The organism is Eubacteriaceae bacterium Marseille-Q4139 (assembly GCA_018223415.1).
Classification (GTDB): Bacteria; Bacillota; Clostridia; order Lachnospirales; family Lachnospiraceae; genus CABSIM01.
This window is the reverse complement of the sequence record JAGTTQ010000001.1, coordinates 171,496-229,166: the sequence shown is the minus strand read 5'-3', so window position 1 is coordinate 229,166 and position 57,671 is coordinate 171,496. Positions and strand designations below refer to the sequence as shown.

General features: G+C 54.3%; 53 protein-coding genes (2 of these 53 only partly in view). 42 read left to right on the top strand and 11 right to left on the bottom strand.

From position 1 onward, the window contains the following. Positions 1 to 1,245: the 3' portion of a TetM/TetW/TetO/TetS family tetracycline resistance ribosomal protection protein gene (locus tag KE531_01125; GenBank protein MBR9952234.1), read on the top strand. It extends 1,512 nt beyond the left edge of the window; 1,245 of the gene's 2,757 nt are visible here — the last part of the coding sequence; the start codon falls outside the window, past its left edge; the stop codon is at positions 1,243 to 1,245. A gap of 24 nt (positions 1,246 to 1,269) precedes the next feature. Here KE531_01125 and KE531_01120 read toward each other — a convergent pair whose 3' ends face one another. After that, complete coding sequence (locus KE531_01120; protein ID MBR9952233.1) at positions 1,270 to 2,445, bottom strand: amidohydrolase family protein; 1,176 nt, start codon at positions 2,443 to 2,445, stop codon at positions 1,270 to 1,272. A 630-nt stretch (positions 2,446 to 3,075) separates the two neighbouring features. Between KE531_01120 and KE531_01115 the strand changes: the two genes are divergently transcribed. The 15 genes from KE531_01115 (at position 3,076) to KE531_01045 (ending at position 19,821) form a co-directional block, all read left to right on the top strand. Next, a complete protein-coding gene (locus tag KE531_01115; protein MBR9952232.1) occupies positions 3,076 to 3,642 on the top strand; it encodes a flavodoxin family protein in 567 nt (188 codons plus the stop codon). Between the two features lie 200 nt (positions 3,643 to 3,842). After that, on the top strand, positions 3,843 to 4,310 hold the full coding sequence (locus KE531_01110) for a ribosome maturation factor RimP (protein MBR9952231.1): 468 nt from the start codon (positions 3,843 to 3,845) through the stop codon (positions 4,308 to 4,310). A gap of 13 nt (positions 4,311 to 4,323) precedes the next feature. Then, positions 4,324 to 5,508: a transcription termination/antitermination protein NusA gene (gene nusA / locus KE531_01105; GenBank protein MBR9952230.1), complete on the top strand. Its 1,185-nt coding sequence runs from the start codon at positions 4,324 to 4,326 to the stop codon at positions 5,506 to 5,508. Positions 5,509 to 5,529: 21 nt separating this feature from the next. Next, the gene (locus KE531_01100) at positions 5,530 to 5,811 is read left to right on the top strand and encodes a YlxR family protein (GenBank protein ID MBR9952229.1); all 282 of its coding nucleotides are present in this window, start codon (positions 5,530 to 5,532) and stop codon (positions 5,809 to 5,811) included. Continuing rightward, positions 5,795 to 6,130: a ribosomal L7Ae/L30e/S12e/Gadd45 family protein gene (locus KE531_01095; GenBank protein MBR9952228.1), complete on the top strand. Its 336-nt coding sequence runs from the start codon at positions 5,795 to 5,797 to the stop codon at positions 6,128 to 6,130. Before KE531_01100 ends, KE531_01095 begins: the two co-directional genes overlap by 17 nt. Further along, the gene (gene infB, locus KE531_01090; protein ID MBR9952227.1) at positions 6,117 to 9,119 is read left to right on the top strand and encodes a translation initiation factor IF-2; all 3,003 of its coding nucleotides are present in this window, start codon (positions 6,117 to 6,119) and stop codon (positions 9,117 to 9,119) included. Before KE531_01095 ends, infB begins: the two co-directional genes overlap by 14 nt. Before the next feature lie 11 nt (positions 9,120 to 9,130). Beyond that, complete coding sequence (gene rbfA, locus KE531_01085; protein MBR9952226.1) at positions 9,131 to 9,526, top strand: 30S ribosome-binding factor RbfA; 396 nt, start codon at positions 9,131 to 9,133, stop codon at positions 9,524 to 9,526. A gap of 19 nt (positions 9,527 to 9,545) precedes the next feature. Beyond that, a complete protein-coding gene (locus KE531_01080) occupies positions 9,546 to 10,505 on the top strand; it encodes a bifunctional oligoribonuclease/PAP phosphatase NrnA (protein ID MBR9952225.1) in 960 nt (319 codons plus the stop codon). A 1-nt stretch (position 10,506) separates the two neighbouring features. Further along, positions 10,507 to 11,409, top strand: coding sequence for a tRNA pseudouridine(55) synthase TruB (gene truB, locus KE531_01075; protein ID MBR9952224.1), 903 nt, complete (start codon positions 10,507 to 10,509; stop codon positions 11,407 to 11,409). A 1-nt stretch (position 11,410) separates the two neighbouring features. Further along, positions 11,411 to 12,355, top strand: coding sequence for a bifunctional riboflavin kinase/FAD synthetase (locus tag KE531_01070; GenBank protein MBR9952223.1), 945 nt, complete (start codon positions 11,411 to 11,413; stop codon positions 12,353 to 12,355). Then, a complete protein-coding gene (locus tag KE531_01065) occupies positions 12,345 to 13,478 on the top strand; it encodes an AI-2E family transporter (GenBank protein ID MBR9952222.1) in 1,134 nt (377 codons plus the stop codon). The genes KE531_01070 and KE531_01065 overlap by 11 nt, the downstream gene beginning before the upstream one ends. A gap of 9 nt (positions 13,479 to 13,487) precedes the next feature. Further along, positions 13,488 to 15,353, top strand: coding sequence for a L,D-transpeptidase/peptidoglycan binding protein (locus KE531_01060; GenBank protein MBR9952221.1), 1,866 nt, complete (start codon positions 13,488 to 13,490; stop codon positions 15,351 to 15,353). Between the two features lie 146 nt (positions 15,354 to 15,499). Further along, entirely contained in the window at positions 15,500 to 15,766 is a 267-nt protein-coding gene (gene rpsO / locus KE531_01055; GenBank protein MBR9952220.1) for a 30S ribosomal protein S15, read from the top strand. Between the two features lie 194 nt (positions 15,767 to 15,960). Next, positions 15,961 to 18,162, top strand: coding sequence for a polyribonucleotide nucleotidyltransferase (locus tag KE531_01050; GenBank protein MBR9952219.1), 2,202 nt, complete (start codon positions 15,961 to 15,963; stop codon positions 18,160 to 18,162). A gap of 258 nt (positions 18,163 to 18,420) precedes the next feature. Continuing rightward, positions 18,421 to 19,821 (top strand): amidohydrolase, encoded by a 1,401-nt coding sequence (locus KE531_01045; protein ID MBR9952218.1) that lies wholly within the window; start codon positions 18,421 to 18,423, stop codon positions 19,819 to 19,821. 76 nt (positions 19,822 to 19,897) lie between these two features. Here the strand turns inward: KE531_01045 and KE531_01040 are convergent, their stop codons facing one another. Next, on the bottom strand, positions 19,898 to 20,560 hold the full coding sequence (locus tag KE531_01040) for an AroM family protein (GenBank protein MBR9952217.1): 663 nt from the start codon (positions 20,558 to 20,560) through the stop codon (positions 19,898 to 19,900). Positions 20,561 to 20,590: 30 nt separating this feature from the next. After that, positions 20,591 to 21,337: an SDR family oxidoreductase gene (locus KE531_01035; GenBank protein MBR9952216.1), complete on the bottom strand. Its 747-nt coding sequence runs from the start codon at positions 21,335 to 21,337 to the stop codon at positions 20,591 to 20,593. Between the two features lie 212 nt (positions 21,338 to 21,549). Here KE531_01035 and KE531_01030 point away from each other — a divergent pair, with 212 nt between their 5' ends. From KE531_01030 to KE531_00995, 8 genes are all read left to right on the top strand, one after another. After that, positions 21,550 to 22,332, top strand: a complete 783-nt coding sequence (locus KE531_01030; protein ID MBR9952215.1) for an N-acetylmuramoyl-L-alanine amidase — start codon at positions 21,550 to 21,552, stop codon at positions 22,330 to 22,332. A 116-nt stretch (positions 22,333 to 22,448) separates the two neighbouring features. After that, entirely contained in the window at positions 22,449 to 23,096 is a 648-nt protein-coding gene (locus tag KE531_01025) for an HAD family phosphatase (protein MBR9952214.1), read from the top strand. A 14-nt stretch (positions 23,097 to 23,110) separates the two neighbouring features. Continuing rightward, positions 23,111 to 23,464 carry a hypothetical protein gene (locus KE531_01020; GenBank protein MBR9952213.1) on the top strand — a complete coding sequence of 118 codons (354 nt, stop codon included), beginning with the start codon at positions 23,111 to 23,113 and terminating at the stop codon, positions 23,462 to 23,464. Continuing rightward, complete coding sequence (locus tag KE531_01015) at positions 23,451 to 24,263, top strand: hypothetical protein (GenBank protein ID MBR9952212.1); 813 nt, start codon at positions 23,451 to 23,453, stop codon at positions 24,261 to 24,263. Before KE531_01020 ends, KE531_01015 begins: the two co-directional genes overlap by 14 nt. Continuing rightward, entirely contained in the window at positions 24,260 to 25,219 is a 960-nt protein-coding gene (dusB, locus tag KE531_01010) for a tRNA dihydrouridine synthase DusB (GenBank protein MBR9952211.1), read from the top strand. The genes KE531_01015 and dusB overlap by 4 nt, the downstream gene beginning before the upstream one ends. Positions 25,220 to 25,445: 226 nt before the next feature. Next, positions 25,446 to 25,883: a MarR family transcriptional regulator gene (locus KE531_01005; protein ID MBR9952210.1), complete on the top strand. Its 438-nt coding sequence runs from the start codon at positions 25,446 to 25,448 to the stop codon at positions 25,881 to 25,883. Between the two features lie 24 nt (positions 25,884 to 25,907). After that, on the top strand, positions 25,908 to 27,035 hold the full coding sequence (locus tag KE531_01000) for an aldo/keto reductase (protein MBR9952209.1): 1,128 nt from the start codon (positions 25,908 to 25,910) through the stop codon (positions 27,033 to 27,035). After that, positions 27,032 to 27,361 (top strand): hypothetical protein, encoded by a 330-nt coding sequence (locus KE531_00995; protein MBR9952208.1) that lies wholly within the window; start codon positions 27,032 to 27,034, stop codon positions 27,359 to 27,361. The genes KE531_01000 and KE531_00995 overlap by 4 nt, the downstream gene beginning before the upstream one ends. Positions 27,362 to 27,432: 71 nt before the next feature. On the opposite strand, the gene KE531_00990 is transcribed toward KE531_00995, so the two are convergent. Both KE531_00990 and KE531_00985 read right to left on the bottom strand, forming a co-directional pair. After that, complete coding sequence (locus tag KE531_00990) at positions 27,433 to 30,081, bottom strand: cation-translocating P-type ATPase (GenBank protein MBR9952207.1); 2,649 nt, start codon at positions 30,079 to 30,081, stop codon at positions 27,433 to 27,435. Between the two features lie 309 nt (positions 30,082 to 30,390). Continuing rightward, positions 30,391 to 31,416, bottom strand: a complete 1,026-nt coding sequence (locus KE531_00985) for a branched-chain amino acid aminotransferase (GenBank protein MBR9952206.1) — start codon at positions 31,414 to 31,416, stop codon at positions 30,391 to 30,393. A gap of 288 nt (positions 31,417 to 31,704) precedes the next feature. On the opposite strand from KE531_00985, the gene KE531_00980 reads away from it, so the two are divergent. From KE531_00980 to KE531_00970, 3 genes are all read left to right on the top strand, one after another. Beyond that, entirely contained in the window at positions 31,705 to 33,024 is a 1,320-nt protein-coding gene (locus KE531_00980) for a 4Fe-4S dicluster domain-containing protein (protein MBR9952205.1), read from the top strand. A gap of 162 nt (positions 33,025 to 33,186) precedes the next feature. Beyond that, on the top strand, positions 33,187 to 33,726 hold the full coding sequence (locus KE531_00975) for a L,D-transpeptidase family protein (GenBank protein MBR9952204.1): 540 nt from the start codon (positions 33,187 to 33,189) through the stop codon (positions 33,724 to 33,726). 19 nt (positions 33,727 to 33,745) lie between these two features. Next, positions 33,746 to 34,999: an MFS transporter gene (locus KE531_00970; protein MBR9952203.1), complete on the top strand. Its 1,254-nt coding sequence runs from the start codon at positions 33,746 to 33,748 to the stop codon at positions 34,997 to 34,999. Here the strand turns inward: KE531_00970 and KE531_00965 are convergent. Then, on the bottom strand, positions 34,996 to 35,886 hold the full coding sequence (locus tag KE531_00965; protein ID MBR9952202.1) for a LysR family transcriptional regulator: 891 nt from the start codon (positions 35,884 to 35,886) through the stop codon (positions 34,996 to 34,998). The genes KE531_00970 and KE531_00965 overlap by 4 nt on opposite strands. 155 nt (positions 35,887 to 36,041) lie before the next feature. Here KE531_00965 and KE531_00960 point away from each other — a divergent pair, with 155 nt between their 5' ends. From KE531_00960 to KE531_00925, 8 genes are all read left to right on the top strand, one after another. Further along, on the top strand, positions 36,042 to 37,319 hold the full coding sequence (locus KE531_00960) for a serine dehydratase subunit alpha family protein (protein ID MBR9952201.1): 1,278 nt from the start codon (positions 36,042 to 36,044) through the stop codon (positions 37,317 to 37,319). Positions 37,320 to 37,790: 471 nt separating this feature from the next. Next, positions 37,791 to 38,465, top strand: a complete 675-nt coding sequence (locus KE531_00955; protein ID MBR9952200.1) for an ATP-binding protein — start codon at positions 37,791 to 37,793, stop codon at positions 38,463 to 38,465. Positions 38,466 to 38,490: 25 nt separating this feature from the next. Continuing rightward, positions 38,491 to 38,718, top strand: coding sequence for a ferredoxin family protein (locus KE531_00950; GenBank protein MBR9952199.1), 228 nt, complete (start codon positions 38,491 to 38,493; stop codon positions 38,716 to 38,718). Between the two features lie 2 nt (positions 38,719 to 38,720). Beyond that, positions 38,721 to 39,773, top strand: coding sequence for a 3-methyl-2-oxobutanoate dehydrogenase subunit VorB (gene vorB, locus KE531_00945; protein ID MBR9952198.1), 1,053 nt, complete (start codon positions 38,721 to 38,723; stop codon positions 39,771 to 39,773). Then, entirely contained in the window at positions 39,773 to 40,522 is a 750-nt protein-coding gene (locus KE531_00940; protein MBR9952197.1) for a 2-oxoglutarate oxidoreductase, read from the top strand. Before vorB ends, KE531_00940 begins: the two co-directional genes overlap by 1 nt. Further along, entirely contained in the window at positions 40,522 to 41,088 is a 567-nt protein-coding gene (locus KE531_00935) for a 2-oxoacid:acceptor oxidoreductase family protein (GenBank protein ID MBR9952196.1), read from the top strand. Before KE531_00940 ends, KE531_00935 begins: the two co-directional genes overlap by 1 nt. A 106-nt stretch (positions 41,089 to 41,194) precedes the next feature. Then, the gene (locus tag KE531_00930; GenBank protein MBR9952195.1) at positions 41,195 to 41,464 is read left to right on the top strand and encodes an AbrB/MazE/SpoVT family DNA-binding domain-containing protein; all 270 of its coding nucleotides are present in this window, start codon (positions 41,195 to 41,197) and stop codon (positions 41,462 to 41,464) included. Continuing rightward, entirely contained in the window at positions 41,455 to 41,853 is a 399-nt protein-coding gene (locus KE531_00925; GenBank protein MBR9952194.1) for a putative toxin-antitoxin system toxin component, PIN family, read from the top strand. Before KE531_00930 ends, KE531_00925 begins: the two co-directional genes overlap by 10 nt. A 69-nt stretch (positions 41,854 to 41,922) precedes the next feature. Here KE531_00925 and KE531_00920 read toward each other — a convergent pair whose 3' ends face one another. The 3 genes from KE531_00920 to KE531_00910 are packed head-to-tail and all read right to left on the bottom strand — an operon-like array spanning position 41,923 to position 44,424. Then, complete coding sequence (locus KE531_00920; GenBank protein MBR9952193.1) at positions 41,923 to 42,357, bottom strand: hypothetical protein; 435 nt, start codon at positions 42,355 to 42,357, stop codon at positions 41,923 to 41,925. Positions 42,358 to 42,369: 12 nt separating this feature from the next. After that, the gene (locus tag KE531_00915; protein ID MBR9952192.1) at positions 42,370 to 42,951 is read right to left on the bottom strand and encodes a TIGR01440 family protein; all 582 of its coding nucleotides are present in this window, start codon (positions 42,949 to 42,951) and stop codon (positions 42,370 to 42,372) included. A gap of 15 nt (positions 42,952 to 42,966) precedes the next feature. Continuing rightward, on the bottom strand, positions 42,967 to 44,424 hold the full coding sequence (locus tag KE531_00910; protein ID MBR9952191.1) for a nicotinate phosphoribosyltransferase: 1,458 nt from the start codon (positions 44,422 to 44,424) through the stop codon (positions 42,967 to 42,969). A gap of 379 nt (positions 44,425 to 44,803) precedes the next feature. Here KE531_00910 and KE531_00905 point away from each other — a divergent pair, with 379 nt between their 5' ends. The 6 genes from KE531_00905 (at position 44,804) to KE531_00880 (ending at position 54,890) form a co-directional block, all read left to right on the top strand. Next, positions 44,804 to 45,319 carry a GNAT family N-acetyltransferase gene (locus tag KE531_00905; protein MBR9952190.1) on the top strand — a complete coding sequence of 172 codons (516 nt, stop codon included), beginning with the start codon at positions 44,804 to 44,806 and terminating at the stop codon, positions 45,317 to 45,319. Between the two features lie 463 nt (positions 45,320 to 45,782). Next, the gene (locus KE531_00900; protein MBR9952189.1) at positions 45,783 to 48,986 is read left to right on the top strand and encodes an isoleucine--tRNA ligase; all 3,204 of its coding nucleotides are present in this window, start codon (positions 45,783 to 45,785) and stop codon (positions 48,984 to 48,986) included. Between the two features lie 20 nt (positions 48,987 to 49,006). Next, entirely contained in the window at positions 49,007 to 51,460 is a 2,454-nt protein-coding gene (locus KE531_00895) for a glycogen/starch/alpha-glucan phosphorylase (GenBank protein ID MBR9952188.1), read from the top strand. Positions 51,461 to 51,539: 79 nt separating this feature from the next. After that, the gene (locus KE531_00890; GenBank protein ID MBR9952187.1) at positions 51,540 to 52,475 is read left to right on the top strand and encodes a SpoIID/LytB domain-containing protein; all 936 of its coding nucleotides are present in this window, start codon (positions 51,540 to 51,542) and stop codon (positions 52,473 to 52,475) included. Positions 52,476 to 52,558: 83 nt separating this feature from the next. Further along, positions 52,559 to 53,347, top strand: a complete 789-nt coding sequence (locus KE531_00885; protein MBR9952186.1) for a M23 family metallopeptidase — start codon at positions 52,559 to 52,561, stop codon at positions 53,345 to 53,347. A 214-nt stretch (positions 53,348 to 53,561) separates the two neighbouring features. Continuing rightward, positions 53,562 to 54,890 (top strand): ATP-binding protein, encoded by a 1,329-nt coding sequence (locus tag KE531_00880; protein MBR9952185.1) that lies wholly within the window; start codon positions 53,562 to 53,564, stop codon positions 54,888 to 54,890. Between the two features lie 51 nt (positions 54,891 to 54,941). Here KE531_00880 and KE531_00875 read toward each other — a convergent pair whose 3' ends face one another. Together KE531_00875 and KE531_00870 are read right to left on the bottom strand one after the other, a co-directional pair. Then, the gene (locus KE531_00875; GenBank protein ID MBR9952184.1) at positions 54,942 to 55,520 is read right to left on the bottom strand and encodes a cysteine hydrolase; all 579 of its coding nucleotides are present in this window, start codon (positions 55,518 to 55,520) and stop codon (positions 54,942 to 54,944) included. Next, complete coding sequence (locus KE531_00870) at positions 55,483 to 56,832, bottom strand: MATE family efflux transporter (protein ID MBR9952183.1); 1,350 nt, start codon at positions 56,830 to 56,832, stop codon at positions 55,483 to 55,485. Before KE531_00870 ends, KE531_00875 begins: the two co-directional genes overlap by 38 nt. 306 nt (positions 56,833 to 57,138) lie before the next feature. Here KE531_00870 and KE531_00865 point away from each other — a divergent pair, with 306 nt between their 5' ends. After that, a protein-coding gene (locus KE531_00865) for a lactate utilization protein (protein ID MBR9952182.1) crosses the window boundary here: on the top strand, positions 57,139 to 57,671 show its 5' portion. It continues 64 nt past the right edge of the window; 533 of the gene's 597 nt are visible here — the first part of the coding sequence; it begins with the start codon at positions 57,139 to 57,141; the stop codon falls past the right edge of the window.

The window sequence follows — 57,671 nt, the reverse complement described above, 5'->3', positions numbered from 1 at the left end:
GGAGACTTCAGGCAGGCCACCTACCGGGCCGTCAGACAGGGGCTTAAGGAAGCCGGCTGCCGGCTTCTGGAGCCGGTTTACCAGTTCCGTCTGGAGCTTCCGGCGGAGTCTTTGGGACGCGCCATGGCCGATGTGGAACGGATGTACGGGACGTTTGGCGATCCCGTGCAGGATGGCGGGACGGCGATCCTTACGGGAAGCGCCCCGGTCGTCACCATGCGTGGCTATCAGCGGGAGGTGGCGTCCTATACCCGCGGCCGCGGCCGGCTCTCCTGTACGTTAAAGGGATATGAGCCGTGCCACAACGAGGCGGAGGTCATCGAGGCCATCGGCTATGATTTTGATGCCGATCTCCAGGATCCGGCCGGCTCCGTCTTCTGCGCCCACGGCGCAGGATATCTGGTTCCGTGGAACGAGGTAAAGGCCCACATGCATGTGGAGAGTCCTCTTGGAAAAGGCCGGCTCTCCGGCACGGCCCTGGACACCGTGAGCAGAAAGGAGCCTGCTGTCATAAGGCCGTCGGGAGGGACTGCGCCCGGCCGCATCCAGACTTCCTATGAAGAGGATAAGGAGCTGGAGGAAATTTTCAAAAGAACCTTCGGCGAGAAAAAACGCCCGTCTTTTTCTGACGGCGGCGGGCGGCGCGTGATCCGTGCAGGCGGCGGCGCAGAGCGGAAGCAGCCTGCGAAAACAGAGAGCGGGCCCTCGGAGGAATATCTCCTGGTGGACGGCTACAATATTATTTTTGCCTGGGAAGATTTAAGGAAGTTGGCAGAAACCAATATCGACGGGGCCAGGTACCGGCTGATGGATATTCTCTGCAATTACCAGGGGTTCCGAAAGTGTACGCTCATCGTTGTGTTTGATGCCTACAAGGTCACGGGAAACACGGGAGAAGCGTTAAAGTACCACAACATTCACGTGGTTTACACAAAGGAGGCGGAGACGGCCGACCAGTACATCGAAAAGCTGGCCCATAAAATCGGCCCCAGGTACCGCGTCACGGTCGCCACGTCGGACGGCTTGGAACAGCTCATCATCCGCGGCCAGGGCTGCCTTCTCATGTCGGCTTCGGATCTTCTGGAAGAGGTGGAGCGGGTGAATAAAGAAATTGCCATGGAAAAGGCGCGGCGGACAGGCTCCGGGAAAAACTATCTTCTGTCCCACGCAGACGGCGAAGTGGCAGAATATTTAGAACAGGTAAGACTCGGGACAGACGGGAAAAAGAAAGGAGGCAGGGGATGACCCCTGCCTTCTGCCGGTATTCTCCTATTTTTCGCAGACGATCTCGCCGTTCATCACGGTCATCGAACAGTCTAACAATGCATGGATATCCTCCAGCGGATTCTTCTCGAAGATGGCAAAATGCGCCTTCTTTCCGGGCGTGATGGAGCCGTGGGTATCCTGGACACGGAGAAGCTCTGCGGAATTGATGGTGCCGCACTGGATGGCCTCCATCGGCGTCATTCCGTTTTCTACCATGAGGACAGCCTCCATGGCCGTCTTGTCGTAGGCGTTGAACGGCGTTCCTGCATCGGTACCCAGGGCGATCTTCACGCCTGCCTTGTGTGCGCGGCGGAACGTATCCTGATGGGCGTCGATGGTGGCTTCCACCTTCCGCACCATGTAGTCCGGGATGCCTGCTGCCGTTCCCTTTAATTTAATCCAGTAGGGAGCCGCCAACGTCGGGACGAAGAAAACGTTGTGCTCTTTCATGAAATCAAAGCACCAGTCGTCCATGAAGAAGCCGTGCTCGATGGAATCCACGCCGGCCCGCAGGGCGTTTTTGATGCCCTCCATGCCCTGAGCATGGGTGAAGGTCTTAGCGCCGGCCTTGTGTGCCTCTTCGATGGCAGCACGCAGCTCTTCCTCCGTAAGCTGTGCGGAGCCGGGCTCTACGCCCTTTGTCATAACGCCGCCGGTAGCCATGACCTTGATCCAGTTGGCGCCTGCCTTTAACTGCTCCCTTGCAGCCTTGCGGCAGTCATCGGGGCCGTCGGCTTCGCGTCCTGTGGAATGCCCGTGTCCGCCTGTCATGCAGATGCATTTTCCTGCGGTCTGCATTTCCGGGGAAAGGATGTCGCCCTTTACGGCAGCCTCATGGAGCGTGATGTCGATATGATTCGGCGCGCCTGCGTCGCGGACGTAAGTGACGCCGGAAGCAAGCAGAGTCTTTAAGTTTTTAAGGGCGCGGATGGTGATGGCCGCATCGCAGGCCGATTCCCGAACCCCGTTCCCTGCGTCGGAGCACATATGGACGTGGCAGTTGAATAAGCCGGGGATCATGGTTTTTCCGGCCAGGTCTACGACCTTTGCCCCTTCCGGAACAGCAAGGCCGGCGCCGACTTCCTTTATGATTCCGTCCTCGACGATTACGCTTCCGTTTTCGATGGCAGTTCCGCCAAGGACGTCAACGATCCTGGCATTTGCAAAAACTGTTGTCATGATGATTACCTCCCTCGTTTGTCAGATAATTATGCGGAAAACACTTTGGTTTCCTTTTATTTTCTTCTATTATAACAGTTGCCGGAAATATGGCAATATCCAATTCGCAAAAACCAGGCAAAAAGAGACTGCCGCGCCGGGAATGTGCCGGAATGAAATTGCAATAATTTGTTTTAAATCAATATAATATCTGAAAAATATTACACAAATCAGCCGAACTTAAAATATATAAAAATTTTTCTAAAAAAGTGTTGACAAATAAAAAGTGATCGGCTATAATAAAGACAACAAAAAGAGATACAGAAATCTCAGAAAAGGAGGTACACTCCAAAGTACAAGTAAGTAAATCCCCAGGAAACTCCGAATCATCAAAATCTAATTTGAAAAGTCTTATTCCGAATAAGACAAAAAGAACAGATGGGATTTGAAAAAAGAAAAAAAGATGACGGAGAATAAATAAAATAGATACTGATAATCAGGGATTTTATCAGAGAGCGAATGAAAGTTTCGCAAAAAAAAATTAAAAATAAATGTAACAGTTGAGGTAGAAACCAATGGATACAATGAATTAGGAGCGGGTACTGATAAAAAGAAATCGGTATCCGCTCCTTTTGCGTGAAAGGAGTTTCCATGAAAGCAGTTTGCATTGTCGGCAGCGCCCGTTCCGACGGGAGCACGGCCTATCTGGTTGACACCATCCGGAAAGGGATGGAAAGCGTTGGGATTGAAACCGTCCGGTATTCGATTGGGGAGGCGAACCTCCATTTCTGTACGGGCTGCAAAACCTGTTACGAGGACGGGAACTGTATCTGGAAGGACGATGTGGAGACGATTGTATCCGATCTTTTTGACGCGGATTTCGTGGTGATTGCGGCGCCGTCCTACTGGGCGGAGGTTCCGGGGCAGTTAAAGGTGTTTTTTGACAGGAGCACGCCGTATGGAGATACGAACCCCAGCCGGAGGCTCTGGCGGAAGAAGCCGGCAAAGGGGATTGCCATCGCGGTGCGGGCCGGAAGCCATGAAGAAGAGAATGTGCAGATTTTAAACTCCATCGCCCACTATTACGGCCATTTGGGAATTGAGACAGTGGAACGTGTTTCCGTCTGCCGCGTGGACACGTTAAAAGACCTGCTTTCCGGCCATCAGGAAGAAATTGACCGGGTTTACCGGATCGGGGCAGGGCTTCTTGAAGGTTAAGACGGGAAAAGCCGGGATGCCTACTTTTTTAGCGAAACCTCTTGCATTTTGGGAAACAGCATGATATAGTATAGGAGATAACATAGGAACCGGTCAAAAGAGTGGACAAAAAAGTCCACTCTTTCATTATGTAAGAGGGCGCGCGTCCCGTGCATACAGGGAACAGGCCGGAGGGAAAACCCAGAAGGTGGTGAGAACGTATGGCAAAAAGAGATGAGTATGAGGCAAAGGTGGAAGCGTTTCTGCTTCCGGTCATGGAGGAGAACGGGTTCGAGCTTGTGGACGTGGAATACGTGAAGGAAGCAGGTACCTGGTATCTGAGGGCTTATATCGACAAGCCGGGCGGCTTTACCGTGGATGACTGCGAGATGGTTTCCAGAAAGCTTGGCGACTGGCTGGACAAAGAAGATTTCATAGACGAAAGCTACATCCTGGAGGTCAGCTCCCCGGGGCTTGGACGGCCTTTAAAGAAGGAAAAGGATTTTAAGCGCAGCCTTGGAGAGCAGGTGGAAATCCGTCTTTATAAGGCGGTGGACCGTCAGAAGGAATTTGTCGGGGCCTTAAAGGCATACGATGAGAATACCGTGACCATCGAATATGAAGACGGGGCGGAAAGCACATTTGAGAGAAAAGACATTGCCCTGATTCGGCTGGCATTCGATTTTTAAAGGAGGATAAGAAATGAATAAGGAACTGTTGGAAGCAATGAACGTGCTGGAAAAGGAAAATAATATCAGCAAAGAGACATTGCTGGAGGCAATCGAGAATTCCCTGCTCACTGCCTGCAAAAACCATTTCGGAAAAGCGGATAACGTGAAGGTTATCATCGACCATGATACCTGCGATTTCTCCGTCTATGCGGAAAAGGAAGTGGTGGAGACCGTAGAGGATCCGATTTTACAGATCAGCGTTGCGGACGCCAGGATGCGGGATCCGAAATTCGAGATTGGCGACATCGTCCAGATTCCCATTGACTCCCACGACTTCGGCCGGATCGCAACCCAGAACGCAAAGAACGTGATTCTCCAGAAAATCCGCGAGGAGGGCAGGAAGGCCCAGTTCAACGAGTGGTTCTGCAAGGAGAAGGAGATCGTTACCGGCATCGTGCAGCGGTACATCGGCAGGAACGTGAGCATCGACCTTGGAAAGGTGGACGCCATCCTTCCGGAGTCGGAGCAGGTGCGCGGCGAGGTGTTCCAGAGAACCGAGAGGATTAAGGTCTTTATCCTGGAAGTAAAGGATACGCCGAAAGGGCCGAGGATTTCCGTTTCCAGGACGCACCCCGACCTGGTGAGACGGCTGTTTGAGGCGGAAATCGCAGAGGTGCGCGACGGTACCGTAGAGATCCGCGCCATCGCAAGGGAGGCCGGCTCCAGGACGAAGATTGCCGTCAGCTCCACAGATCCCAACGTCGATCCGGTGGGCGCCTGCGTCGGCTTAAACGGCGCCAGAGTAGGAGCTATCGTAAACGAGCTCCGCGGCGAGAAGATCGACATCATCAACTGGGACGACAACCCGGCGTTCTTAATTGAGAATGCCTTAAGCCCGGCGAAGGTGATCTCCGTCGTGGCCGATGAGGACGCGAAGGAAGCCCAGGTCATTGTTCCCGACTACCAGCTTTCCCTGGCCATCGGCAAGGAAGGACAGAACGCAAGGCTGGCAGCAAGGCTTACGACTTACAAGATCGACATCAAGAGCGAGACCCAGGCGAGAGAGCTTGGCCTCTTCGATGAGCTGGAGTACGGTGAGTACGAGGGCGGCTATGAAGGCGAGATCGACGCCGATGTGGAACTGGAACCGATGGACGAAAGCTATGAGGAACCTGAAAACGCAGACTACCAGGAGGAACCGGAAGGCTCCGTATAACAGTCAGGAAGTGAAAAAATAGTGAGTACAGCAAAAAAGATTCCGCAGAGACAGTGTATCGGCTGCGGGGAGATGAAAAACAAGCGGGAGCTGATCCGTGTTTTAAGGGACACGGAGGGCCATATCTCCATCGACGCAGGCGGCAGGAAAAACGGCCGCGGCGCGTATATCTGCCCGTCCATGGACTGCTTTAAAAAGGCAGTGAAAAATAAGGGGCTGGAGCGGTCTTTTAAAATGGCGATCCCGAAAGAGGTCTACGAAAGTCTGGAAAAGGAGATGGAACAGATTGGGAAGCAGGAGTAAAGTCTTTGGCCTTCTTGGCCTGGCTACAAGGGCCGGAAAGGTGCAGAGCGGCGAGTTTTCCACGGAAAAGAGCGTGAAATCCGGGAGATCCTCGATGGTGATCGTCTCCGAGGAGGCATCTGACAATACGAAGAAGATGTTTCGGAACATGTGTACTTACTATAAAGTCCCATACGTTGAATTCGGAGGAAAGGAAGAACTCGGTCATGCCATGGGAAAGAGGTACCGTGCCTCGCTTTCCGTGGAGGACGGCGGTTTTTCCGGGGCGATCATGAAGGAACTGAACAGGAACGGAGGCAGTGAGTGTGAGGGTGAATGAATTGGCAAAAGATTTAGGAAAGACGAGTAAAGAGGGATTGGATATATTGCAGAAGAATCAAACAGATGTTAAGAGCAGCCAGGCAAATGTTTCTGATGACCAGGCAGCAGCGGTAAAAAAAGCGGCCGAACCGAAAAAGGAAGCGGCGGCAGGTACGGAAAAACCGGCAGAGGGCGCCCAGGCGCAGCCGGCAAAGAAGAGGATTGCGGCCGTATATCGCCCGCAGAACAGCAGCCAGAAGAACCGTCCTTCGGGCGGACAGAAACAGGGACAGAGGCCCCAGAGGCCGGCAGGCGCAGGCGGTATGCAGGTGCGCCCGACCACGTCCCCGGCTCAGAAGCAGGAGAGGCCGGCAGCACCGGCCGGGACAGCAGCCCAGGCGAAGCCGCAGACGGCTGCCCAGCAAGCAGGAACGGCGCCGCAGGTACAGGCAGCCGAGGTGACAGGCCAGCAGGCAAAGCCACAGACGGCAGCACCGGCTCCGAGGGCCGAGCAGGAGCAGAGCCGTCAGGCAGGAAGCGCCCAGGGAGGCCGTGACAGCCGCCAGGGAGGAAGCTTCCAGGGGAACCGCGACGGCCGCCAGGGAGGAAACTACCAGGGAAGCCGTGACGGAAGACCGGCAGGAAGCGCCCAGGGAGGCCGCGACGGCCGCCAGGGAGGAAGCTACCAGGGAAGCCGCGACGGCCGCCAGGGAGGAAACTTCCAGGGAAGCCGCGACGGCCGCCAGGGAGGAAACTTCCAGGGAAGCCGTGACGGGCGCCAGGGAGGAAGCTACCAGGGAAGCCGTGACGGCCGCCAGGGAGGAAACTTCCAGGGAAGCCGCGACGGAAGACCAGGCGGAAACTATCAGGGAAGCCGCGACGGCCGCCAGGGAGGAAACTTCCAGGGAAGCCGTGACGGAAGGCCAGGCGGAAATTATCAGGGAAGCCGCGACGGCCGCCAGGGAGGAAACTTCCAGGGGAACCGTGACGGGCGCCAGGGCGGAAGACCGGGCGGAAACTTCCAGGGAGGCCGCGACGGCGGCAGGGGATTAAACATCCCGAAGCCGTCCTTTGACACGCCGATTTCCCAGAAGCAGCAGAATACGAAGGCAAGCAAGAATGCCTATAAGAAAGAGCATGACTCCAAGAAAGACCATGAAGAGGAGATGACGAGAGGCAAGGGCGGAAAAGGCGGAAAGAACGTAAAAGCGCCTGTGATGCCGCCGCAGCCGAAGAAGGTGGAGAAGGTCGAGGAGATCAAGACCATCGTAATCCCCGAGGTCATCACCATCAAGGAGCTGGCAGACAAGATGAAGCTCCAGCCGTCCGCCATCGTAAAGAAATTGTTCTTACAGGGTACCATCGTCACCATCAACCAGGAGATCGACTTTGAAAAGGCAGAGGAGATCGCCATGGAGTATGACGTGCTCTGCGAGAAGGAAAAGAAGATCAACGTCATCGAGGAGCTTTTAAAGGAAGAGGAAGAGGACGAGAAGGACATGGTTCCGAGACCGCCGGTTATCTGCGTCATGGGCCATGTTGACCATGGAAAAACGTCCCTTCTCGATGCCATCCGTGAGACAAACGTGACGGCAAAAGAGGCCGGCGGCATTACCCAGCACATCGGTGCCTACGTGGTGGAGGCAAACGGCCAGAAGATTACGTTCCTCGATACGCCGGGCCATGAGGCGTTCACGGCCATGCGTATGCGCGGCGCCCAGGCTACGGATATCGCCATCCTTGTGGTGGCTGCCGACGACGGCGTCATGCCGCAGACCGTCGAGGCCATCAACCATGCCAAGGCAGCTGGCGTGGAAATCATCGTCGCTGTCAACAAGATTGATAAGCCGAGTGCCAACGTAGAGAGGGTAAAACAGGAGCTTTCCGAGTACGAGTTAATCCCCGAGGACTGGGGCGGCAGCACCGTGTTCGTGCCGGTATCGGCCCACACGAAGGAAGGAATTCCGGAGCTTCTCGAAATGATCCTCTTGACGGCAGAAGTAAAGGAATTAAAGGCCAACCCCAACCGGAAGGCAAGAGGCCTTGTGATCGAGGCGCAGCTTGACAAGGGCAAAGGCCCGGTGGCTACGGTCCTCGTCCAGAAGGGAACGCTCCATGTGGGCGATTCCATCGCAGCCGGCTCCTGCTTCGGCAAGGTTCGTGCCATGATGGACGACAAGGGACGCCGCGTGAAGGAGGCCGGCCCGTCGACGCCGGTAGAGATCCTCGGCTTAAACGACGTGCCCAATGCCGGCGAGGTCTTCGTTTCCACCGTAAACGAGAAGGAAGCGAGAAACTTCGCGGAGACCTTCATCACAGAAGGAAAGAACAAGTTAATTGAAGATACAAAGGCGAAACTGTCCTTAGACGATCTGTTCTCCCAGATCAAGGCAGGAAACGTCAAAGAGCTGCCGATCATTGTAAAGGCAGACGTACAGGGCTCCGTGGAGGCAGTAAAGCAGAGCCTTGTGAAGCTCTCCAACGAGGAGGTCGTCGTAAAGGTGATCCACGGCGGCGTCGGCACCATCACGGAATCCGACGTGACCCTGGCTTCCGCCTCCAACGCGATCATCATCGGCTTCAACGTGCGGCCGGACGCGACGGCGAAGTCCATCGCAGACCGGGAGAAGGTGGATGTCCGCCTGTACCGCGTGATCTATCAGGCCATCGAGGACGTGGAAGCTGCCATGAAGGGCATGTTAGACCCGATCTTCGAGGAACAGGTGACCGGCCATGCCGTCGTCCGCCAGACCTTCAAGGCTTCCGGCGTCGGCACCATCGCAGGCTCCTATGTGCTTGACGGAAAGATCACCCGCGGCTGCAAGGCAAGAATCACCCGCGACGGCGAGCAGATTTTTGAGGGCCCGCTTGCTTCCTTAAAGCGTTTCAAGGACGACGTAAAGGAAGTCAACGCCGGCTACGAGTGCGGTCTTGTGTTTGAGGGCTTCAATGACCTGAAGGAAGACGACATGATTGAGGTTTACATCATGGTGGAGGTTCCCAGGTAGGAAGGAGCAGCATGAGGAAAAACAGCATTAAGAATACAAGGATCAACGGTGAGGTCCAGAAGGCTCTGAGCGAAATCATCCGCTCGGAGCTCAAGGACCCCAGGATCCATCCCATGACAAGCGTGGTGCTTGTCCAGGTAACGCCGGATCTCAAGCTCTGCCGGGCGTATATCAGCGTCCTGGCAGACGAGGAGACGGCCAAAGAAACCATCAAAGGCTTAAAGAGCGCGGAGGGCTACATCCGCACGCAGCTTGCCAAGATGGTAAATCTCCGGAACACGCCGGAGGTGCACTTCGTCCTCGACCAGTCCATCGAGTACGGCGTCCGCATGACGCGGCTCATCGACGAGGTGGCGAAGGAATCGGAGGAGACAGAAGAAGACGGAAACGACAGCGGGCTGGCATAAAACCAAAGGAGGAACGCCGGTGGGTATTTTAACAGAAAGCTTAAAGGACAGGAAAACTGCCGTAATTTTAGGACATGTGAACCCGGACGGGGACTGTATCGGTTCCTGCCTGGGACTCTGGAATTATCTGCGGGAGAATTATGAGGGGATCGAGGTGACAGTCTGCCTGGAGTCCATGCCGCAGAAATTCGATTATCTGAAGGGCTATCACGAGGTGTGCCATGAATACGATCCGGAGAAGAAATTCGACCTCTGCATCACCCTGGACGCCAGTGACGTTCCAAGGCTCGGGGGTTTTGCCGGATATCTTAAAAGCGCCGCAAAAAGCCTCTGCGTCGACCACCACATCACAAACGGGGGCCTGGCAGACGTAAACGTCATCGACGCGAAGGCCAGCTCTACCTGTGAAGTCCTTTTCGGGCTTATGGAGGAAGAAAAAATAAGCCTGAAGACGGCGGAATGCCTTTATACCGGAATTGTCCATGACACCGGCGTCTTCAAGTACAGCAGCGCGTCAAAAAGGACGATGGAAATCGCCGGCTGCCTGATGGAAAAAGGCGTAAAGTTCCAGGAGATCATCGACGGCAGCTTTTACAGGCGCACCTACGGCCAGAACAGGCTCCTTGGGAACACGGTTTTAAAGAGCGAGCTGCTTCTTAGCGGGCTTCTCGTCTGGTCCTATGTGACAAAAGAGGAGCTTGACCGGTTCGGCTGCACCGTAAAGGCCGTGGACGGGATCATCGACCAGCTCCGCGTCACAGAGGGCGCCGACTGTGCCGTCCTGATCTATGAGACGGGAGAAAACGGGGAGTGCAAGGTGAGCCTGCGCTCCAACCGCATGACGGATGTGAGCCGGATTGCGGCCGGTTTCGGCGGCGGCGGCCATATGCGGGCGGCCGGCTGTACGATGCACGGGGAAATCCCGGAGCTCATCAAAAAGGTGGCGGATGCAGTCGCCGTCCAGCTGGAAGGACGATAACATGTACGATGGAATGATAAACGTGTATAAGGAAGCAGGCTGGACGTCTCATGACGTGGTTGCCAGGCTCCGGGGGATCCTGGGGCAGAAAAAGGTGGGCCACACGGGCACGCTGGATCCGGCCGCAGAAGGCGTCCTCCCGGTCTGTGCCGGAAAGGGAACGAGGCTCTGCGACATGCTGGCTGACCGGGACAAGACCTACCGGGCCACTCTGCTTCTTGGCACCGTGACGGATACCCAGGACACGACGGGAACCGTTTTAGAGACGAAGGACACGTCGGGCCTTACAGAGGAAGCCGTGCGGGAGGCCGTCCTTTCGTTCCTCGGCGATTATGAGCAGGTGCCGCCGATGTACTCTGCCCTCAAGGTAAACGGGAAAAAGCTCTATGAGCTGGCCCGGGAGGGGAAAGAGGTGGAGCGGAAGCCGCGCCCTGTGAAAATCCATGAGATCCGGATCGAGAGCATGGCGCTCCCCGAGGCGGTGATTACCGTCACCTGCTCCAAAGGGACGTATATCCGGACGCTCTGCCATGACATCGGGGAAAAGCTCGGTGTCGGCGGATGCATGAAAACGCTTCTCCGGACAAGGGTGGGGCGTTTTCGCCTTGAGGACAGCCTGACCCTTGACGCGCTTCAGAAGCTTAAGGACGAGGGGCGGCTTTTTGAGGCCGTGATGCCCGTGGAGGCGGCGTTTTCGGAGCTTCGGGAAATCCGCTCGGAAGGCGGGGAGCTCGATAAGCTTTTGAGAAATGGGAATCCTTTTGGTAAGGATGGATTGTTGGAGCCGAAGCCGGAGGAAGAATTTAAGGTCTATGATTCGGCCGGCTTGTTCATCGGCGTTTACGGCTTCCGGCCGGAAAAGCAAATGTTTTACCCAAGAAAAGTTTTTCTGGGAGGAAATTGACATGCAGTATCTTGCAGGTACCAGAGAATTTCAGATCGAAGAGCCGACGGTTGTCAGCATCGGGAAGTTTGACGGGCTCCACCGGGGGCACAGAAAGCTTCTTAAGGAAATGCTCCACTGGAAGGAGCTGGGGTTTAAGGCGGCAATCTTTACCTTTTCCACGCCGCCGGGAGCCCTGGTGAACAAAAAGCCCCAGACCGTCATCATGACGAATAAAGAGCGCCAGGAGCTTCTTTGCGAGGCAGGCATTGACTACCTGGTGGAATACCCCTTTGACGAGGAGGTCTGCCGCATGGATCCGGAGCAGTTTGTGGCCGGAATCCTTACGGGAAAGATGAATGCTGAGGTGATCGTCACGGGGCCTGACTGCCATTTTGGCTACAAGGCCGCCGGCGATAAGGAGCTTCTTGAGAAGCTGGCGCCGAAGTACGCCTACCGGTTTTTCGTGGTGGAAAAGGAACGGGACCGGGACGGCAGGATTATCAGCAGCACCTATATCCGTGAGATGCTGGCGGAGGGCAATGTGGAGAAGGCGGCAGAGCTTCTGGGCTACCGCTATTTTGTGACAGGCACCGTGAGCCATGGAAACGCCATCGGGCGTTCTAAGCTGTACCCGACGGCAAACGTAATCCCGGAGAAGGAAAAGCACCTGCCGCGGTTCGGCGTCTATGCCGTCACGGTAAAGACAGGCGGGAAAACCTATGCCGGAATCACAAATGTGGGGAAGAAACCCACGATTGAAGGCGAAAATCCGGCCGGAGTGGAGACATACCTGTTTGATTTTGACGGAAATCTCTATGGAAGGGAGATTCGGGTGGAATTCCTGAAGTTCATGAGGCCGGAGAGCCGTTTTTCTTCCATTGAGGAGTTAAAGGAACAGTTAAACCGGGACATCCAGGGTGCCCGGGCGTATTTTGAACAGGAAAGGATACGGAATGGGCAATAAGGAATACGTGAAATATCTGGCAATCGGCGGGACAGCAGCGGCTGTCTGCCTGTTTGTGAAGTATTTTGAGGAGATCCTGGGAGCCGTCAGGCTGGCTTTCGGGGCTGCGGCGCCGCTTTTTTTGGGCTGCGCGGCCGCGTATGTGCTCAACATTCTGTTAAAGAAAATAGAAAAGATATATTTCCCGGGAAAGACGGGCGGGTTTGCTGCGAAAAGCCGCAGGCCGGTCTGCATCGTCTTATCCCTTCTGCTTCTTGTTTTAATCCTTGCACTTATCATGAAGCTGGTGGTGCCGGAGCTCATCTCCTGTATCCGCCTGATTACCGATGAGATCCCGCCGCTTGTGGAACAGATCCGCACCTGGGCCATTGAAAATTCTAGTGAACTTCCGACGTTCCAGGAGACGCTTAAGTCGGTGGATGTGGACTGGCAGTCCATGCTTAAGAAGGGGCTGGATCTTGTGCTGGCCGGCGCCGGCGGGATTTTCAACTCCCTGGTGGCCGTAGCGGCAGGCGTTGTGGGCAGGACAGCCGAGCTTTTGATTGCGCTGATTTTTGCCATCTATCTGCTGGCAGAAAAAGAGGTGTTAAAAAAGCAGGCGGACAGGCTTTTGCGGGCATGCTTTAAGCCGGGGACGAGAAAGCAGATCCTCTATGTGGCAGCTACATTCCATGAGACGTTTACGAATTTCATCACGGGCCAGTGTATGGAGGCCGTCATCATCGGCCTGCTCTGTACTTTGGGCATGTCGCTTCTTCGGATTCCCTACGCGCTTATGACAGGCGCTGTGGTGGGGGCGACGGCGCTGATTCCCGTGGTGGGCGCGTATATTGGGGCTGCTGTGGGCGCCTTTATGGTGTTTACGGTGAACCCGCTCCAGGCCCTTTTGTTCCTGGTGTTCCTGGTGGTGCTCCAGCAGCTTGAGGGAAACCTGATTTATCCGAAGGTGGTGGGTTCCTCCATCGGGCTTCCGGGGCTCTGGGTTCTGGCGGCCGTGACGGTGGGCGGCGGCGTCATGGGGATTGCCGGGATGTTGATCGGCGTCCCGCTGGCAGCGTCCGTCTATAAGCTGGCAGGCGCGGCCGTGGCCCACAGGCTTGGAGAAAAGACAATAAAAGGATAGGAGAATTTGATGGAAGGAGAACAGAGAAGGCCGGGCAGCCGGGGACGGAGCCGCAGGCAGACGAGAGAGAGCCGGGACAGTGCAGGAAAAGCGCTTCGGATTAAAATTCTTGCAGGCGTCGGCGCGGGGATCCTCCTTGTCGGGGGGATCGCCGGATTTTCCTACATAAGACAGGCGAAAAAGTACGAGACCGTGTTTTTCCCCAATACGGTCATCAATGATATTGATGTGTCAGATAAAAGCGTTTATCAGGTGAAGTCTGAAATTTCTTCCGGCATCGAAGGATACCGTCTCCTCATTAAAGCCAGGGACGGGAAGACCGGGGAGATTTCGGGCGAGGCCATCGGGCTCCATTCGGAGTTTGACGGGAGCCTGGAAAAGTACCTGAAGGAACAGGATACGATGAAATGGGCCTTCCGCGGCGGAGAGACGTCCTCCTATGAGATCGAGACCATGATTGCCTTCGATGAGGAGATTCTTTCTTCGGAGCTTTCGGCCATGGAGTTCATGGATCCGGAGGCCATGACGGCGCCGGAGGATGCCCATATTTCCGATTATGACAGTTCCATTAAGGGCTATACGGTGGTTCCGGAGGTGCAGGGAACGACGCTGGATCCCGTAAAGACGGCGGAGGCCGTGAAGGCGGCCGTCATGGGCCTTAAGACAGAGCTGGATCTGGAGGAGGCCGGCTGTTATGAGTCTCCGGAGATTTTATCGGACGATGCGGGGCTTAACTCCCTCTGCGGGACGTTAAATACCTACACAGGTGCCGTCATCAATTATACCTTCGGCGATAAGACCGAGGTTTTAAGCGGCGACACGATCCACAACTGGCTGACGGTGGACGGCACGAGCGTGAGCATTGATTCGTCGAAGGCGGCAGAGTATGTGAAGAACCTGGCGTCCAGATATGATACGGCATATAAGCCGAAGACGCTGAAAACTTCCTATGGTAAGACCGTGACCATCAAGACGGGAAACTACGGCTGGAAGATCAATCAGGAGAAAGAGACGGCAGCCGTCCTGGAAATCGTAAAGGCCGGCGAGCAGCGAACCAGGGAGCCGGAGTATTCCCAGAAGGCGGCCAGCCACGGCGCCAACGACTATGGAAATACCTATGTGGAAATCAACCTGACGGCACAGCACCTTTTCTTTTATAAAGACGGAAAACTCCTCGTGGAGTCGGATTTCGTCTCCGGGAACGTGTCAAAGGGATGGGGGACGCCGGACGGCGCTTATCCTCTGACCTATAAGCAGAAGGACGCGACCTTGACAGGAGAGGACTATAAGACGCCGGTATCCTACTGGATGCCCTTTAACGGCGGCATCGGCATGCATGATGCCACCTGGAGAAGCAGCTTCGGCGGCACCATCTATAAGACCAGCGGCTCCCACGGCTGCATCAACCTGCCGCCGAAGGTAGCAAAGGTCATTTTTGAGAATATTTCTTCAGGAATGCCGGTGCTCTGCTATTTCTTAGACGGCACCGAGGCAGCGTCCACGACGACCACGGCCCAGAACGACCCGGATGCCGAGAAGCCGACGGCAGCCGAGACAACGGCCGCGCCGGAAACGACAGCGGCGCCAGAGACAACGGCGGCCGCGCCGGAGACGACAGCGGCGCCAGAGACAACGGCGGCCCCGGAAACGACGGCAGCACCCGAGACAACGGCCGCGCCGGAAACGACGGCAGCACCCGAGACAACGGCCGCGCCGGAGGAGACAACGACGACGCTGGAAACGACGGCCGCGCCGGAAGAGACGACGGCCGCGCCTGAACCCACCGAAGCCCCGGAAACCACCGAGGTTCCCAGGGAGCCGGGCTTTGCAGACGTGCCGGAAGAGTCGGAATCGCCGGCAGGCCCCGGATTTTAACGGAAAAAATAAAAATCCGGTTTACTTTTGAAGGGCTGTATGCTATAATACACGCTGTATGTAACGCGCCGGCACTCGGTTTTCCGGCAGCTCCGGCCAAAGCCTGGTGAACGGTAAGAATTTAATTTTTTAAGGAGGAACTTATCATGATTTCCAAGGAAAAGAAAGCAGCTATCATCGCAGAGTACGGCAGAAAGCCGGGAGACACCGGTTCTCCGGAAGTTCAGATCGCAATCCTTACCCACAGGATTACAGAGCTCACCGAGCATCTGAAAGCCAACCCGAAGGATCATCACTCCAGACGCGGCCTTCTTATGATGGTAGGTCAGAGACGCGGTCTCCTTGACTACCTGAAGAAAACAAACCTGGAAGGCTACCGTGCGCTGATCGAGAAGTTAGGAATCAGAAAGTAATAGCAGACACGAGGGCGGGGGACATTAGGTGGACTCCGCCCTTTGTATCATGCGGCACAGGCAGGAGAAACCATCCCCTGCCCGGTTACAGACAGAAGAAACATCCGAGACCGCTAAAGCGGGCAGGAGCCCATCCTGCGTGGTTTAGTAGTTTCGGCTTCTTCTGTCTCAGATTTAAGAAAAGGAGATAAGCCATGTTCAAGAGTTTTTCAATGGAACTTGCAGGCCGCATCCTGACCGTTGAGGTGGGACGCGTTGCAAAGCAGGCAAACGGCGCTGCATTCATGCACTACGGCGATACCGTCGTCCTTTCCACGGCGACAGCATCTGACAAGCCGAGAGACGGGATCGACTTCTTCCCGTTAAGCGTGGAATTTGAAGAGAAGTTATACGCAGTCGGAAAAATCCCCGGCGGCTTCACAAAGAGAGAGGGCAAGGCTTCCGAGAACGCAGTCCTTACGGCACGCGTCATCGACCGCCCCATGCGTCCGCTGTTCCCGAAGGATTACAGAAACGACGTGACCCTGGACAACATCGTCATGTCTGTGGATCCGGAGTGCAGCCCGGAGCTGACAGCCATGCTTGGTTCCGCCATCGCAACCTGCATTTCCGACATCCCCTTTGACGGCCCCTGCGCCACGACCCAGGTGGGCTTAATCGACGGCGAGTTCATCATCAACCCGACGGCGGCTCAGAAAAAGGTTTCTGACCTGGCCCTGACCGTTGCTTCCACGAGAGAAAAGGTCATCATGATCGAGGCCGGCGCCAACGAGGTTCCGGAGGACACCATGCTGGAGGCCATTTTCAAGGCTCATGAGGTCAACCAGGAGATCATCAAATTCATCGACACCATCGTGGCCGAGTGCGGAAAGCCGAAGCACTCCTATGAGAGCTGCGCGATCCCGGAGGAGTTATTTAACGCCATTAAGGAAATCGTCCCGCCGGCAGAAATGGAAGAGGCCGTCTTCACCGACGACAAGCAGACCCGCGAGGAGAACATCCGCGCCATCACCGAGCGTCTGGAAGAGGCGTTTGCAGAGAACGAAGAATGGCTGCCGCTCATCGGCGACGCCGTTTACCAGTACCAGAAGAAGACCGTCCGCAAGATGATCTTAAAGGATCACAAGCGTCCCGACGGCCGTAAGATCGACGAGATCCGCCCGCTGGCAGCAGAGGTTGACATCCTGCCGAGAGTCCATGGCTCCGGTATGTTTACCCGCGGCCAGACGCAGATCTTAAATGCCTGCACCCTGGCGCCCCTTTCCGAGGCACAGAGGCTTGACGGTCTTGACGAAAACGAGACATCCAAGCGTTATATGCACCACTATAACTTCCCGTCCTTCTCCGTAGGCGAGACGAAGCCGTCGAGAGGACCGGGACGCAGGGAGATCGGCCACGGCGCCCTTGCAGAGCGCGCCCTGATCCCGGTTCTTCCGAGCGAGGAAGAATTCCCGTATGCGATCCGTACCGTATCCGAGACCATGGAGTCCAACGGCTCCACGTCCCAGGCCAGCATCTGTGCGTCCTCCCTGTCCTTAATGGCAGCCGGTGTGCCGATCAAGTCCATGGTAGCAGGTATCTCCTGCGGCCTTGTGACCGGCGAGACTGACGACGATTATCTGGTGCTTACGGATATCCAGGGACTTGAGGACTTCTTCGGCGACATGGACTTCAAGGTCGGCGGTACCCACAAGGGAATCACGGCCATCCAGATGGATATCAAGATTCACGGCCTGACCCGCCCGATTATCGAGGAAGCCATCCGCCGCTGCCGTGAGGCGCGCCTCTATATCATGGACAATATCATGGCTCCGGTGATCTCCGAGCCGAGAAAAGAGCTGTCCCCCTATGCGCCGAAGATCACGCAGATCAGCATTGACCCGCAGAAGATCGGCGACGTGGTTGGAAAGCAGGGCAAGGTTATCAACAGAATTATTGAAGAGACCGGCGTGAAGATCGACATCGAGGACGACGGTTCCGTCAATGTCTGCGGCACCGACCAGGAGATGATCGACAAGGCCATCGCCATCATCAAGAACATCGTTACCGAGGTAGAGCCGGGCATGATCTTTACCGGCAAGGTTGTCCGCATGATGGACTTCGGCGCTTTCGTGGAGTTAGCGCCCAACAAGGACGGTATGGTTCACATCTCCAGGCTTTCCGACAAGCGTGTGGCGAAGGTCGAGGACGTTGTGAAGATCGGCGACGAAGTGACCGTAAGAGTTGTGGAAGTAGACCGGATGGGCAGAATCAACCTGACCATGCGTCCCGAGGACATGACGGCTGACCTTGAGAAGCTCACACGTCCCGAGAGACGCGAGAGAAGCGACCGCGGCGGCGACAGAAGAGACCGCGGAGGCCGTTCCGACAGAAGAGAGAGAAAAGACAGCGAATAAGAAATAAAAGGAAGAGACGAGGTTCTTTGCGGGCTTCGTCTCTTTTTTGGCGCAAAAGCCCGTCAGACGGCGCTATGCCTGCATGAAGGGCGTCTGACGCGCGGGAGCATGGACGCAGCAGCCATGCAGAGGAAAGTTTCCCTCTGTTCGGCAGCCGCAGGGATGGACACGGGCGGCCGGCCGTGATAAAATACTATCAGATCTGTTTTGCGTCCGGACAGCAGGCCGGAGCCGACAGGAGAAAGGGGTACAAAAACAATGAGCAAAACATACGATTCGGAGCTTTATTCGCTGCTCTGCGATATCTGGGGATATTCGGAGACGGCATTTGAGGAGAAGAAATCCTGTGCGCGGATGGTGGAATTTCTGCGGGAGCAGGGCTTTGAGGTGACGACGCCAATCGCCGGCATGGACACGGCATACGTGGGAGTTTACGGCTCAGGAAAGCCGGTGATCTGCTTCCTCGCGGAGTACGATGCCCTTCACGGCATGAGCCAGGAGGCAGATGCGTGCCGGTACGCGCCGTTATCTTCCGAAGAGCGGGGCCATGGCTGCGGCCATCATCTTCTGGGGACGGGAGCCATCGGCGCGGCGCTTCTTTACAGGGATTATTTAAAAGAGCACGGCGTATCGGGAACCGTAAAGATTGTCGGCTGCCCGGCGGAGGAGAGCGGAAGCGGAAAAGCCTATCTGGCGCGTTCCGGCTTTTTCGATGATGCAGACGCGGCCCTCACCTGGCATCCCAGCAATTATCACATGGTGGACACTGGCTCCAGCCAGGCCTGCATCCAGGCATTTTTCGACTTCCACGGCGTATCCAGCCACGCAGCGGCGGCGCCGCACTTGGGCCGGAGCGCCCTGGACGCGGTGGAGATCATGGACGTGGGATCCAACTACCTAAGAGAGCACATGGAGCCGGCAGAGCGGGTGCATTATGCGATTATCAACAGCGGCGGCCAGTCCCCCAACGTGGTGCAGGCGGAAGCCAGGGTGAAATACTTAATCCGCTCCACCAGCGCAAAGAAGGTGAAAAAGCTCTATGAGCGTGTCTGCGATGTGGCCCGCGGCGCTGCCCTGATTACGGGAACGACCGTGGATATCATCTTTGACGAGGGGCTTTATGATACCATGCCGAACTTTGCCTTGGAGGATGTTTTGCGTGAGTCCTATTTAAAGGTCGGAATCCCGGAATACACGAAGGAAGAGCGGGAGTACGCCGGAAAATTTAAGGCGTCTTTCGATGAAGAAGAGCTGTTTGCCGACCTTCCCATTGCCGTGAAGGACATTATGGCTCTCAAGGACAATATCATGGAATCGGAGCTCTGCGATATGTTCGTGGACAGGATCCATTCGGAAGAGTGCGCGCCTGGCTCCACGGATGTGGGCGATGTGAGCTGGGTTGTGCCGACGGCGCAGATCCGCGTGAACTGTTACAGCTACGGCGCAGGCGCCCACAGCTGGCAGTGGACAGGCCAGGGAAAATCCACCATCGCCTTAAAGGGCTGCCTGACGGCTGCCAGGGTGCTGGCCGACGCGGCGGTGACGCTGACGGAGAAGCCGGAGCTTTTAACGAAGGCGCGTGAAGAATTTGACAAGCGGATGAAGGGGCAGAAGTATGAGTGCCTGATTCCGGCGGATGTGGAGCCGCATTTGTATTAAAAAAGAGACCTGCCGGAGAGGGTTTTTCACAACCTTTTCCGGCAGGTTTTATTCGTCGGCCTGACCGTCAGCCGCTTCAGGCAAGCGCCTTTAAAACATGGGCGACCAGCGTCCGCGGCAGGAGAACCGGCCTTTTTGTGACAGACTGTACCAGCGCTTTCATTTCTTCCGTGTAGCCGATGCAGTCGAGGACGATGAGATCTGCCTCCTCCGGAAGTGTTCTGGCGGCCGTCTCGACGCCTGAGAGCCCCTCATAAGGGGAGGCGGCCGCCACGAAAACGCGGCTCGTGACCTGCGACCATTTTTCCGTCATCTGGCAGATCTGTGCCGGCGACGGTGTCAGCACTCCCAGCCGGCAGCCGGGATAGACGGCAGGCACCATGGCAGTCAGGATCCGGTTCGGAAAGATTAACGGAACTTTTGAGCGAAAGTTCTCCGGAAATTCTCCGGTGCATAAAAAGACAATCATGGAGACGCCGTCGTTTTCCAGGGCGCCGATACAGTCCTGGAGCCTTGAAAGGATGTGGGATTCGCCGAAGGTTACGGAGCTTCCGTCCGTGAGCCGGGAGACGAGCACGTGATCGTCTGCGGCCGGAACGAAGGCCTCGATTTCTTTCCGCGTAAGCCCGTCCAGGCCGCCCATTTGAATTAGGGAAATGGAATCCCCAAGGATCGGCAGCATTTCAGGGGTCAGATCTGTCCGCGGCGACTGCCCGACGGTTATGGCACCGATTTTAATCATTTGAAACAGCTCCTTTCCGAACCTTTATTAACTTCTGGCGGCGCCGTCCACGGAGAGGATTTCACCGCTCACATATGCGGCCATGTCGCTTGCCAGGAATAAAAAGGCGTTGGCGACGTCCTCCGGTGTCCCGATGCGTCCCAGAGGGATTGTGGCGATCAGGGGTTTAATCATTTCGTCCGGGAGAGCTTTTACCATATCAGTCTCCGTTACGCCGGGAGCCACGGCGTTGACGCGGATCCCGTCACGGCCGAGCTCTCTTGCCAGGGATTTCGTGATGCCGTTGACGGCAAACTTGCTGGCCGGGTAGCCAACGCCGGACGGCTGGCCGTAAAGGGAGACCATGGAGCTGGTGTTGATAATGACGCCGCCGCCCTGTTTCTTCATGAGCTTTGCCGCCGCCTGGGAGGCATAGAGGATGGAGAGCACGTTGAGATCCATGATTTTCCGGAAGTCGGCGGGATCGTAGTCATAGAGCGGCGTGCTCTGGGAAATTCCTGCATTGTTGACTAAAATATCCAGGGAGCCGCAGGTTTCCTGCACCTGTCTTAAGGCATCTGCAATTTCTTCCGGGTTTTTCAGATCCGGCCACATCCCATTGACCTTCCAGTCCGGGTTGATTTCTTTTAAGGAAGCCACGGCGGCAGCGGCCGTTTCTTTTTTCGAGCCGAATAAAACGACGCGAGCACCGTTTTCCAGATATTTCTTTGCAACTGCGTAGCCGATTCCTCTCGTGCCGCCGGTGATGACGGCTGTTTTTCCGTTCAGTAACATGGGCATACCTCCTGTTTTCCTGTGATTTTCCGTTCTGTTTTCAAGATACAGTCCTATGGTTCCGTAAAGAATACGGAACTATTCGTTCCTTTCTTTGATTGTAACAGATTTTTCCATGACTGGCACGTATTTTTGAATAAAATTTCCTCAACCAATCGTCGGCCGGAACATATCTTAAAAATAGAACAGGGAATCAGAAAGGAGTCTTCCTTTTGAATCATATGAGAACAGTGATTATTGATGCAGGCCACGGCGGAAGCGACCCGGGGGCCGTCTATAACGGAAGGCAGGAGAAGGACGATGCCCTCCAGCTTGCCTTCGATCTGGGCAGTGCCCTGGAGCGCCGGGGGATCCGGGCGGAGTTTACAAGGGTGACGGACGATTACGATTCGCCACAGGAGAAGGCGGACATCGCAAACCGCTCGGACGCGGACTTTTTTGTCTCCATACACCTGAATGCCATGCCGGAGCCAAATACGGCGTCAGGAGTGGAAAACCTCGTGTATTCCGATAAGGGGCTTGCAGGGCTTCTGGGCCGGAATATCGGCGAAGCGCTGGCGTCGGTGGGATGGACGGATCTCGGCGTAAAGGAGCGGCCGGGGCTTGTGGTACTCAGAAAAACACGGATGCCGGCTGTACTGATTGAGGCCGGATTTCTCGATAATGACAGGGACAATGAATTTTTCGACGCGAACCTGGCTGCGACGGCCGACGCCATCGCCGACGGGATTCTCCGTACCTTCGAGCAGCGCGACCAGATGGAGGCCGGTGAGGAGCCGGGCTTTTATATGGTGCAGACCGGCGTTTTCCGTGTGCGGGCGTTTGCGGACCGGGAACTTTCCAGACTGCGGGCCCAGGGGTTCCCGGCTTTCCTCGTGGCAAAAAACGGGCTGTTTTATGTGCGGGCCGGCGCTTTTAAACAGCTTGACAATGCTGTGCGGATGGAACGGGAGTTAAGAAACCTTGGCTACAACACGGTCATCATCCAGTCTTAGGAGGAAAGGCGCGCCTGTCCTTGCAAATTCCTTGAAAATACGCTAAAATATAGACTGCCGCCGGTATATGGGAATTCCGGCCGGCGGCAGAAGAATGAGAGACAGGAGAAATACGGATGACAGAGAGAAAAATCCGCGCAGTGATATTTGATATGGACGGCGTCATCGTGGACAGCGAATTTGTGTACAACCAGTATCTGCTGGCGTTTGCGAAGACGAAAAATCCGGCAGTGACGATGGAACAGATCAATCCCATGGTGGGTTTAAGCCGTAAAGATAGCTGGAGCGTCATGGCAAAGGCGGTGTCAAATGGCCAGACATGGGAAGAATTAAGGGATGAGTTTTCGGCGCTCGACGTGTACAGCGGCGTCAATTATAGAGAAATTTTCCGCCAGGAGGCCATGACGGCTGCCGTGGAATTAAAAAAGCGCGGCTATCTTGTGGCACTGGCATCGTCGACAGGGCCGGAGCTGATTGCCAGGATTATTGAGGAAACCGGGATGCGCCCGTTTTTTGATCTGGTTGTCAGCGGAAAGCAGTTTAAACAGAGCAAGCCGAACCCGGAGATTTACCACTATACGGCAAAGACCCTGGGCGTGCCGGAAGAGGAGTGCTTCGTCATCGAGGATTCCACGGTGGGAATCGAGGCGGCCAAGCGCGCCGGCATGACGGTGGCGGCATTAAAGGATGACAGGTTCGGCTTTGACCAGAGCCTGGCCGACATCCATGTGGGGCGGATTGACGAAATCCTTTCCTATCTGTAAAGGCGGTGGAAACGATGGATGAAGAACGGATTGTGCTCTGCGGGGCGAATTCTTACGAGCAGAAATATTATTTTAACGAAACCTTTAAGGCGCTGCCGGAGCATATAAAAAAGGAGCTTCAGATTCTCTGCGTGCTGTTTACGGAGGACGTGGGCGGAATCCTGACGCTGGAATTTGAGCCGGATGGGACGCTGGAGTTCCGGGTGCAGGCAGATGAGAATGATTATCTATTTGATGAGATCGGCAGCGGATTAAAGATCAGGCAGTACCAGCGGGAAAAGCGGGAGCTTTTGGAGGCGCTGGAACTGTACTACCGCGTGGTATTCCTGGGAGATAAACTGGAGGGGATTACGGATGAAGAAGAGTAAAAAGGCATGTCTGGCTCTTGCGGCGGCGGTTTTTACGGCGGGAAGCGCGCTGTCCGTCTCTGCGGCTGTCTGCGGCTGTCCTTACGGAAGCGGTGAACTTAGCGGGCCGGATGGCGGAGGCAGGTGTACCTGCCTGGAAAACCAGGGGCCTAACGGCTCCGGCGTCTGTGTGTGCAGTGAAAACACGTACGGCAGCTATTATAATAACTATAATTACAATTACAACTATGGCGGACGGCCGGAAAACAACCCGGCTTACGACAACGGCTGGACGGGCGGCGGCCCCGGCGATATGGGGACAAACCCGGAAGGAAACGACGGTTCCTGGGAGGACGACCAGTATTCCGGCGGCCCCGGCTCCTCCGATGCCCAGGAACAGTTAAAGATTGAGGAGAATACCTACTATATTTTCGGGGATCCCTGCACGTCCGGAACCTGGGAACAGCAGGCGGACGGGAGCTGGAAGCTTAAGAAGGAAGACGGAAACTATGTTTCGAGCCAGTGGGCAAAGCTTGGGGGCGCGACGTACCTGATCGACCCATACGGCACCATGCTCACGGGGTTCCAGCGCGTCAACGGAAGCTGGTATTATTTTAACAGTGTCGGCGCCATGCAGACAGGCTGGCTTTTAAAGGACGGGAAATATTATTTCCTTAATTCCGACGGAACTATGGTGTTCGGCTGGTTTAACACCCAGGGGAACTGGTATTATATGGACAAGTCCACCGGAGCCATGCTGACGAATACCTACACGCCTGACGGGCGCTATGTGAACGTAGAGGGAGTTCTTGTGTCATGAGGCTTGCTATCGGAAACGTGGAGCTGGAAAACAACGTGATTCTGGCGCCCATGGCCGGCGTTACGGATCTGCCGTTCCGGCTCCTTTGCAGGGAGCAGGGCTGCGGTCTTGTGTGCATGGAGATGGTGAGCGCAAAGGCAGTGCTCTATAAAAACAGGAATACGAAGGAGCTTTTGGAGGTTCATGAAAAGGAACGGCCGGTATCCCTCCAGCTTTTCGGCTCCGATCCGGAGATTATGGCGCAGATTGCGGCGGAGCTGGAGGACGGGCCCTACGATATCATCGACGTGAACATGGGGTGCCCTGTGCCAAAGATCGTGAAAAACGGCGAGGGCTCGGCGTTAATGAAAAATCCGAAGCTTGTGGAGGCGATTCTTTCGGCTATGGTGCGGGCCGTGAAAAAGCCGGTGACGGTGAAAATCCGGAAAGGCTTTGATGATAATTCGGTCAATGCGGTGGAGATTGCGAAGATCGCCGAGGCCTGCGGCGTCTCCGCCGTGGCTGTCCATGGAAGGACAAGGGAGCAGTATTATTCGGGAAAGGCCGACTGGGACATTATCCGGAGAGTGAAGGAAGCCGTGAAAATCCCGGTCATCGGAAACGGCGACGTGTTTTCCCCGGAGGATGCAGAGCGTCTTTTAAGGGAAACCGGCTGTGACGGGATCATGGTGGCCCGCGGCGCCAAGGGAAATCCATGGATTTTTGGGCGCATCCGGGAGTATCTTGACACCGGAATCCTGCCGGAAAAGCCCTCGAAGGAGGAGGTCAAAGCCATGATCCTGCGCCACGGTGAGCTGATGCTCTCATTTAAGGGCGAGTTTGCCGGCATGCGGGAGATGAGAAAGCACGTGGCCTGGTACACGGCCGGCTATCCCAATTCGGCGGCTCTGAGAAATGACATCAATGCTGTGGAGACTATGGATGAGCTGTGCGAGTTGATTGAGAGACGGCTGTAAAAAAGGAGAGAAGAAATGGGGCGGGAGAATTTTTCCCCGCTCTTTTTATGTGATAGTCCCAAATCCTTGTGTGTCCCCTCATTCAATATCATGTGAGAAGTTTTTTCAAAAACTTTTCCTATGACTTAACATGGACAGAGGATGAAAAATGCCAATATCAAAGACGAGCCAGGGATTGATTTTCTGATTTACTTTCTGCTATAATGGTCTAAAAGGGGACTATACGATGAAAGAATTAAACAGACCCAAAAACTTAAAACGCTTCTATCTTGCATGGCAGAGATTAAACCATGTATATGAGGAGTATGCAAAGGAACATGATTTGACCTATATTTCCATGTTTGTCTTACAGTTGATTGACGACGGGACGACGCAAAAGGAAATATGTGACACGCTGTATTTTCCAAAACAGACAGTCAACAAAGTAATCCTCTCTTTTGAGAAGAAAGGATATATAACATTAGTGGAAAATCCCGACGACAGACGCGCCCGTTCTATCATGTTGACGAAAAAGGGACGGCTATTTCAAGGGCAAGTCGTTTCCCATATTGAAAAGGCAGAATTAGAAACTTTTGCTTCTTTGACAGAGCCGGAACAGCAGATTATGACAGACCTCTGGGAGAAATATACCGCCACATGTATATCCAAAATCAAAGGGATTTAAGCATTTCAGAATGGAGGAAAGCACATGAAAAAATTAGGTTTTGGGCTTATGCGCCTGCCGCTTGTAAACGACGATTTTGCACAGCCGGATAAGAAACAGCTATGTGATATGATTGACCTGTTTCTTGAAAAAGGATTTCAATATTTTGATACGGCGTGGTTTTATCACAACGGGCAATCGGAAGCCGCCGTGAAAGAGTGCCTTACAGATCGTTATCCCCGTTCTGCTTTTCTGCTTGCAGATAAAATGCCCCTTGTTCTTATCCGCGAAGAGAGCGAGCTGGAGGAATATTTCACAACGCAGCTTGCGCGGTGCGGCGTTGACTACTTCGACTACTACCTAATTCATGATATGGGCGGCAACCGCCGCAAGACAGCAGAAGATACCCATGTTTTTGAGTTCCTTGCCGAGAAGAAAAAGGCCGGTCTTGTAAAGCATATCGGATTTTCATTCCATGATACCGCAGATGTTCTGGACGGGATTTTGACAGAACACCCGGAAGTGGATTTCGTCCAAATACAACTGAATTATCTTGACTGGGAAAACGACACAATCCAAGCGCGCAAATGTTATGAAACTGCAAAAAGGCATGGGACGCCCGTTATTGTCATGGAGCCTGTTAAAGGCGGGACACTTGCCAATATCCCGCAGGAAGCAGAAAATCTGTTCCGAGCCTATCGTCCCGATCTGTCTGCTGCTTCATGGGCCATCCGCTTTGCGGCAAGCCATGAAAATGTGATGTTGGTTTTGAGTGGTATGAGTAATCTGGAACAGGTCAAAGATAACCTGTCTTATATGGAAAACTTCACACCGTTTGCAGAGGAAGAATATGCGCTGGTTCAAAAAGCGGCAGACATCATCAATAGCAGCATTGCCATACCTTGTACAGGCTGTGCCTATTGTATCAACAAATGTCCGAAAAACATAGCAATACCAAAATACTTTGCTCTCTACAATGCGGATATGCAGGAGCTTGCAACAAAGGCGTGGACTGCTCAAACAATGCTGTATAGCCATTTTTCAGAGCAGTTTGGAAAAGCAGGCGATTGTATCGAGTGTGGGCGATGTGAAAAAATGTGTCCGCAGCATCTTCCCATCCGGGAGTGGGTTAAAAAAGTTGCCGACAGATTTGAGGGAAGGCACACCGCATGAAAATCCTGACAATCTGCGGAAGCCTGCGTTTCTCGGATGAAATGAAAAGGATGGCTTTCGAGCTGGCAGCAATTCGTGGATACAATGTTTTATCCTGCATGTATAATGAAGACCATTTGGAACTTTCGCCGGAGATGTGTGACAACCTTTCAAAGGCGCATTTCAAAAAGATCGACCTGAGCGACGTGGTATATATCATGGACGTGGACGGCTATATCGGCGAATCCACAATGAAGGAAATCGAATACGCGAAAAGCCGCGGCAAAGTTCTCCTGTTTTACAGTGACGAAAAACAGGAAGCAGAGCCCGGCAGCCTCAAACAATAGAAAACAGAAAGAATTGCGCCGCCCGGCAGGAGGGCTTTTGCTCCTTGCCGGGTGGCGCGCATGTTTAGAATCTATTTCCCCATTTTTCTCTGCACAAACTTCACAATCTCCATAATCGGAATAATCAGGACGGCGAGAAGCAGCGCTGCGAGATATTCCTTCAGGTCAATGGGCGTGAAGGAGAAGGCGTTCGCAAGGAACGGGATTTCGATGACGGCTGTCGTCAGCACCAGGGAGACGGCCATGGCGCCGTAGAGAAAGACGTTCCTGGTCTTCATGGCAAAGAGCGAACCGCGGCGGCTTCTCATGTTGAGGGAATGGCAGATTTCCACCATGGACAGCGTAAGGAAGGCCATGGTCGTGCCGTCGGGACTGTCCACAAATTCCCAGACGCCGCTTTCCATATAGTGCCCCAGCAGGTAAGACGCCATGACGAGGACGGTGACAACGGCGCCCTGGAAGAACACGTCAAAGCCCATGCCGCCGGCAAAAATCCCCTCCTTCGGGTCTCTCGGCGGCTGATCCATGATGTCGGATTCCGGCTTTTCCATGCCCAGGGCCAGAGCCGGGAAGCAGTCGGTAATCAGGTTGATCCACAGAAGATGCACCGGCTTTAAAATCGTGAACCCGATGAGCGTCGCAAAGAAGATGGAGAGCACCTCGGCCAGGTTGGAGGCCAGAAGGAACTGGATGGCCTTGCGGATGTTGGCGTAGATCCGGCGCCCTTCCTCAACGGCAGAGACGATGGTGGCGAAATTGTCATCGGCTAACACCATGTCAGCCACATTTTTCGTCACATCGGTGCCGGTGATTCCCATGCCGATGCCGATGTCGGCACTTTTGATGGACGGTGCGTCGTTGACGCCGTCTCCGGTCATGGCCGTAATCATGCCCTTCTTCTTCCAGGCATTTACGATGCGTACCTTGTGTTCCGGCTGGACACGGGCGTAGACGGAATAGCGTTCGATGTCGTTATAAAACTGCTCATCGTCCATTTCGTTTAGCATGGCGCCGGTGATGGCCTGGGACGGATCGTGAATGATACCGAGTTCCATAGCGATGGCGGCGGCCGTGTCTTTATGGTCGCCGGTAATCATGATGGGGCGGATCCCGGCGCGCCGGCATTCGCCGATGGCGGCTTTTACTTCCGGGCGCACCGGGTCAATCATGCCGGAGAGGCCGAGATACGTGAGGCCGCATTCCAGCGTCTCCGGAGAGGGATTGGAAGGAAGGGAGTCCCATTCCCTCTGGGCGGCGCAGAGGACGCGCAGGGCACGGTCAGCCATGTCTTTGTTGTCCTTTAAAGCCGCATTTCGGATTTCCTCGGTCATGGGGACGGTTTTTCCGTCCACAAGGGCCATCGTACACCGTTTTAAGACTTCGTCAGGAGCACCTTTCGTAAACTGGATGAAATTACCGTCAGGCATTTTATGAACCGTGGACATCATTTTCCGCATGGAATCAAAAGGCGCTTCGGCCACGCGGACGTATTCTCTTGAAAGTTCCTTTTTCGGCAGGCCATTCTTTTCCGCATCGTTTACAAGGGCGCATTCTGTCGGTTCGCCCACGGCATACCCGGCTTCCCCGTCAAATTCTGCATCAGAACAGAGGGCCATGGCTGTCATGAGGCGTTTCTGGTCAGAGCAGGAGTGGGCAGTGACAGTCATCCGGTTCTGGGTCAGAGTTCCGGTTTTGTCGGAACAGATAATCTGGGTGCAGCCCAGGGTTTCCACAGCCGTCAGCTTTCTTATGATGGCGTTCCGCCTGGACATGTTGGTGACGCCGATGGAGAGCACGATGGTGACAACGGCGGCGAGGCCTTCCGGGATGGCGGCCACAGCCAGGGAGACGGCCACCATGAACGTATTTAAGATGGTGCCGCCGGTGATCCCTTCGGGGCCTGCCTGGGCGCGGAAGAGGCCGACAGCAAAGATGACGGCACAGATGCCGAGGACAAGCACGGTGAGGAGTTTGCTTAACTGGTTCAATTTTAGCTGAAGCGGCGTTTCCTCGTCCTGGGCTTTTGCAAGGGCATCAGCGATTTTTCCCATCTCCGTATCCATGCCGGTCTGGGTGACGACGGCCTTCCCGCGGCCATAGACGACAGTGGAGCCCATGTACATCATATTTTTCCGGTCGCCGAGCGCCACATCCTTTTCTCCGTTAAGGTTCAAAAGGTCAGCGATTTTCCCAACAGGCACAGACTCGCCGGTGAGGGCGGCTTCCTCGATTTTCATGCTGGCGCTTTCGATGATGCGGCCGTCGGCCGGCACGGAATCTCCGGCTTCCAGAAGGACGATGTCGCCGGGCACCAGCTCCTCACTTTTTAAAATCACGGTCTTTCCGTCCCTTAGAACCTTGCTGGTGGCAGCGGCAATTTCCTGGAGCGCGGCGATGGCCGCCTCAGCCTTGCTTTCCTGGACGACGCCCAAAACGGCGTTGATGACGACGACAAGCAGGATGATGATGACGTCGGCAAAGGACTCGCCCTCAAAATATGCGGTGATGCCGGAAATGACGGCGGCGGCCAGGAGAATCAGGATCATCGGATCGGCCAGCTCATCCAGGAAACGCTTAAAAAGGGACTCCTTTTTCCCTTCGGCCAGCCGGTTTTTCCCGTATTTCTGAAGCCGGCTTTCGGCCTCTTTGGAAGACAGGCCTTCGGACGTGGTCTTCTGGTTTTCCAGAACGTCGCGGATGCTTGACAGATATTCTTTCATGTCAGGTTCCTCCTTTTCATTTCTAAGGTTTTCCAGCGGGAGCAGAAGCCATACACAGAAGCCTTTCCGGTGGAATAAAAAAAGACCTACCAGATCCGAAAATCTGGTAAGTCTCGTCATCCAAAGCAGGCCAGGAATAAATCCAGAGATGTTGACATGCTGCACAGGAAAGCTTCCGTGCCGACTACTCCCTTACTGGTATTAAACGTATCATGTTTTTTCTGCTCTGTCAATGGGGAACCAAAGTCTTTAGCGCTTATTTTGCAAACAGAAAGAGGGGGCTGCGCTGGCAGCCCCCGGGACAAGTTCCTATTTGATTACATGGATCCAGCCTTCCGGCGCCTCGATGCGTCCCATCTGGATTCCTGTCAAGGTATCGTAGAGCTTCTGGGTGATCGGGCCCATCTTCTCCATGCCGCTTGGCATTAAGATTTCCTTTCCGTGGTCGACGATCTTTCCGACCGGGGAGACGACGGCAGCCGTGCCGCAGAGGCCGCACTCGGCGAAGTCCTTGACCTCGGCAAACGGAACCTCACGCTCTTCCGTCTTGAGGCCGAGATAATGCTCTGCCACATAGAGGATGGAGCGGCGCGTGATGGACGGCAGGATCGTGGAGGACTTCGGAGTTACGACGGTGTTATCCTTTGTGACGAAGATAAAGTTGGCGCCGCCGGTTTCCTCCACATACGTTCTCGTGGCAGAATCTAAGTACATGTTCTCGTCAAAGCCCTGGTTGTGGGCATCCACGATGGCGTAAAGGCTCATGGCGTAGTTGAGGCCGGCCTTTACATGGCCTGTTCCATGGGGGGCCGCACGGTCATAGTCGCAGACGCGGATGGTGATCGGCTTTGCGCCGCCCTTAAAATACGGGCCCACCGGCGTCGTGAAGGTGCGGAACTGGTACTCGCTTGCCGGTTTTACGCCGATGACCGGGTTTGTCCCGAACATGTAGGGGCGGATATAGAGGGTTGCGCCGGAGCCGCAAGGCGGAACGAAGTCAGCGTTTGCCTCCACAACCTTCGTGACTGCGTCGACAAAGCGCTCCTTCGGGAATACCGGCATCTCCAGCCTCTTTGCGGAGTTTTCCATGCGCTCTCCGTTTAAGTCGGGACGGAAGGTAACGATATGGCCGTCCTCGGTCGTATAGGCCTTCAGGCCTTCAAAGCAGGTCTGTGCGTACTGAAGGACACCTGCACACTCATTTAATACAATGTTCTCATCGGTCGTCAGGCCGCCCTCATCCCAGGCGCCGTTTTTGAAATTGGAAACATATCTGTAATCGGTCTTAATGTAGCCGAAGCCCAGATTTGCCCAGTCGATGTTCTGTTTTCCCATAGGAAATTCCTCCAATCTGCCGGCTTTCGGCCGGCCTGTACTGTTCCGCAGGGTATGGCGGAACTTTTTTCATATCCAGGTTATCCGTGGGTCAGGATTCCGGAAAGATTACGTTCATTATATAAACTTCTTTCCCATCCTGCAAGTTCTTTTCGGTAAAATTTTCAAAAAAATGTTGGATTCGGGCGAGAAAAATGATACAATATAAAGTCAGGTTATGAAATCTATTCCCGGGCGGAAAGACAGGGGCCCGGGGCAGCGGAAAACAGAACAGAAAGGAAGGAATCTATGGGACATCTTACGACGAAGGACGCATACAAAAGCCTGGAAGAGCGGATCAACTGGTTTACCCAGGGGGCACCGGCTTCTGAGACATTCTATAAAATTTTGCAGGTACTGTTTACGGAAAAGGAAGCCAGGGTCATGGCGCTTCTTCCTGTCCGGCCGTTTACCATCAAGCGGGCGGCAAGGATCTGGAATACCTCGGAGGCAAAGGCAGAAAAGGTGCTGGACCAGCTCTGCGAAAAGGCGCTTTTGGTGGACTCGGAGCATAACGGCGTCAGGAAATTCGTAATCCCGCCGCCCATGGCCGGCTTCATCGAGTTTGCCCTCATGCGGACGCGTGGAGACATCGACCAGAAATACTTAAGCGAACTCTACTACCAGTATATGAATGTGGAAGAGGATTTCGTAAAAGACCTTTTCTATGCCACAGAGACGAAGCTTGGCCGCGTCTACGTCCAGGAGCCGGTGCTCACCAACGAGCACATGAATCACATTTTAGACTATGAGCGGGCCAGCCATATCGTAGAGGAAGCCGACTACATCGGCCTTGGCCTCTGCTACTGCCGCCATAAGGCCTACCATGCCGGACATCCCTGTGAGATTGACGCGCCCTGGGACGTCTGCCTGACCTTTGGGAACGTGGCAAGGTCCCTGGCCGAGCACGGCGGCCATGCGAAGCTCATTTCCAAGGCGGAGGCCATGGACGCGCTGGAGCGTTCCTATGCGGCAAACCTGGTGCAGATCGGCGAGAACGTGAGGGAGAACCCGGCTTTTATCTGCAACTGCTGCGGCTGCTGCTGCGAGGCGCTTCAGGCGGCAAGGCGGTTTGCCCCGATGCAGCCGGTGGCCACCACCAACTACATGCCGGAAATCGGCGAAGAGGGCTGTGTCGGCTGCGGGAAATGCGAGAAGGTATGTCCGGTGCTTGCGATTACCATGAAAGAGGATGAGACGACCCATAAAAAGCGCCCGGTCATCAACAAGGAAATCTGCCTCGGCTGCGGTGTCTGCGCGAGGAACTGCCCGACGAAGACCATCGTCTTAAAACGCCGGCCGATCCAGATCATCACGCCGGTCAACAGCACCCACCGCTTCATTTTGCAGGCTATCGAAAAGGGTACGCTCCAGAACCTGGTATTCGACAACGAGGCCTTTGCGAACCACCGCGCCATGGCGGCCATGTTCTCGGTGATTTTAAATCTCCCGCCGGTGAAGCAGGCGCTGGCAAGCAAGCAGTTTAAGTCCATTTATCTGGACAAGCTCCTGTCCAGCCAGGTAAATAAAAGCCGGGAGAAGGCGGCAAAAGCAAAAGAGCAGCAGTAGGAGGCAGGGCCCATGAAAAAGAGAAGATATAAGACATGGTTTGCAGGGGTATTTGTGACGGCAGCGCTTTTATTCGGCACGGCGTTTTCCGCCTCTGCCGCCGAAGAAGCCCCTGTCGGGCCGGGATGGGAATGAGAAGAAAAAGAGCCCCAGGCAGAAGACGTGATCCTGGTGGAAGTCCCGGATCCGGAAGAAAGTGCGGCGGAAGTGACCTATTATAAAAACGGAGAGGCCGTCTTTTCCGTGCCAGGCCTCATCGGGCGCGCGGGCCTCGCTTCCCCGGAGGAGAAAAAAGAGGGCGATAAAAAGACGCCTTCCGGAACTTACGGCTTTGTCATGGCGTTCGGGATAAAAGAAGATCCCGGCTGCGCCATGGGATACCGCCAGGTAAAGGACGGCGACGTCTGGGTGGATGATCCGGAAAGCCGCTTTTACAACCGTTTCGCGGAAAATCAGGAGGCCGGAAAGGACTGGACATCGGCAGAGAATCTCGCCTCCATTTCTCCCTGGTACGACTACTGCCTGGCGTTGGATTACAACGAAGAACAGGTTCCGGGAAAGGGCTCTGCCATCTTTCTCCACTGCCTTACGGACGGCGATCAGTACACCTCCGGCTGCATTTCCATTCCCGAGGAAAACATGGAAACGCTCCTTGTCTCCATCGGTGAACATGCAGAAATCGTAATCCGGCAGGCAGAGTAAAATCAGGAAGGAAATCCGCATGGAAACAGAAAAACGATATCCGATTCATTACGCATGGTTCATCCTGGCTGGCTGCTGCGCGCTTCAGGGCGGGAGCCTCGGGCTTCTCCACAACTGTGCCGGCGTCTTTTATTCTCCGGTCTGTCAGGAGCTTGGCTTTGAGATGGGGCAGCTTTCCTCCTACCGGATGCTTTATTCGGTGAGCCTGGCCCTGGCGATGCCGTTGGCGGCAAAATGGCTCGGCAGGTACCCTGTCCGGGCCGTCATCACCGCGGCGGCCGCCGTCATGGGCGGATGTGCACTCCTCATGGGCATGGCGCAGGAGCTGTGGCACTGGTACGCGGTCGGGCTGATCCAGGGGATCGCCTCGGCGTTTCTCTGCTTTATCCCGGCGCCGATTCTGCTCTCCAACTGGTTCCATAAAAAATGCGGCCTGGCTGTGGGCATTTCCGCCGCGTTTTCCGGCCTTGTTGGCATGATCGGAAGCGCCGCCCTCGGCTTTATCATCCCGTCCTTCGGCTGGCGTGCCGGATATGTTTTCTCCGGTGTTCTGGCGATTATTCTAATTCTGCCGTTTTCTCTTTTCGTGTTCCGGTACCGGCCGGAGGATATGGGGCTTTTGCCTTATGGAAGCGGGGAAGAAAAAGAAGAAGCCGCAGAGGAAGAGAAAAGCGAAGAAAATGGAAAGAAAGCCGGCCTTTCGGCCCTTTTGAGGCAGCCGGTCTTTTACGCCGCCCTTGGCGCCCATGCCGCATCGACGGCCAGCGGCTGTTTAAACACATTCCTTACGCCCTGCGGCCTGGCTGCGGGCCTCACGATGACGGTTTCGGCCATGCTTACATCCCTGTCTCTTTTCGGCAACATGGCAAGCAAGCTGCTTTTGGGGAGAGCCAGCGATTCCATCGGCGCCGTCCGGGCCTTCCTTTTGTCGGCTGCCATCGCCATGGCCGGACATGCGCTGCTGCTCACCGGCATTTCCTGGGCTATCCCGGCAGGCGCCCTGCTTTACGGCGTGACCCTTCCGGTGTCGTCGGTGATGGTTCCGCTGTTCTGCCGTCTTTACTGGAAGGGCGATGCCTACGGAGAGGCGTTTTCCTACATATCCATGGCAGGTATGCTGCTGTCGTCGCCGTTTAATGCGCTGTTCGGCCGCCTCTACGACATGACCGGCGGGTACAGCCTCACGATTTTGGTGAGCCTGGGATTGATGGCCCTGGCCTTTGTGCTGGTGCTTCTGCCCGGAAAAGCCGGGAAAGGAAAGCACGTGGGCTAGGGGATTACACAGTGATCCGAGGCCAGCCGGATGAAGGCGGACATCTCCCGCGTCACCCATTTGTCCTTGTGGTAGAGAAGCTGGCGCCAGATCCGCATGTGAAAGCCGTTTACCGGCAGGACGGCCAGCTCTCCTGAATTTAAAAAGGGACGCACGGAAAACTCCGGGAGGAACGAAAAACCGGAGCCGGAGAGAAGGAGCCGGATGATGAATTCCGTGTTCCCGATCTCTAAGAAGGGTTCGATTTTTAAATGGCGGGACGCCAGGTACTGATCGAGAACGAATCGGTAGCTGGCGTCTTTTTCCGTCAGGATGAAGGGGCTGGCGATCACGTCCTCAAGGGCCAGCTTCTTCCTTTTCGCATAGGGATGCGCCGCGGGGGCCACGAAAACGACCTCCTCCGGCTCCTCGAACACCTTCACCCACTTCTGGTCGTACATCCGCTTGTCGAGGAGGTACACCAGGTCGATGGCATTTTTGTTCATGCGGTCTAAGAGCACATCCGGGGAATCCAGGACGATGTTTACGCTGACCTTCGGATAAAGGCTGTGGAATTTTGACAGAAGCTCCGGGAAGATGGACGCGCAGATGGATTCGATGGTGCCGATGGTTAAACGCCCGGTCAGTTCCCTGCTTCCGCAGACGGCGTCCCTGGCGCATGCCAGGTCCCGCATGACTGAAGACGCGTATTCATAAAAGATGGTTCCCTGATGGGTCAGCACGGTCTGTTTCCCGATGCGGTCAAAAAGGTGGGTGCCCAGCTCCTCCTCAAGCTGCTTGACCTGGATGGTGACGGCGGCCTGGGAATAGCCGAGCTCCTTCGCAGCGCGGGAAAAGCTGTTTAACTGGGCGACCTTTAAAAACGTCCGGATCTCTCGAAGCTCCATGGTACCTGCCTTTCATACTTAAAAAAAATTAAACAATGTCATAAAAACATTAAATTTTACTTTTGCTTTTTTCTATGGTACAGTAATCTAAAAAAGAAATCAAGTCGAAACGTGTGGAAATCAGAAGAAAAAACGCAGAGAAGGGGAAAGATAACATGGAAAAGACAAATGCAAAGTACAGCGCCTACATCCAGATTTTAAAAGAGGAGCTGCGCCCGGCCATGGGCTGCACAGAGCCGATTGCCCTGGCTTACGCCGGCGCCGTTGCGAGGCGTGTGCTTGGTGAGCTTCCGGAGCGTGTTCTCGTGGGAGCCAGCGGCAGCATCATTAAAAACGTAAAATCTGTCATCGTGCCGAACACCGACCACTTAAAGGGAATCCCGGCCGCAGCCGCAGCCGGCATCGTTGCAGGCGATCCGGACAAGGAGCTTGAGGTTATTGCCTCCGTATCCAAAGAGCAGATCGAGGCCATGAAGAAGTTTTTGAAGGAGACGGAAATCAAGGTAGAGCATGTGGATTCCGGCCTCACCTTCGAGATTGTCGTGACGCTTTATAAGGGAGACGACTATGCCAAGGTGCGGATCGTCAACTACCATACCAATATCGTGCTGATTGAGAGAAACGGCGAAATTATTAAGGAAGTGCCGGTAGACGGAGAGGGCGAAGAAGGCCTGACCGACAGGACGCTCCTTAATATGGAAGACATCTGGGATTTTGTCAACACCGTCGACGTGGAGGACATCCGGGAAGTCCTGACTCCGCAGATTGAGTGCAACATGGCAATCGCAGAAGAAGGCATGCGCGGCGAGTACGGCGCAAACATCGGAAAAGTCCTGCTGGAGATGAACGGAAACGACATCAAGACCAGAGCCCGCGCTTATGCGGCGGCCGGCTCCGATGCCCGCATGAACGGCTGTGAGCTGCCGGTTATCATCAACTCCGGAAGCGGAAACCAGGGCATTACCTCCTCGGTTCCGGTTATCGTCTATGCGAGAGAGTTAAACGTCGGTGAGGAGAAGCTTTACCGCGCGCTGGCTCTTTCTGACCTGACAACCATCCACCAGAAAACGCCGATTGGCCGTCTTTCCGCATACTGCGGCGCCGTCAGCGCAGGCGCAGGTGCAGGCGCTGCCATCGCCTACTTAAACGGCGGCGATTTCGAGGATGTCACAAGCACGGTTTCCAACGCAGTTGCCATTGTTTCCGGCATGATCTGCGACGGTGCGAAGGCCTCCTGTGCGGCCAAGATCGCTGAGGCTGTGGACGCCGGCATCATGGGCCATTACATGTATAAGAGGGGCCAGAATTTCTGCGGCGGCGACGGTATCGTCGGAGGCGGCATCGAAAAGACTCTTCAGAACGTAGGCCGCCTTGCAAAGCAGGGAATGAAAGAGACAAACGAAGTGATTTTAAATATCATGGTTGAGGAATAAAAGAATGATTGGGCCGCCGGTTTCGGCGGCCTGTTTTTTTGTAAGGGGAGCTTTTGTGGGGAGAGTCCTCCGGCCAGGCCGCCCGCGTCTTCATGTGGGCCGAAAAGAAAAACGGAAACAAAAAAAGACCTTTTTCAAGGTCTTCTTATTTTAGGGAGAGTGGCGCAGGCTAGGCCTGCGCCAATGATACTAGAAGCAATTTCCAGTATAGTGGAATTCCACTTCTAATATGTCCATTCACCTATATCATAATGCATGATTCGTGATTTGTCAAGATAAAAAGCAAAAAAAATTCAAGTTTTTTTGTTTTTTAGAAGCTGAATCAAATTGTAAAATATGAATAAAAAGTTTGTGAAAAAATAAATATAAAAGGGAAATATGCACAAATAAATTGACGGATTGCTCCGTTTGAATTAAGATAATGGTAGAGAGAAACGTGAAATAATATAAAACGTAAGGGGGGATGGCACGATGGACAGGAGAATCCGGATCATCACCGGCCATTACGGAAGCGGGAAAACCGAGTTCGCCCTCAATTATGCGAGGCGGCTGAAAAAAGAAGCCGAGCGGGTCATGCTGGCCGATCTTGATATTGTGAACGTCTATTTCCGTTCCAGGGAGCGGGCGGAACTCCTGGAAAAAGAGGGGATTGAAGTAATCGCTTCGAGCCTGCGCCAGGACAGCAGCGACATGCCGGCCTTATCTGCCAGGATCCGTGTCCCGTTTCTGGACAAACGCTGTCAGTGCGTCGTGGATCTCGGCGGAAGCGAGGCCGGGGCGGCAGTGCTTGGGCGGCTCAGGCCGGATATGGAACGGGAGGAGATCGACTTTTTTATGATCGTGAACGTGTTCCGGCCGGAAACCTGCGATGCGGCGGCGATCCTTAAGCAGAAAGAGAGCCTTGAGCGTGTCCTTGGCTTTCCCGTGACCGGCTTTGTGAACAATGCGAACCTGATCCATGAGACGGTGCCGGAGGACATTCTTCATGGCGACGCCGTTTTAAGGCAGGTGAGTAGGGAATGCGGCGTCCCCATCCGGTACACGGCCTGCATGTGCGGCGAAGTAAAGGGATGGGAGCAGTTATTGGGAGAAGTCTCGGGAGATTTTTTCCCGATGGAGTACCATATGAGGGCAGAATGGCTTTAAAACCGGAGAAAAGGAGGAAGATGCGATGGCAAACATAATCGTTACGGTCGACAGGGAAATGTGCAAGGGCTGCGGCTTATGTGTATCCGTCTGTCCGAAACATGTCCTGGAGATCGAAAAGGAAGCAGTAAATAAAAAGGGGTATTATCCGGCGGTGCCGGCCCGGCTAAACGACTGTATCGGCTGCATAAGCTGTGCCAGGATGTGCCCGGAGACAGCCATACGGATTGAAAAGGAAGAAACGGAGGGATAACCATGGCAAAAGTGCTTTTAAAAGGAAATGAGGCCGTTGTAAAAGCGGCCATCGAGGCGGGCTGCCGGTATTTCTTCGGCTATCCCATCACGCCTCAGAACGAGATCCCGGAGTATTTTTCCAAAGAGCTTCCGAAGGTTGGCGGTACTTTTGTCCAGGCGGAAAGTGAGCTGGCGGCCGTCAATATGCTGTACGGTGCGGCTGCGGCAGGCGCCAGAGCCATGACCTCGTCGTCCTCGCCGGGAATTGCCCTGAAACAGGAAGGCATCGGATACATCACGCGGGCAGAGCTTCCGGCCGTCATTGTCAACATGATGCGCGGCGGCCCCGGACTCGGCGGCATCCAGCCGTCCCAGGCGGACTACCACATGTGCGTGAAGGGCGGCAGCAACGGAGACTACCACAACATCGTGCTGGCGCCGGGAAATCTCCAGGAGCTGACAGACATGGTGCAGGAGGGCTTTGACCTGGCGGATTTTTACAGGACGCCGGTGATTATCCTGGCGGACGGCCTCATCGGTCAGATGATGGAGCCGGTGGAACTTAGGAAACCGACGGCAAGAGAGCTGCCGAAAAAGGACTGGGCACTGCGGGGAAAAGGAGACGGCGAGCCCCACAGGATTTACAACCTGAACCTGGATGCGGCCGGCCTTGAACAGGAAAATATCCGTCTGTTTGAAAAGTATAAGGTTATTGAGGAAAACGAGCCGCAGCACGAGGATTACCGGATGGAGGATGCCGAGTACGCGTTCGTCTCCTACGGGACGGCTTCGAGAATCGTAAGGACGGCAGTGAACGCTCTGCGGGACGAGGGGTACCGTGTCGGCATGATCCGGCCAAAGACCTTGTGGCCGTTCCCGGAGAAAGCCTTTGAACGGACAGGAATCCGGAAATATATGGACGTGGAGCTGTCCATGGGCCAGATGATCGACGATGTGCGGCTGGCCTGCAACGATAAGAATAAAGTAGTCTTTTTCGGACATACCGGCGGCGTCCTCATAAACGTAGGCGAGCTTTTGGAGTTCGGAAGAAATGTGATGGGAGGCGGCAGATAATGGCAGTTTTATTTGAAAGGACAAAGGGAATTACCGATGTGCAGACCCATTACTGCCCGGGATGTTCCCATGGGATCGTGCACAGGCTCTTAGCCGAGTGCCTGGAGGAGATGGGCGAGCTTCAAAAAGCCATCGGCATCTCCCCGGTGGGCTGCGCCGTCCTGGCTCTTGACTATTTTAATTTTGACGGCATCCAGGCGGCCCACGGGCGGGCGCCGGCGACGGCCACCGGCATCAAGCGGGTACACCCGGATAAGCTTGTGATTACCTACCAGGGCGACGGCGACCTGGCTTCCATCGGCATGGCAGAGATTGTCCATGCGGCGGCCAGGGGAGAAAAGATCACGACGATTTTTATCAACAACGGAATCTATGGCATGACAGGCGGACAGATGGCGCCGACGACGCTTCCCGGCATGAAGGCCACGACGGCACAGCTTGGACGTGACGTGAATATCCAGGGATACCCGATCCGTGTCTGCGAGCTTTTGTCCACCCTGGACGGGGCGGCTTATATCGAGCGCGTGGCCGTCAATTCACCGGCCAACGTCATAAAGGCGAAAAAAGCCATCAAAAAGGCCCTGGAGGTTCAGAGGGAGGGCACCGGCTTTTCCCTTATCGAGGTGCTCTGTTCCTGCCCGACCAACTGGGGAAAGACGCCGGCAGAGGCCATGGAATTTGTGAAGGAGAAGATGATCCCCTATTATCCTCTCGGGGTTTATAAGGACAAGACAAAGGAGGGCGCGTGATGGGAAAAATCCATAGAATATTCTGCGCCGGCTTCGGCGGGCAGGGCGTCATGAGCATGGGACAGCTTCTTGCATACGGCGGGCTTCTTTCAGGAAAGGAAGTGACCTGGTGCCCGTCCTACGGACCGGAGATGCGCGGCGGCGAGGCCAACTGTTCCGTCATGATCGCAGACGAGCCCATCGGCTCCCCGCTCATTAAAGGCGACGCGACGGCCGCTGTCTTCATGAACATTGCGGCGTTCCACAAGTTCATGTCCCAGGTGGAGCCGGGCGGAACCGTGTTTGTCAATTCCAGCCTCGTGGAGGAGAAGGTGCCGCGGGACGACGTGCAGGCTTACTATCTTCCGGTCAGCGGCATGGCCGAGGCCATGGGAAACATCCGCCTTGCCAATATCATCATGCTCGGGGCACTCAATGAGGCGGAACAGATTCTGCCTTCTGCACAGATTACGGCGGCGTTCCAAGAGGTCTTCGGCGCGTCAAAGGAGTCCCTGATCCCGGTGAATGCGGAGGCGCTTCGAAAGGGCGCGGAGGCGATGCGGGAGATTTTGGGGAGAGAAGGGTGATAGCCTGGTAAAATTGATCTGTTGCTTTTTCGCGTCCTTCAGAGTATAATGAGAATGTAAGGAATACAAGGAATTCCGTGAATCAGATAGGAAAGGAGGACGTTCTATGGAGCTTGCAAAAGTTACTTCCAAGGGCCAGATTACGATTCCTGCTGCGATCCGGAAGCTGCTTGGCGTGAAAGACGGAGATAAGGTGCTGTTCATACAGGAAGGCAATAAGGTTGTGATGATGAATGCCTCTGTCAATGCACTGTTAGAAGCACAGAAGGCCTTTCAGGGGGCGGCAGAGGAGCTCGGACTGAAAGATGAACAGGATGTTGTGGAGCTGGTAAAGGAAATCCGGGCGGAAAGGCGTGACCAATATCAATGCGAATAATGCTGGATACGAATGTACTGATTTCAATGATCTTTTTTCCGGGGAAACGGTTTGAACGGATGTTGGATTACATCGTCCGGAATCATACGCTGGTACTTTCGTCGTTTGTTGTGGAAGAACTGATGGCAGTGACGGAAAGAAAATTTCCGGAAAAACGTGACAGCATGGACAGATTTTTATCGGCGCTGGGCTATGAGCTGGTTTATACGCCGCGCAAAATGAAAGGCGGTCTGTTTCATATTCGGGATATGAACGACTATCCCGTGCTTTATACGGCTGTTGCAGAAAACGCCGATATCCTGATTACAGGCGACAAGGATTTTGGCGGCATGGATCTTGAAAAGCCGGAGATTCTGACGCCGGCAGAGTTCATAGAAAGATATCTTTGAGTCATAACGATGGAGATAAACAACAGGCGGCCAGGGAACACGGCTTTCGTTCCCTGGCCGCCTGAAATATTACTCCATCACCTCATCCAAAAAGAAAATCCCCTCCGCCAGATTGATAAACATCTCTTTCTCTTTTATGGCGCGGGCTTTTCCTTTCCACCATACGGTGTCCCGGCTGGCGGAAATCTCGACGGCTGTGCCGTCCTTTAAAAAGTAGGTGACAGTCATTAAGGGCGCGTCACCCTCCGGGGCTTTCTCAAAAAGCGAGTACCGCAGGAAGCCGGTGAGCTGTACGGCCAGCTTAATGTTTTCCTCATCGGAGAATTCCTTCGGCGCGTCGGAGACCTCCGGGTAGGAAACGGTAACTTTTTCCACATCCCCGGCATCCGGGGCACCGATCAGGTACATCCCGTCCAGGAAGATATTGAAGGCCATGATCAGCGCGGCAGATGCCAAAACAGTAATCAGATACCGGAGAATGCTGTTTGCTGGCTTGCCTTTCATCCTGTGCCTCCTTTATGCGTGCTGGTAGGCAGCCCGCTCGCCGCCGATGTATTTAAGACGTGTCCTTGCGCATACCACATGGGCGGAGCCGATCTCCTTCACGGACGTGCGGACCGGCACAGCCACATGCTTTAAATGCATGCCGATCAGTGTGTCGCCGATGTCAATGCCGGCGTGGGCTTTTATGGATTCCACGGCACACGGCTTTTCAAATGCGTTCCAGGCGGCGGTGGAAAAGGAGCCGCCGGCCTTAAGCTGAGGAACCACGTTTACCATTTCAAGGCCGTATGTTACAGCCGTCTCCTCTTCGACAATCAAAGCCCGGTTTAAGTGTTCGCAGCACTGGGCTGCCAGCAGGACGCCGTGGGCCCTGGCCGCACCGTAAATGGCGTCAAAAACGGCTTCGCCCACTTCCTTGCTGGAATAGCAGCCGATTTTATGGGCGGCGATTTCGCTGGAGGAACAGCCGACGACGAGGATTTCGCCCGGCTTTATGCCGGAAACCTGAATCAGTTCCTCGGTCACGTCCTTTGCCTGTTTTTTAATCAGTTCCAGATCAACGTCGATGGATTTTGCAATATCTGTCGCACTCATGATGCATTCCTCCTCTTAATCAAAATGATAGGCGTCCAGAAGCTGTGCTTTCATGTGCCACAGCTCATGGGAAAGATCCACATGGACTTCATGGGGATTGACGAGACGTTTTGTCTCCTCCCAGAGGGTCTCCTGTTCCTTCCGGCAGTATTCCCGGATGTCCATGACCTTCGGGGAGCGGTAGACGCAGAGGCCGTCCTGGAACACCGGGACGAGAAGCTCTCTCAGCGTATAGGTGCCCGGCGCGAGAAGCGTCTTCTTCCACGTCTCAATGGGGTCGAAGAGCAGGAGAGAGTTTGCCGTATCAAATTTTTCGCCCACAAGGCAGATCAGATCGGCAATCAGCTTATGGCTCTCTGCACTGTAAATCCGGTAGATGGTCTTGTTGCCTGGGTTCGTGATTTTTTCCGTATTCTCGGACAGCTTGATTTTCGGGATGAATTTTCCGGTTTTCCTGTCCTTGATGGCGGCCAGCTTATAGACGCCTCCGAAGGAAGGCGTGTCCTTGGAGGTAATCAGGTTTGTGCCGACGCCCCAGGAGTTGATGGTTGCGCCCTGATGCTTTAAGCTGGAAATCAGGTGCTCGTCCAGGTCGTTGGAGGCGGAGATGACGGCGTCGGAAAAGCCGGCCGCATCCAGCATTTTTTTCGCTTCCTTGGAGAGGTAGGCCAGGTCGCCGCTGTCTAAGCGGATCCCGTAGAAGGTCAGCGGGATTCCGGCTTCGCGCATTTCCTTAAATACCTGGATGGCGTTGGGGATTCCCGATTTTAACGTGTCATAGGTGTCCACCAGAAGGATGCAGGCGCTCGGGTACAGCTTCGCATAGGTGCGGAAGGCCGTCAGCTCGTCGGGAAAGCTCATGATCCAGCTGTGGGCGTGGGTGCCCTTTACCGGCACGTCAAACATCTGGCCGCAGAGGACATTGGAGGTTCCGATGCAGCCGGCGATCATGGCGGCGCGGGCGCCGTAAATCCCGGCATCCGGGCCCTGGGCGCGGCGCAGTCCGAATTCCATGACGCCGTCGCCGTGGGCAGCATGAACGATCCGGGCTGTCTTGGTGGCAATCAGGCTCTGGTGGTTGATGATGTTTAAGAGGGCCGTCTCAATGAGCTGTGCCTGCATGATCGGGGCAATGACTTTGACGAGAGGCTCTCTCGGGAAGACGACGGTGCCCTCCGGAACCGCGTAAATGTCGCCGGTGAAACGGAAGGTATGCAGATACTCCAGGAAATCCTCTTTAAAGAGGCCGGTGGAGCGGAGATAGTCGATGTCCTCCTGATCGAAATGGAGATTTTCGATGTAGTCGATGACCTGCTCTAAGCCGGCGGCGATGGCGTAGCCGTTCCCGTCCGGGTTGGCACGGTAAAAGGCGTCGAAGATGACGGTCTCATTGGCATCCTTTTCATAAAAATAGCCCTGCATCATTGTCAGCTCATAGAGGTCTGTCAAAAGCGTCAGGTTGCGGTTGTCCATATTCATTCTCCTCGCTTCGTTGGGAATCCGGCCGGGCATAAAGAAAGCCGGCTCGAGATTCTGCCTGGCCCGCCGGAGTCTTTTGTATTTCGGTTATTATAGCAATAATAGAAGGAAAAGGCAAATTGAAAGTTAAAATATTAACAAAGGCAGACGGGACGGGCGGAAGGCGGGAATATGGCGGAAAATCGGCGAAAAAAACAGCGCGGGCGGCCTTGAATCCTTTCCGAAAATCCGATATACTGGACAGAGAGAGGAGAGATCATCATGAAATATGTAAAATTGTTTTTCGCCCTGTTGGCAGGAAACCTGATCGCCCACTATATCTGTAAATGGCTGGACAAAAACGTGTTTGCACGGTGATGGGAAAGGAGCTTTTATGGAATGTGAGCTCAGGGAATGGCGTATGGAAGATAAGGAGGCGCTGGCTGCCCTCTTAAACAACAAAAAAATTCTGGACAATCTGCGGGACGGGATTCCGTATCCCTATCAGGGGAAGGATGCGGAAGAATTTCTCTCGGCCATGCTGGCCGCCGATAAAGACAGGGTCTTTGCCTTCGCCGTCACGGCCGGAGGCGCCCTTATCGGCAGCATATCGGCGGAGCGCTGCCAGAACATCCATTCGCAGACGGCGGAACTGGGGTATTACCTGGGAGAGCCGTACTGGGGAAAGGGATACGGCGCCAGCGCCGTCAGGCAGCTCTGCCGCCATGTCTTTGAAAACACCGATATCCTGCGGATTTTTGCAGAGCCCTTTGCCTGCAATACGGCGTCCTGCCGTGTGCTTGAAAAAGCCGGCTTCCGGCTGGAGGGGACATTAAGAAGCAATGCCGTGAAAAACGGGAAGGTTCTGGATATGAAGATGTATGCCCTGTTAAGAGAGGACTGGAGCTGACAAGCCCTTTTTTTCGCATTTTCCCAAGAGAATTCTTGACTTTTCAACCTGACTTCATTATAATTATGGAGATAGTCTATATAAAAAGCAACGACGGAGACAGTAGGTTTGCAGGAAAGGCCAAAGCGAGCCGGGGACGATGGAAGCCCGGTGCCGGATGCAGGCGGAACATCACTCCCGAGCTGGCGGCTGAAGGCTTTAGTAGGCTTGCCCGGATTTCCCACGTTATCGGGAACTCATATGTCAGTATGCAGTAATAGGTGGTATAACGAGTGTACATTCGTCCTGTTCGCAAGAACAGGGCGTTTTTTCATTTCATGGAAAATTTTGTTCCTGTGAAACAAAAACACCCCGCGGGCAGGAATCCCCTGCCGGACGGGCTCTTGTTACTGCGGCACACAAAAATTGAAAGCTGCTGTGAAGAGAAAGCAGCAGACGAGACAAGATTGGAGGAATTTGTGTCATGTACGAGAAAGTGTCTGCGGATTTGAACTTTGTGGACAGGGAAAAGCAGGTGGAGAAATTCTGGAGAGAGAATAAAATCTTCGAGAAGAGTATCGACAGCCGGAGAAAGGGGAAACCATATGTGTTCTATGACGGCCCGCCGACGGCCAACGGAAAGCCCCACATCGGCCACGTGCTGACCCGCGTCATCAAGGATATGATCCCGAGATACCGGACCATGAAGGGATACATGGTGCCGAGAAAGGCCGGATGGGACACCCATGGCCTTCCTGTGGAGCTTGAGGTGGAGAAGATGCTCGGCTTAGACGGCAAGGAGCAGATCGAGGAATACGGCTTAGAGCCCTTCATCGAGCACTGCAAAAAGAGCGTCTGGAAATATAAAGGCATGTGGGAAGACTTTTCCAACACAGTCGGCTTCTGGGCCGACATGGATCACCCCTATGTCACCTACCATGACGACTATATCGAGTCCGAATGGTGGGCATTAAAGGAAATCTGGAACAAGGGCCTGCTCTACAAGGGCTTTAAGATTGTGCCCTACTGCCCGCGCTGCGGGACGCCGCTTTCCAGCCACGAGGTGGCCCAGGGCTATAAGGACGTGAAGGAGCGCTCCGCCATCGCCCGCTTTAAGGTAAAGGGCGAGGACGCCTGGTTCCTTGCATGGACAACGACGCCGTGGACGCTTCCCAGCAATGTGGCCCTCTGCGTGAACCCGAAGGAGACGTACGTGAAGGTGAAGGCGGCAGACGGCTATACCTACTACATGGCAGAGGCGCTTCTTGATACGGTGCTTGGCAAGCTTGCCGATAAGGAAAACGGGACGCCGGCCTACGAGATTTTAGAGACTTATACGGGAAAAGACCTGGAATATAAGGAATATGAGCCGCTTCTTGACTGTGCCGTTAAGACATGCGAGAAGCAGAACAAGAAGGCCTTCTATGTGACATGCGCCGACTATGTCACGCTGACCGACGGTACCGGCGTTGTCCATATTGCACCGGCCTTCGGTGAAGACGATGCCCAGGTGGGACGCCGCTATGACCTGCCGTTCGTACAGCTTGTGGACGGAAAAGGCGAGATGACGGCCGAGACTCCTTACTCCGGTGTGTTCTGCAAGAAGGCAGACCCGATGGTTTTAAAGGATCTGGAGGAAAAAGGCCTGTTATTCGAGGCGCCGGTATTTGAGCACAGCTATCCCCATTGCTGGCGCTGCGGGACGCCGCTCATCTACTATGCGAGAGAGTCCTGGTTCATCAAGATGACGGCCGTAAAGGACGACCTGATTAAAAACAACAATCAGATCAACTGGATCCCGGAATCCATCGGAAAGGGCCGCTTCGGCGACTGGCTGGAGAACGTCCAGGACTGGGGCATCTCCAGAAACCGTTACTGGGGAACGCCGCTTCCCGTATGGCAGTGTGAGTGCGGCCATATGCACTGTATCGGAAGCCGGGAAGAATTAAAGAAGATGAGCCCCAACTATGGGGATGTGGTTCAGAAATATAAGAAGGAAATGGACGGCGATACCGGCGAGGTGGAGCTTCACCGGCCGTTTATCGACGATGTGGTGATTACCTGCCCCGAATGCGGTAAGGAAATGCACCGGGTACCGGAGGTCATCGACTGCTGGTTCGACTCCGGAGCCATGCCCTTTGCACAGCACCACTATCCGTTTGAGAATAAAGAGCTTTTCGAGGCCCAGTTCCCGGCCCAGTTTATCTCCGAGGCCGTGGATCAGACGAGAGGCTGGTTCTACTCCCTGCTTGCGGAGTCGACGCTTCTCTTTAACAAGCCGCCCTATGAGAATGTCATCGTCCTCGGCCATGTCCAGGATGAGAACGGCCAGAAGATGAGCAAGTCCAAGGGCAATGCCGTCGACCCCTTTGACGCCCTGGAGAAATACGGCGCCGATGCGATCCGCTGGTATTTCTACATCAACAGCGCGCCGTGGCTCCCCAACCGTTTCCACGGAAAGGCCGTCATGGAGGGACAGAGGAAGTTCATGGGAACCCTCTGGAACACGTATGCATTCTTTGTGCTGTACGCGAATATTGATGAATTTGACGCGACAAAATATACGCTGGATTACGAAAAACTCACGGTCATGGACAAATGGCTGCTTTCCAAGTTAAATTCCACGGTGAAAGAGGTGGACGACGACCTGGCAAATTACAGGATCCCGGAGGCAGCGAGAGCCCTTCAGGATTTTGTCGATGACATGAGCAACTGGTACGTGAGACGGAGCCGCGAGCGGTTCTGGGCCAAGGGCATGGAGCAGGATAAGGTGAACGCCTACATGACGCTTTACACGGCGCTGGTGACGATCTCCAAGGCGGCGGCGCCGATGGTTCCGTTCATGACCGAGGAAATCTACCAGAATCTCGTAAGAAGCATCGACAAGGAGGCACCCGAGAGCATCCATCTCTGCGATTTCCCGGAGGTAAACGAGAGCTTCATCGACGGGGATCTGGAGGAAAAGATGGACGAGGTCTTAAAGATCGTCGTCATGGGCCGTGCAGCGAGAAATACGGCAAACATTAAGAACCGCCAGCCCATCAGCCGTATGTTCGTAAAGGCGCCCCGTGAGCTTCCGGAGTTCTACCAGGAGATCATCGAGGACGAACTGAACGTGAAGGCCGTGGAGTTTACGGACGATGTCCGCGCATTCACGTCCTACACCTTTAAGCCGCAGCTTAAGACTGTGGGGCCGAAATACGGAAAACAGCTTGGAAACATCAGAAAGGCACTTTCGGAGCTTGACGGAAACCAGGCCATGGATACGTTGAACGCAGAGGGCATGCTGAGATTCACCTTCGGCGATACGGTGGTTGAGCTTACAAAGGACGATCTCTTAATCGACATGGCGCAGACCGAGGGCTATGTGTCCGAGGGCGACAACACGGTTACGGTCGTGCTTGACACCAACATGACGCCGGAGCTTTTGGAAGAGGGCTTCTACCGTGAGCTGATCAGCAAGATCCAGACCATGAGAAAAGAAGCCGGCTTTGAAGTCATGGATCATATCCGCGTCTATGAAAGCGGAAATGAGAAGCTGGCAGAAATCATGAAAAAGTATGAGGACGGGCTGAAGGACGAGGTTCTGGCCGACGCCATCGTGACCGGAGAGGCGGACGGCTATACGAAGGAGTGGAACATCAACGGAGAGGATGTCGCCCTGGGAGTCGTGAAAGTAGAGAAATAAAAAACTAGGAGGAAACTGGTTTGGAGAATATCAATAAAGAACTCTTTAAGAAGACGGTTGTTTACAATGTAAAGAGCCTGTACCGCAAGACCATCGACGAGGCAACGCCGGCCCAGGTGTACCATGCCGTCGCCATGGCCGTAAAGGACATTATCATCGACAAATGGATCGCCAGCCACAAGGAATACGAAAAGCAGGACGTAAAAGTGGTTTACTACATGTCGATGGAGTTTTTAACGGGACGGTTCCTTGGGAACAACATCATCAACCTCTGCGCCCAGAAGGAGATCAAAGAGGCGCTTGACGAGCTTGGGTTTGACTTGAATGCCATTGAGGACCAGGAGCGCGACCCGGCCCTCGGAAACGGCGGCCTCGGCCGTCTTGCCGCCTGCTTTTTGGATTCCCTTGCGACCCTTGGCTATCCGGCTTACGGCTGCGGCATCCGCTACCGCTACGGCCTGTTCCGCCAGAAAATTGAAGACGGCTACCAGAAGGAAATCCCGGATGAGTGGTTAAAGGATGGCTATCCCTTTGAGATCCGCCGTGCCGAGTACGCCACCGAGGTCAAGTTCGGCGGCTACGTGGACACCGAGTGGGACGGCCACCGGAACAATTTCGTCCAGAAGGGCTACCAGTCCGTCATGGCAGTTCCCTATGACATCCCGATTGTGGGCTATGGCAACAACATCATCAACTCCCTGCGGATCTGGGACGCACAGCCGGTCAACACCTTCTCCTTAAACGATTTCGACAAGGGCGATTACCAGAAGGCTGTGGAGCAGGAGAACCTGGCAAAGACCATCGTAGAGGTGCTTTATCCCAACGACAACCACTATGCCGGCAAGGAGCTGCGCTTAAAGCAGCAGTATTTCTTCATCTCCGCAAGCGTTCAGCGGGCTGTGAAAAAATATAAGGAAAAACATGACGACATCCATAAATTCTACGAGAAGGCAGTCTTCCAGATGAATGACACCCATCCGAGCGTGGCTGTGGCCGAGCTCATGAGGATTTTGGTGGACGAAGAGCATTTGGAGTGGGATGAGGCATGGGAGATCACCACGAAGACCTGCGCTTACACGAACCACACGATCATGTCCGAGGCTCTGGAGAAATGGCCTATTGAGCTATTCTCCCGTCTGCTTCCGCGTATCTATCAGATCGTGGAGGAGATCAACCGCCGGTTCGTGGAAGAGATCAAGCGCCTGTATCCCGGCAATAACGAGAAGATCCGCAAGATGGCAATCATCTACGACGGACAGGTGCGGATGGCACACCTTGCCATCGTGGGCAGCTTCTCTGTAAACGGCGTTGCAAGGCTTCACACGGAAATCCTTGAGAAGCAGGAGCTTCGGGACTTCTATGAGATGATGCCGCAGAAGTTCAACAACAAGACAAACGGCATTACCCAGAGACGGTTCCTCCTTCATGGAAACCCGCTTCTTGCAGACTGGGTGACGGATAAGATCGGCGACGAGTGGATCCGCGATCTGTCCCATATTAAGAAGCTGGCCGTCTACGCAGACGATGCAAGATGCCAGCAGGAGTTCATGAACATCAAGTACCACAATAAGCTGCGCCTCGCCAAGTATATCAAGGAGCACAACGGCATCGACGTGGATCCGCGTTCCATCTTCGATGTGCAGGTAAAACGTCTCCATGAGTACAAGCGTCAGCTCATGAACATCCTTCATGTGATGTACCTGTACAACCAGTTAAAGGATAACCCGAACATGGACATCATCCCGAGGACGTTTATCTTCGGCGCCAAGGCGGCTCCGGCCTACACCAGGGCGAAGCTTACCATCAAGCTCATCAACTCCGTGGCCGATGTGATCAACAACGACCGCTCCATTAACGGAAAGCTTAAGGTGGTATTCATCGAGGATTACAGCGTTTCCAACGCCGAGCTGATCTTCGCGGCTGCCGATGTCAGCGAGCAGATTTCCACGGCCAGCAAGGAGGCCTCCGGTACCGGAAACATGAAGTTCATGTTAAACGGCGCCCTCACCATCGGCACCATGGACGGCGCTACGGTGGAGATGGCAGAAGAGGTGGGAGAGGAGAACATGTTCATCTTCGGCACCTCCTCCGACGAGATTATTAACCTTGAAAAGAACGGCGGCTACAATCCGATGGAAATCTTCAACTCCGACCAGGATATCCGCCGGGTGCTGATGCAGCTCATCAACGGCTACTATGCGCCGCAGGATCCGGAGATGTTCCGCGATATTTACAATTCGCTGCTCAATACTTATAACAGCGACAGGGCGGATACCTACTTTATCTTAAAGGATTTCCGCGCTTACATCGAGGCCGAGGATAAGATCGACAAGGCATACCGCGACGAGGCATGGTGGGCAAAGACGGCGATCTTAAACACCGCATGCAGCGGCAAGTTCTCTTCCGACCGTACCATCGAGGAGTATGTGAGAGACATCTGGCATCTGGAAAAGGTGAAGGTGGAAATGAAATAATGGGCCGGTGATCCGGTTCTAAAGAAACGGCTCGTCTCATAGACTTTATAAAAAAGTCTGTGGGATGGAGCCGTTTTTTATGAGAAGATTTCTTTGCGTGCTGCTTTTGATGGTGTTGATTCCGTATGTGACGACGCTAGCTGTCTCCGGCAGGGAGAGCGATGGCTGGCATTTTGAAGAAGCGGAAGGGGACGGGCCTTTTGTGGCCGTGGAGCGGAACGGGCGTGTGACAAACGTGGATGCCGAGGAGTTTTTAATCGGCGTCGTGGCCGGACAGATTCCAGCCGATTATGGGAGCGAAACCTTAAAGGCCCAGGCCGTTCTTGCGCGTACCCATGTTTACCGGGAACTGGACGGGGCGTCTTCGATCCCGGAGGAGGCGCTGGACATCGACTGTTTAAGCCGTGCCCAGATGGAAAAGCTCTGGGGTGAGGACATGTTTTCCAAAAACTACCAGGCTATCCGGGAGGCGCTTTCTGAGACGGCAGGGGAAACGCTGTTTTACGGCGGAACGTGGATCACGCCGTTTTTCTGCCGGGCAGCGGCGGGGCAGACGAGAAGCGGCGGTGAGGAATTCCCGTATTTAAAGGCGGCCGTGAGTCCTGGCGATCTGGAAGCCGACGGCTTTTTGAGCCAGACCACATGGACGGCGGCGGAGCTTGCCAGGCGGTTAAATGAAATCCCGGATGGCGGGGCGGTGCAGGCGGAGGCGCTTCCGGAGGAAATCCAGATTGCGGAGCGGGACTCATCCGGCTACGTGACGAGCCTTCAGATCTGCGGGAACCTTTATACAGGCGAGGAAGTCCAGTACGCTCTGGGGCTTTTGTCCCCCTGTTTTTCTTTTGAAGACTTGGACGGGAAAATCCGCGTAAGCTGCAAGGGGATCGGGGCAGGATACGGGTTTTCCCAGGCCGGCGCAAATGCTCTGGAGCGGGAGGGCTATGATTATAAGGAACTTCTCCATTATTATTTTCAGGATGTGGAAATTTTAGATAAGGACAAAAATCCTGTTTAAAAAACGGCAGGGCAGCAGAAAAAACATGCGCGGCGTGTATAAGAACCATCGCTTTGGTAAAACTACTACCGAGGTGATAAAACGTGAGAGAGAAAGTAAACCAGCTTTTCAAGGATAAGTTTGTTCTTGTGATGCTTGTGTTGGGCCTGCTGACTATTGTTGCCGCGGCAGGCGCGGTTAAAATCCGCAGAGGCAGCCAGTACATGGAGGAAAGCCCGTATCTGGAAATCCAGGAGCCGGACGGTGTCATTGCTGGAAGCGAAGAGGAAACGCCCACCCATGTGGCGGGAAGCTCCAATGCTGACGAAGCCGTGAAGACGGGAGGCGAGGACGCCGAGGCTGTTCCGGCCGAGGATAAGGAAATCGTTTATCCGGCAGAATCGGCGGAGATCAACATGGCCGAGGTGCCGGCGGCCGAGGAAGCCGGTACGGTTCTAAATGATACGCTGGCACTCGGATTTACGGAGACCAGCCGTTTATCCTGGCCGGTCATGGGAAATATTATTTTAGGTTACAGCATGGATACGACCACGTATTTCCCGACCCTTGAACAGTACAAATGCAATCCCGCCAACATCATCCAGAGCGACATCAGCACGCCGGTCATGGCGCCGGCCGATGCCCGCGTTCTGGAAATCGGGAGCAACGAAGAAATCGGAAGCTTCGTGAAGCTGGATTTCGGAAACGGTTACGGCGCCGTCTGCGGCCAGCTGAAAGAAATCCCGGTGGTGGAAAACGAATACCTTCACAGAGGCGACGTCATCGGTTATATTGCGGAGCCGACGAAATATTATTCGGTGGAGGGGAACAATCTTTATTTTGAATTCCTGCATGAGGACGAGCCCATTGATGCGCTCGACTATCTGGAATGATGTTAGGCGGAGGCGGCCCGTTTTTTTGGCGGGGCGCCTCTGTTTTTTGAGGTTATGAAGAGAAACTTATGGAATACATATTTTCGCTGAAAAAAGTGTAAAATTATATCACTTTTTCGTTGTAAAAAATGTTATAAATGCACACTTTTTCGTTGCAAAAAATGTAAAGCCCTGATATATTATAGGTATCATATTCCGCAGGGGAGGTGTGACGATGTATCGAAGCGCAATAGAAAAACTATTTCAGTGGAAAAAAAGCAGGCATCGCAAGCCGCTGGTGATCGAAGGCGCAAGGCAGGTGGGTAAGACCTGGCTGATGAAGGAATTCGGAAGAAAGGCGTATGCGGATACGATCTATATCAACTTTGATTCCAACTCCAGAATGGCAGAGCTGTTTGCCTCCGATTTGAATACGGATCGCCTGATTATGGGGATTGAGCTGTATGCCGGAAGAAAAATTGATCCTGACAGAACGCTTTTGATTTTTGATGAAGTGCAGGAAGTGCCGAGGGCGCTTTCTTCACTTAAATACTTTTATGAAAATGTTCCCCAGTATCATATTGTCTGTGCAGGTTCCCTGCTGGGCATTGCCTTGCATGAGGGGACGTCCTTTCCCGTTGGCAAAGTGGATTTTTTAAGTCTGTATCCGCTTTCCTTTAAAGAATTTTTGATGGCGGTCGTCGGAGAACAGTTTGCAGAGCTTTTAGACAGGCAGGACTATTCGATGGTGGCGTCCTTCAGCCAGACCTACATGGATGCACTTAGACAGTATTATTTTATTGGGGGCATGCCGGAGGCTGTCCGGAGCTTTGCGGAGGAAAAGGACTTCAATGAAGTCAGGAAAATCCAAAGACGCATTCTGTCCGCTTATGAGCAGGACTTCTCCAAACATGCGCCTCTCGAAATCGTTCCGAAAATCCGTATGGTCTGGAACAGCATCCCTTCTCAGCTTGCAAAGGAAAATAAAAAATTCCTTTACGGCCTGGTGCGTGAGGGAGGGCGTGCAAAAGAATATGAGGCGGCAATTATGTGGCTATGTGACTGCGGGCTTGTTCACAAAGTCAGCCGTGTCAATGCGGCAGGAATTCCGCTGAAAGCTTATGAGGATCTGAAAGCTTTTAAGCTGTATCTGGTCGACGTGGGACTTCTTGGCTGTATGTCAGGCCTGCACCAGCGTATTCTGCTGGATGGAGATGACCTGTTTACCGAATTTAAGGGGGCTCTGACGGAACAGTATGTATGCCAGCAGCTGAAAACCATAGACGGCCTGGGTATCTACTATTACACCAACGACCGCGGCACCTGTGAAGTGGATTTTGTCGTAGATAACGGTTTGCAGGCGGTACCTGTGGAGGTCAAGGCAGAGGTTAATCTAAAAGCCAAGAGCCTGAAAACGTACTATGAAAAATACAGTCCTGAAATATCTGTTCGGACTTCAATGGCGGATTATAAAGAGGAGAGTTGGCTGGTGAACCTGCCGCTGTATGCGGTAGAAGAGATAGAGACGTGTGTCAGCCGGATTGCGGAAAAAAAGAGAGAATAATATAGCCCTGCCGCCCCACAGAGAAATCTCCCTGGGGCGGCAGCCCATGCATTATTCCGATTCCACATCCGCCACCGTAATCAGCGCATCCCGCTGGAGATACTGAATGGCCTTTAACGCATAGGCGTGTGCTTCGGGGCAGGAACCGGCCACGGCATCAGTCACGACACGGATATGATAGTCATGCTGATGTGCGTCGACGGCGGTATAGTGGATGCACACGTCCGTCAGGCCGCCGATGAGATACAGGGTTCTGGCATGAAGCCCCTTTAAAAGGATTTCCAGGTCTGTGCCGAAGAAGGCGCTGTATCTGCGCTTGGTGATCCGGTATTCCCCCTCGATGGGATAGGTGAGTTTGGCATAATCGGTGTACGGGGAATTTTCCATGCAGTGAATGCCCTCGGAGCCGTCTAACTCCCGCCCGAAATCCACCATATCTTTTCTGTGCACTTCCTTGATCTGAATGACAGGGAGCTTTTTCGCGCGGAAGACGTCCAGCACCCGTTTTCCATTGCGGATACAGTCCCAACGGCTGTCTTTTTCCGCTTCGTTTTCATCCTCCGGCATGCCGATGAAGTCCTCCTGCTGGATGTCAATGACGAGAAGTACGCTGTTTTCTTCGATTTTCACGTAAAGTTCCTCCTTGATTGCTTCTTTCTATGACAAATCCGAACAGGGCGACGAAACACTCCGTAATCGGACAGGCAAGCCATACCCCGGTCATCCCCCAGAGGGAGGAGAACAGGAACGCTGCCGGGAGAATCAGGATCAGCCCGCGAAGCAGCGACAGAATGTGGGCGGGAAGCGGCTTTTCCACGGATGTGAAAAAGATTGCCAGTATGATATTATACCCGATAAAGACCGACGATATAAAATAGAGCCGGAGGCCGGTTTCTGCCGTTTCCTGGAGCAGGGGATTGCTTTCGCCGTTAAAAACAGCGGCAATCGGCTGTGCGAATACAAAAATCAAAACATAAAACAGGACGGACAAAGCAGCCATGGAGGTCATCGCGTACCGGAGCATGATTCGGATCCCCGTCCGGTCGCCCCGCCCGTAGGAATCGCTGATCAACGGCTGGACGCCCTGGGCGATTCCCGTATATACGGCAACGATCACAAGGGACAGATTGGCAACCACGCCGTAAGCGGCGACGCCGGTGTTGCCTTCCAGGGAGAGGATGATCCCGTTGAAGGCGATCATGACAATCCCGGAGGAAAGCTGCGTCACAAAGGAGGGAAAGCCAAGGGCCATCGCCTGGCCGATGACGGGAGCCTCCGGCCTGCGCCCGGCAGAAAAATGAAACGTATGTCTCTTTTTCAGCCAGTGGGGCAGCATGATAAACATGCTGATGACCGGCGAAAGGCCGGTGGCGAAAATGGCGCCGAAAATCCCCATCCCCATCGGGAAAATGAAAATGTAATCCAGGAAAATGTTGGCGATGCTTCCGGTAAGCATGGCGGCTGCCGAGAGCTTCGGCGCGCTGTCGTTGCGTACAAAGCAAAGGAAGACATCGTTGAAAATAAAGGCGGGCGCGAAAAGAAGCAGCCACCGGAGATAGGTTTCCGTCATCTCCAGAACGGTTTCGTCCGCACCGAGCATCAAAGCCAGAAGCCGTGAAAAAAGCAGGCCGGCCGCAAAGAACAAAAGGGAGAAGAAAGCGGCCGCATAGACGGTGTTCGTGTACACACGGCTGATTTCTTTTTTGTTTCCCTGGCTCTTCAGCACGGAGAACCTTGTGGCGCCGCCCATGCCGAGCATGAGACCTGTGCCATGGATGAAATTGTAGACGGGGATCGCAAGATTCAGCGCTGTGAGCCCGTCGGCGCCTAAGCCCTTTGAGACAAAAAAGGTGTCGGCCAGGATGTAGCAGGATACCCCAAGGGTTCCAAGTACGCTCAGGGCAGTGTGGCGGAAAAATTCCCGAAGGCCTGTGTTTGACATATGATTTCCTCCTCGTATGCAAAAGCCCCGGACAGACAAAAAATGCGCCAGAGCTTTCTATCTTCAAAGGCCTAACGATAGAAAGCCTGGCGCTCAACTTCTTACCCGGCGGCAAAAAGCATCCTTTCCATATTTCCGTCCATTCTAGCATGGGAATCCGGCTGTGTCAACCATAATTTTTACGGCATGCTACTCCACTTTTTTGTAAAATTTAATAAAAAGTTCACATGCTGGCCGCACATTTTCCGGCATTTTGTGTTAAAATAGAATCGTAAAATGCAACAGCATGACAGAGGGGGCTTACATATGAATTACGAGCTGCTGAAAAAGAATTTTGAGGGGCATAGATTCCACACTTCCTATTTTCCGACGAAGGAAGAGGCGGCAGAATACCTGAAGGGAAAGATCCACGGCGAGCTTGTGGGTTTCGGAGGTTCCATGACCGTGAAGGAAATGGGGCTTGATGAATGTCTTTCTAAGGACAACGAGATCGTCTGGCACTGGCTGACGCCGGGACAGGAGGCAAGACTTAAGGCCAGGGATGCTTCCGTCTACATTCTGAGCGCCAACGGTGTTTCCGAAACCGGCGAGATCGTGAACATTGACGGGACGGGGAACCGGCTGGCGGCCAGCCTGTTTGGGCCAAAGCGGGTATTTTATGTCGTCGGCCGGAACAAGATCGAGCCGGATCTTCCTGCGGCGATGAAGCGGGCGCGGAATGTGGCTGCTGCGAAAAACGCCCTGCGGCTTCAGACGAAGACGCCGTGTGCGGCGGACGGCGGGAAACAGTGTTATGAATGCACAAGCCCGGAGCGGATCTGCTGTGCCACCGTGATCCT

Bases quoted from the DNA above. Each gene is read 5' to 3' on its own strand.
- KE531_00960 (MBR9952201.1), top strand. From the start codon at position 36,042: ATGGAAAAGACAAATGCAAAGTACAGCGCCTACATCCAGATTTTAAAA.
- rbfA (MBR9952226.1), top strand. From the start codon at position 9,131: ATGAGGAAAAACAGCATTAAGAATACAAGGATCAACGGTGAGGTCCAG.
- truB (MBR9952224.1), top strand. From the start codon at position 10,507: ATGTACGATGGAATGATAAACGTGTATAAGGAAGCAGGCTGGACGTCT.
- KE531_00930 (MBR9952195.1), top strand. From the start codon at position 41,195: ATGGAGCTTGCAAAAGTTACTTCCAAGGGCCAGATTACGATTCCTGCT.
- KE531_01025 (MBR9952214.1), top strand. From the start codon at position 22,449: ATGACAGAGAGAAAAATCCGCGCAGTGATATTTGATATGGACGGCGTC.
- KE531_00955 (MBR9952200.1), top strand. From the start codon at position 37,791: ATGGACAGGAGAATCCGGATCATCACCGGCCATTACGGAAGCGGGAAA.
- KE531_00980 (MBR9952205.1), top strand. From the start codon at position 31,705: ATGGGACATCTTACGACGAAGGACGCATACAAAAGCCTGGAAGAGCGG.
- dusB (MBR9952211.1), top strand. From the start codon at position 24,260: ATGAGGCTTGCTATCGGAAACGTGGAGCTGGAAAACAACGTGATTCTG.
- KE531_00970 (MBR9952203.1), top strand. From the start codon at position 33,746: ATGGAAACAGAAAAACGATATCCGATTCATTACGCATGGTTCATCCTG.
- KE531_01050 (MBR9952219.1), top strand. From the start codon at position 15,961: ATGTTCAAGAGTTTTTCAATGGAACTTGCAGGCCGCATCCTGACCGTT.
- KE531_01120 (MBR9952233.1), bottom strand. From the start codon at position 2,445: ATGACAACAGTTTTTGCAAATGCCAGGATCGTTGACGTCCTTGGCGGA.
- KE531_01045 (MBR9952218.1), top strand. From the start codon at position 18,421: ATGAGCAAAACATACGATTCGGAGCTTTATTCGCTGCTCTGCGATATC.
- KE531_00880 (MBR9952185.1), top strand. From the start codon at position 53,562: ATGTATCGAAGCGCAATAGAAAAACTATTTCAGTGGAAAAAAAGCAGG.
- vorB (MBR9952198.1), top strand. From the start codon at position 38,721: ATGGCAAAAGTGCTTTTAAAAGGAAATGAGGCCGTTGTAAAAGCGGCC.
- KE531_00925 (MBR9952194.1), top strand. From the start codon at position 41,455: ATGCGAATAATGCTGGATACGAATGTACTGATTTCAATGATCTTTTTT.
- KE531_01065 (MBR9952222.1), top strand. From the start codon at position 12,345: ATGGGCAATAAGGAATACGTGAAATATCTGGCAATCGGCGGGACAGCA.
- KE531_00920 (MBR9952193.1), bottom strand. From the start codon at position 42,357: ATGAAAGGCAAGCCAGCAAACAGCATTCTCCGGTATCTGATTACTGTT.
- KE531_01005 (MBR9952210.1), top strand. From the start codon at position 25,446: ATGAAAGAATTAAACAGACCCAAAAACTTAAAACGCTTCTATCTTGCA.
- KE531_00890 (MBR9952187.1), top strand. From the start codon at position 51,540: ATGAGAAGATTTCTTTGCGTGCTGCTTTTGATGGTGTTGATTCCGTAT.
- KE531_01110 (MBR9952231.1), top strand. From the start codon at position 3,843: ATGGCAAAAAGAGATGAGTATGAGGCAAAGGTGGAAGCGTTTCTGCTT.
- KE531_00950 (MBR9952199.1), top strand. From the start codon at position 38,491: ATGGCAAACATAATCGTTACGGTCGACAGGGAAATGTGCAAGGGCTGC.
- KE531_00900 (MBR9952189.1), top strand. From the start codon at position 45,783: ATGTACGAGAAAGTGTCTGCGGATTTGAACTTTGTGGACAGGGAAAAG.
- nusA (MBR9952230.1), top strand. From the start codon at position 4,324: ATGAATAAGGAACTGTTGGAAGCAATGAACGTGCTGGAAAAGGAAAAT.
- KE531_00870 (MBR9952183.1), bottom strand. From the start codon at position 56,832: ATGTCAAACACAGGCCTTCGGGAATTTTTCCGCCACACTGCCCTGAGC.
- KE531_00915 (MBR9952192.1), bottom strand. From the start codon at position 42,951: ATGAGTGCGACAGATATTGCAAAATCCATCGACGTTGATCTGGAACTG.
- KE531_00995 (MBR9952208.1), top strand. From the start codon at position 27,032: ATGAAAATCCTGACAATCTGCGGAAGCCTGCGTTTCTCGGATGAAATG.
- KE531_00990 (MBR9952207.1), bottom strand. From the start codon at position 30,081: ATGAAAGAATATCTGTCAAGCATCCGCGACGTTCTGGAAAACCAGAAG.
- KE531_01115 (MBR9952232.1), top strand. From the start codon at position 3,076: ATGAAAGCAGTTTGCATTGTCGGCAGCGCCCGTTCCGACGGGAGCACG.
- KE531_00985 (MBR9952206.1), bottom strand. From the start codon at position 31,416: ATGGGAAAACAGAACATCGACTGGGCAAATCTGGGCTTCGGCTACATT.
- KE531_01070 (MBR9952223.1), top strand. From the start codon at position 11,411: ATGCAGTATCTTGCAGGTACCAGAGAATTTCAGATCGAAGAGCCGACG.
- rpsO (MBR9952220.1), top strand. From the start codon at position 15,500: ATGATTTCCAAGGAAAAGAAAGCAGCTATCATCGCAGAGTACGGCAGA.
- KE531_00910 (MBR9952191.1), bottom strand. From the start codon at position 44,424: ATGGACAACCGCAACCTGACGCTTTTGACAGACCTCTATGAGCTGACA.
- KE531_01060 (MBR9952221.1), top strand. From the start codon at position 13,488: ATGGAAGGAGAACAGAGAAGGCCGGGCAGCCGGGGACGGAGCCGCAGG.
- KE531_01015 (MBR9952212.1), top strand. From the start codon at position 23,451: ATGAAGAAGAGTAAAAAGGCATGTCTGGCTCTTGCGGCGGCGGTTTTT.
- KE531_01000 (MBR9952209.1), top strand. From the start codon at position 25,908: ATGAAAAAATTAGGTTTTGGGCTTATGCGCCTGCCGCTTGTAAACGAC.
- KE531_01020 (MBR9952213.1), top strand. From the start codon at position 23,111: ATGGATGAAGAACGGATTGTGCTCTGCGGGGCGAATTCTTACGAGCAG.
- KE531_00965 (MBR9952202.1), bottom strand. From the start codon at position 35,886: ATGGAGCTTCGAGAGATCCGGACGTTTTTAAAGGTCGCCCAGTTAAAC.
- KE531_00940 (MBR9952197.1), top strand. From the start codon at position 39,773: ATGGCAGTTTTATTTGAAAGGACAAAGGGAATTACCGATGTGCAGACC.
- KE531_00935 (MBR9952196.1), top strand. From the start codon at position 40,522: ATGGGAAAAATCCATAGAATATTCTGCGCCGGCTTCGGCGGGCAGGGC.
- KE531_01035 (MBR9952216.1), bottom strand. From the start codon at position 21,337: ATGTTACTGAACGGAAAAACAGCCGTCATCACCGGCGGCACGAGAGGA.
- KE531_00905 (MBR9952190.1), top strand. From the start codon at position 44,804: ATGGAATGTGAGCTCAGGGAATGGCGTATGGAAGATAAGGAGGCGCTG.